The organism is Terrimonas sp., assembly GCF_003075435.1.
GTDB lineage: Bacteria > Bacteroidota > Bacteroidia > Chitinophagales > Chitinophagaceae > Agriterribacter.
Genome location: NZ_QCZJ01000030.1, coordinates 1 through 57,671 on the forward strand (window position 1 = coordinate 1; position 57,671 = coordinate 57,671).

The following is a 57,671-nucleotide window of genomic DNA, read 5'->3' on the forward strand; positions in this document are numbered from 1 at the left end:
AAGGATTATTCCTAAGAAAAATTCATGCAGTGACTTTTAAAGGATTTTTGATAAAACTGGTGATGTTTATTCTAGCCTTTACACTCAATAAAATTACCGATTAAATAGCAACTTGAATTAATTAATAAAATATCACCGCCATTTGATAATTTGTTAGCAACTCAGTTGGTAGATGAATTTATTTCTTTAGAACGTAGATTTATCCAACGAGATTGGGAACCCGCTGAATTGGACGGTGGGCAATTTTGCGAAATTGCTGCAAGAATATTATATCATTTAGACTCTGGTACATTAAATTATAATAAAGGACATGATGAATGTATCAAGTATTTTGAAAATGACCAAGTTCAACATTTGTTAAACCGTAGGGAAGTTGGTCACATTGCAAAAGTATTACAGGCTATTTATAAATTTAGAAGTCAACGAGGAGCTGTTCATATTTCTGCAACTTACACACCCAATCATATGGATTCAAAACTTATAGTTGAATCAGTGCGTTGGTGTTTAAATGAACTTTTAAGAATATTCTGGAATGCTGATAGAGACAGTGTTGCTAAAACAATTAGAGAGTTATTACAATTTGACGTTCCTTCTGTAGGTGTTTATGGAGAAACTATTCTCGTGCAAAGAACTGACCTCAAACCAGAAGAAGAAGTTTTGGTTTTGCTACATTTTGCAGGAGAAAACGGCTATAATAGAACTGAGATAGGGAAATTTGTTATGGCTTCACCTGCGGCAATAACCACAAATATTCAAAAGTTATGCTCGCCTTCATACAGACAGGTTATTCAACTAAAGAATGGAAATTATCGTTTGACAGATTTGGGCGAAAGAAGAATTAGAAATGAATTAGTTGACAAACTAATAATAAAATAAGGCTGCACACAACATTGGTAACTGTTGCACACCCCTAGTAAAATAAAAAGCAAAAACAAAACAATAAATAATAAAGCATTTACAGCCCCTTTACCTTGGGTTGTTTTTTAAGTGAGGTGTGCAAAGATTATTTTCTGACATGCTGCAACGGGCTTAAAAACGCTTTGATGAAGGGATTTTAAAAAGCAATGAATACCATCCTTCACTTTTGTTAAGGCTATTGCCATTACTGCTTGTTTTTTGGGAGTGCACTTGAGGTGTTTTTTCAGATTGTAGCTAAGTGCTGCCATTAACACATGCTTGTTTGCCGCTTGTATATCACGGGTATTGATACCTCAAAATTATGATGGTTGATGAGATTCTCAACCACTGGCGCTACTGTAGCGTTTCATCGCTTTATTAATCTTCTATGGCAGCCTTTATGTTGAGCAGGTTTTTGGTGTATTTGATCGTGTAATTCGTCTCTGGATTCTATAGGCAAATATAAATGAGCTTTTATATTCCATTTAAGTGTTTTCATATACCCGATACACCAACACTATTACACTAAAAATGTTTAATGCATTTACCCAAAGTGCAGGCAAATACTACTGCGTTTAAAAATTTTATAATCAGAGTTGCAAAAACATTTGCCTGTTTATAAAATATTACTAAATTGACAACTCAATTAATCCATCATCTTTTAATTGCCTGCCGCTATCTGAACCCAATTCAATAAATTATTAGTGGCTTTAAACTCATATTCCATATTAGTTTGAAGTATCGTTTTGCGTTTGCGTATTTTGAAGCGTATTCTATAAAAAAGTGCGTTGTAGCAAAACTGATGCGAGTTATTAAGAAACGCTGGCTGAAATGATACTATGAGAAAGCTACAATTGTATTGACGCAACGACAATATAGATTTCATAACAGTAAAGTGCTGATTATCTATAATTGTATATTGTGGGTCATAACATAAATATTTGAGTTAGCGGTAATTTTTAGAACTATTAAACTAATAATATGAGAATAGACTTGGAAGAAATCTTCAGACAAGGGCTACAAAACGGATTAAACCTTTTTTTAGGTGCGGGGTTTTCAATTGACTGTTTAAATGTAGATAATGAAAAAATCCCTTTGGGTGGAGAATTAGCAATTGAATTAGCAGAAAAATTTAAAACTCCAAAACTGGACTTAACAAGAGTCACTTCCATTATAGAAAGCAAAAACAAAGAAGAATTAAACGACTTCCTGCGAAGAAAATTCAGTATTGGTAATTTCGATAACGTATATAAATCAATTGAAAATCTTAGCCTGAAATCCATATATACTACAAATATTGACAATCTAGTTTTTAAAATTTTTGAGAATTCCGACAAATATTATGTAAATGACACAACACTACAAGGCCCCACATTTAGGGACAGAAAAGGAATAAATTACTATCCATTACATGGTTGTATTTTAAATAGGGAACGGCCAATGGTTTTTACCTCCTTAGCAGTTGCGTCAAGTTTCTCCGGCAATCCTAAACTCTGGGGAGACCTTGTAAGGTCATTAGAAAATTATCCAACTGTCTTTTGGGGTTACAGTTTAAGTGACCCAGGCATTTTAGAAACTTTGAATTCCATCAAAACAACAGGTTATGAAAAAAGTGACAAATGGATAGTCTTACATAAAGAAAATCCTGAAGAAGAGGAATATTTCAAGGCATTAGGATTTAATATTATTGTCGCTACAAACATTGAATTATTAAACTATTTTAAATCAAACTTTTCAAACAAAGCATCAGATAAAAAGAAAAAGTTAAGCACAAAGGAACTACTTGGGGAAGAATTTGTTCCATCAAATCCCAAAAGTGTACCTGTAAGGGAAATAAATGAATTTTATTTAGGAGCAGCACCGGCATGGTCGGATATTTTTAGACCAGATGTTTATAAAACTAGTCATTATAGAGTTATACAAAACAGCATTTTTTCCGAAAAGGATACTATTGTTATTGGAATTCCCGGGTCTGGTAAAACGACATTACTGATGCAACTTGCGGCATTTACCAACTTTGATGGCCACAAGATAATTCTTGAATTCCCTAGTGTTGAAAGAGCTAAAAATATTGTTAATGCTTTAAATGGTGAAAAAGCTCTAGTCTTTATTGACAATTTTACGGAAGAGGTTCAAAGCTTTCTTGAGTTTCACAAATATGATAATATTACCCTTGCAGGAATAGACAGAGAACATAATTTTGAAATTATATCACACCTAATTGACAGAAATCAGTTTGATATAATTTCTGTAACAACTCTTACAAAAACTGATGCCCAAGAGATCTATTCGAGAATACCACCAGCAATAAAAACTGGAACGTTATTATCTAAAGCCATAAACTCCGATGAAGACCCCTCTCTATTTGAATTTGTAAACCTTAATCTTAAGGTCCCAAATATCAATGAAAGATATAAGAGTTTAATGACTAAGCTTGATAACGAAAACGAACTACTTTCTGAGTTTTTATTACTTGCTTGCTTCATTCATTACTGTCGTACACCTTTATCTTTTGACATGGCATATTCCTACTTTAGTAATGACATAAGCACATACCATGATGTTTATGATATTAGAGACAGACTTGGAGCCTTATTAATTGATAATCCGTTAACATTAATAGAAAATGATACTCAAGACTATTTTTCCTCCCGTTCGGTAATCTTAGCGGAAGTCATAATCGAAAATGTACAAGGCCATCTTTTAAAGAGATTTCTAAACACATTCAATGAGAATTTGCCTCCATATAAAATTGTCAACTATAGAACTTATAGAAAAAAGGGGCATGATAAATACATTGCCATTCGGGCATTCCCTAATTGGGAAGACGGCAAAGCCTTCTATGAAAAGTTAATGATAAACGACCCAAGCAATCCTTATCTTTTACAACAAGGAGCATTGTATCTTTCATTTAAACAGCAACACAATGAGGCTTTTTACTGGATTGACAAGGCTCGTAGTATGACAAGAGATTCCATTTTGTCAATTAGAAATTCTCATGCAATAATACTTTTTGATGCCAATATTAAACGTGAAGGTGTTGATGTAAGGTCTACTTTAGACAATAGTATGTCAATTTTAATTGAATGTTATCGTCAGGATAAACGAAAACTTTATCATGCGAAAAAGTTCGCTGAACAGTCATTAGAATATTTTGACAGGTTTGGTGATGATAAGGCTGTAGAATATATTGAACAAGCTAAACGTTGGATTGAAGAAGAATTAAAGACCAATAATTGGCATCGTGGACTTGGACGAATTCTGAAAGAACTAAGACAGCGCCTAAAATAAAACTACCACTAACAGGCTTTGCAATAGTGCTGCTTGACGTTAAATGCTTAACTTCGGTAATTCTATTTAACTTTAGTACAAAACTCAGCTGACGGAATGCTATTTCCGCACCATCGCAAATACCTAATCCATTGGCTGTAAGTTTATGGACACTTCAAAATTCTAGAGAAACTTTCCATGGCGACACATTCTATAAAAATGTTTTTAAAGTTCGGACAAGAAGAGCATATTAATGACTTGTACTACAATGGTACAATTTTTATGAATGCTATTCAATACTTCAGAAAAATAGAAGATGGAGAGTTGCGTGGTGACCGCTATGAAGGAATAAGTAGAATTTCAAATTATCCGCCAGGACAATTTGAAATTCCAGCTTTAAACTTTAAAGGGAATTATTTGGCATTGCAAATTAGAGAAGCATACGACACAGTTGGAGGAAATATCTTTAGCCTTTATTGTGTATCATCACATGGATGGGCAAATCCAAATGACTTTAAAATTGACGAAAAAATTAAGCAGTTCGGCTCTCATTGCTTAGTAGTTAAAGACAACGTAAAATTTTTATCTCTTATTGAAGAAAGGCTAAAGGAATTGAAAGTTAGGTTTAATCATAGTTTTGTTACCTATTACGACAAAGACAAAGTTGACAGAGAAATAACGCTATTTGAAAAGCCATTAGAATTTGAATATCAAAAAGAGTTTAGACTTTATGTAGAACGCAAATCAGATAAACCTTTTGTATTTAGCATCGGCAGTTTGACAGATATTGCAGAGGTTTACAAAGCAAAAGATGTTGTTGACACTTTAGAACTTCGGGTTAATAAAAAATATGGCGAAGTAGTTTGACAAGAAGAAAACCTACAGCCAACAAAGTATGCAATAGCAGGGGGCGACAGAACGCACTTCGGCAACAGTAATTCTTATTGTCTGTAGTTATCGGCTGACAGTAGACTTTTGGCATTTGTAGTTATCTTCGGCAGGACAAATAAATCAGCTTCGGTACCGGGCGTGACGGAACACAAAATGCCCTGCCATCGCAAATACCGGTCCGTTGATTTCACCCATCTTTTATTTCCTAAAAATATAAATACAATCATCAAAAACCCCTATCTTTAGCAAACAACAAGTCACAAACACACCTCTTGGTGTTTTTCATAGGTTAGCAAAAAAGCCCACAGTATTCTTACTGCGGGCTTTATTTATTAATACGAAGATTGGATTACAATTTAAACTTAAACCCTATAATATTAGTATCCGAAAGTTTGTATGCTTGAAAAATTTCAAGCAAAGTTTTAAAACGAATATCAACTTCTCCTTTTTCAATCTTTGCAAGTTTGCTATTATCAAAATTTGTCGAATAGGAAAATTGCAGCAAGTTCTTCTCCTTCAATACATCCTCACGATGCTTTTTAAGGAATGCACCGAAGTCTTCTAAAATAGCCTGTTTTGATTTCTTGCTCATACTCACTATAAAATTGTGAGCATGTTTCAATAATTATTTGGTCGAATTAGACCAAATAATTATTTTTGGATAGAATAGAATACACAACAATAAAGCTATTCACTAGGAGTCTTACTAGCGGAACGTAGGAAATTCAGATAGTACAGAGACAATAAGTGATAGGCTCGTACTTTTGTGGTGCGAGCCCTCTTATCTTGTACTATGGTCTCCTACGACCTCGCTAGTTGGTAAGTTGGGTCTCGCCCTTTTCACAGCATCTTTGAGATTCAACAAGACTCATCCAACAACTTAATGGATGGAGAACTTAGTTACCAAAGCTGTTTTTAATTATCGTGCCTTTGCGGGCGTGCAGGCTAGGTACATTCCATTATTACCCATCCTCCATTCTCACAACATTCTCTTTGCCCGCAAGCCCAAAAATCCGGTCTAAGTATAAGGGCAACGGGTGGGAGCCTGGCTGGTTTTTAAAGTTTTGCTCATGTTTTATTATAGCGGTCACCGCCTCCTCCCCTTTGCCGTTTGCTTATAATTATAATTGGCTTGCTGTATTCCCCGTACCCGCGGGGTAACCAGCGGCTGTTTTTTATATAATTAAACCAACAGCAAAAATGAAACAGCTTTTTTGCGTAATGGCATGGCTATGCCTTTTACTAAGTACTACTTTTGCTAATAATACCGGCAACCGCAGTACACCTGTATGCACAACCACCGGCCTGCGCTTACCAGCCTTACTGCCTGCCCCGTTTTTAAAATCAAATACGGTTACCCGTTGTAATATACCTGCTTTAACAGCTTACCATATAGTAACACCAATAAATACTACAGCAATGATAACACCACAACAAAACCAACGCCGTTTCGATCCCAACAGCTCACTCGCTATGCTTGCCGGTAACCCCGCAAGCAGCACCTTAAAAACTTCGTTTACCCTTACCGGTTACCTGCCGGAGTTTACCACGGTTACAGGCTACGCCGAAAAATACGGGAGCATTAAGCATTATGCCATCAACAGCCCGCTGCTGGCATTATATGCAACGGCCCTGCCTGTTATAACCAGCCTCTCCCCTAACAAAATACTATGGAATGTACAAAACAGTCAGGCTTTTGCACCCGCGCATGAGCCGGGTAGCGAGGCAGGTACAACCCACCTGTATTGCATGGAGTGTACAGCGCCATCAGCGCTGGCAGATGAGCTGCCCGCCATGATAAAAAACATGCTGGATAGTTATTTTGGGCTAACCACCGCTTTTGAACAAAAAGATATGCCCTGCCTTGTGCTCTCGGCAGGCAAACGCTTCAGGCCTATTGCCCGGCCAACCAAATTACTGGTAAATACCCTTGAGGAGCCGGGGGCAACGAAGCAACTCTATGGCTCATGCCAACAGCTTTGCGATGTGCTTAACAGGCAACTGGATACGCCGGTAGTGAATGATATTGGGGGAGAACTGCTGGATATCACCTTCCCGGATGAGCCGCTGTCGCCGGAAAGTCTTAAAGCCTGGTTATTTCTCTATGGCATAGAGCTTAAAGCGTCGGTGCAAAGCATACCGGTATTTACCATCAGCGATGCGCGATAGCAGAGTGTGTATGTAACCATTAACACATTTGTTTTAGCCATCATTAAAAAATTACACATGAAGCTTAAACGCTTTATTACCCTTATGCGCTGCCGGTATATAACAATACTGAACGCGTAAGCGGTAACCCATGTAATACCCCTTACCGTTGGCAATACCCTGCCGCCGGTGTTTTACTGTTAAACCATATTATTCATTAAACCAACTACTGCAATGAAAATACTTAAATATTGTTTGTGGATACCCTTTTTGTACACGTTCAGTACGTTTGCGCAACCCTCACCCGGTAGAGATATAACTGGTAAAGTTATGAATGAGCGGGGTGAGCCGCTCGCCAATGCGAATGTTTCCATTAAAAACGGCAGGGGCACTGTTACCAATGCCCGCGGGCAGTTTGCGCTTAAAAATGTGTCAACAAATGATATGCTGCAAATCAGCTTTGTAGGCTACGGCAGCCAGACTGTTGCCGTAAAGGATCAGGTTGTTTTCAACATTGTGCTCAAACCCGCAGAAAATGAATTAGACAGGGTGGTAGTGCAGGGCTATGGTACTACAAGCGACAGGCTGCGAACCGGCAGCATAGTAAAAGTAACCTCCGAGCAAATAGCCAAACAACCGGTAATGAATGTGCTGAATGTGCTACAGGGTCAAACGCCTGGAGCAGTAGTCACCAACGCTTCGGGGTATGCCAGCGGTACCGTAAAGATTGAAATACGGGGAAGGAATACGATAAATTCAAATTTTCCCTCAGAGCCGCTATATGTAATTGACGGTGTACCACTAACCATTTTAGACGTTGCAGGCACGGATAACTACAACAATGGATCGCAGGGTATGATAAGAAGCGGTATTGAAAGCCCGGCTAAAGGTCAAAGTCCCTTATTTAGCATCAATCCTAATGATGTGGAAAGCATAGAAGTGCTGAAAGATGCTGATGCAACAGCCATTTATGGATCAAGAGCGTCAAACGGGGTTATTTTAATTACTACAAAATCAGGCAAGCCCGGTAAAACAAATTTTGATTTTAATTTTTACCAGGGTATACAAAAAATAACAAACCGCTATGAGATGCTGAATACGCAACAGTATATTCAAATGAGAAAAGAAGCGCTTGCAAATGATGGTATAGATATTACCAATAGCAGCGCACCTGACCTGGTGGAGTGGGATACTACAAAATATACTGACTGGCAAAAATACCTGTTTGGTAATGTGGGAAATACTACAGATTTTCAGGGTACGCTTACCGGGGGTAATGCGCAAACAACATTTAGAGTAGGAGCGTCATATCGTACACAAAGCGATATACTCGCATTGAGCGGCGCAAATAAAAGGGGTACGCTTTCATTTAGTTTCAATCAACGGTCTTTAAACCAAAAGTTCAAGCTCTCCCTCACTGCATTGTATAGCAACACTTATGTTGACATTATTTCTTCTCCCGGAAATCCTTTAATAGCACCTAATGCACCGGATGTTTATGATACTAACGGCAAGCTCAACTATAGTGGATGGGGGCGGCTTCAGGGGTATTATCCTTTTGCTCAATTATTACAGCCTTACCGGGCTAATACCAATTTATTGAACAGCAGTATGAATATAAGCTACGAAATAATAAAAGGGCTCTTATTAAAAACAGATGTAGGATATGGAAACTCGCAGAATGACCAACGAAGATTTCGCACTATCGCTTCGCAGAACCCAAGATTTAACCCTAAAGGACAGGCGGATTTTGGATACTCACTTTTTCACAACCTGATTATTGAACCGCAATTGGAATATAACACATTTATAAAATCAGGCAGGATTACTGTTTTGACGGGTGGCTCCTGGCAAAAGAATGAAACCAATGGCATTATCCAGGGTGGTGCGGAATATATGAATGACGTGTTACTCTCTTCTGTAAATAATGCGCCCATACAATATACTTCATCCTATAATGGAGCATACAAGTATGCCGCCCTTTTTGGACGGTTGAATTATAATTTGGATAATAAATATATAGTTAATGTGAACCTAAGGCGGGATGGGTCTTCCAGGTTTGGGCCGGGGCGACAATATGGTAATTTTGGATCTGTTGGTGCAGCATGGATTTTTAGTGAAGAGCGCATTATCAAAAAGAACCTGAAATTCCTGAACTTTGGAAAACTCAGAGCCAGCTATGGTTTAACAGGAGGCGATCAAATAGGAGATTATGCCTATTTAACGCAATGGTCTTTTCAGGGAAATAGTCGTTACAATAGTATAAATCCTATCGTTCCCATTCAGCATACAGATTCAACACTTCAATGGCAGGTTAATAAAAAACTGGAGATCTCTTTGGCGCTTGGATTTTTTAATGACCGAATAACAATTGAAGCAAACTGGTATAGGCATCGTTGTAATAACCAGCTTGTCAATTTTCCCCTTCCGCCTTATACCGGGTTTTCTGAGGTGGTTTCCAACAGCCCGGCAAATGTTCAGAACACAGGAATTGAGCTGATGGTAAATGCCAAAATAATTTCCACGAATGATTTTAACTGGAGCCTGAAGTTTAATATTTCACAAAACAGGAACAAGTTATTGTCTTATCCCAACTTTTCTCAATCGCCCTATGTTAATCAGTTCACTATTGGAAAGTCTTTAAATATTATTAAGCGGTTGCATTATATTGGCGTTGACCCGCAAACCGGTTACTACCAGTTTGAAGATTTAAACAAGGACGGCGAAATAAAAATTGATCTTTCAGGTAAAACAGCAGACGACCGTTATGACCTGGACAGAAGCGTTAAGTTTGACGGCGGGTTAAATAACGCACTTGCCTACAAGCGTTGGGAACTAAATTTTTTGTTTTATTTCAGAAAGCAAATAGGTGCAAATGCATTTGCTTCTTATAATACTCCCGGCAGCATCTCAAATATTTCACAGGAAGTATTTTATAACCACTGGCAAAAGCCAGGTGATATAGCTAAGTATGCAAAATTTACTACTGACGGAAGTTCCGATCCGTCCTATCAGAATTTTTATACTTACTCTGACGGCATATATACCGATGCTTCATACATAAGGTTGAAAAACCTTTCCTTATCCTACACTCTACCTGAGGCGGTAAATAAAAAAGCGATGATGAAAGCCTGCAGGTTATTTATTCAAGGTGAAAACCTTTTTATAATAACACGCTATAAAGGAGCCGACCCTGCGGTGCAGGTTTTCGGCGACATGCCTATCCCTAAGATTATTACTGCCGGAGTTTCCTTTACTTTTTAAATTTTACATTATGAGACACAATTATAAAACCGATAAAGGGTTTCGTTCTTTAGTTGGCAATATTTCCAATAGAATAGACATGTGGATTAATGTATCTAAAATATTTCTTATTCTTTTTGCGGGAATAACCACATTGAATATATCATGCAAAAAATTAGTGGAGATACCTGCACCAGAGGGCACCATAACTACACCACAGGTTTTTGAAACGGAGGCGGTAGCAACAGCCGCTATGGCAGGGGTATACCATACCATGATAAATGCCAATGGCACCAATTTGAGTAATGGAGCTATAACAATATGGGCAGGCACTTCTGCAGATGAATTTAGATTCTTTCTGACAAATAATAGTGCTAACAATGAATTCCTAAATAATAACCTGAGTTCAAGCAATGCAAAACTACAGGGTGCCTTTTGGCAAAATGGATTTTCAATTATCTATGGGGCCAACTCCATTATAGAAGGACTTAACACTTCTACGGGTATTCGGGATTCCGTAAAATCAGAACTTATTGCAGAGGCAAAATTTGTAAGGGCCTTTTGTAATTTTTATCTTACAAATCTGTTTGGCGACATCCCTATTGTAAATGACATTAATTGGCGGGTCACCAAAACGCTGTCACGTTCAGGCACTACAGATGTTTATCACCAGATCATTACTGATTTGATGGATGCGTACAATATATTACCAGAAAATTTTAGTGTAGGAAAGGGGCAACGAATTATTCCTAACAAATATGCAGCAGCGGCTTTATTGGCAAGAGTGTACTTGTATACCGGGGATTGGGAGAAGGCTGAACAGGCAGCTAATGACATTATTTCCAACTCAACCATGTATACACTCGAAAATAATTTAGATGATGTTTTTAAAATAAACAGTTCAGAAACGATATGGCAGTTACAACAATCCAATACAACTTTCCCTTACTATGCTACAGCAGAAGGATACCAGGTAATTCCTTACGATGCTACCTCTCAGCCGTTTATTTATTTAAGAGAGGAACTTCTTAACGCCTTTGAAGAAACTGATAAAAGGAAGCAGCAATGGGTAGACAGTACGGTATATGCTAATACTACCTATTACTATCCTAAAAAATATAGAATAGGCGAAGCTCAGCAAAGTTCCATAGGTGAATATGTTGAATATTATATGGTTTTCAGATTAGCCGAACAATTCCTAATCAGGGCTGAGGCCAAGGCACAACAGGATAAATTAATTGAGGCAGTGAATGATATCAATATGATCAGGGAGAGAGCAGGACTACACTCTCTGCCTCCAGACCAGAACAAAGCACAAATTTTAGAAGCTATTGAACAGGAAAGAAAAGCAGAGTTTTTTGCCGAATGGGGTCATAGATGGCTTGATCTAAAAAGATGGAATAAGGCTGATATGGAATTAGGACCGATCAAAGGAAATAACTGGCAAAGTTCGGATCAACTATATCCTATACCAGTAGCTGATCTTTTAACAAACCCTAATCTTACTCAAAACCAGGGATACTAACATGTTAAGACAAACAAGGGACAATATAACAAACTATATTATCCCTTGTTTACAATCATCAGGTTGAAGGTGATCTAAAAATTAACTTTCGCTCTTGTAAAGTTAAGCCCACCATCTGTTGATATATACAAGGCTTTACTTGAGCTGCCTTGTATAGAGGCATTGCTTGAGCCGGTAGTACCAACGTTTGACAGGGTTGCAAAATTGCTGGTTATCTGTGTCATCGTTCCCGAATTATCATACCAAAGCTGATGATCAACAAACTTGCCCTTTCCGGCAAATACCCCAACGGTAATCAGCGATAATGCTGATGACAGAACGATCAATTTTAATCTGTTCATAAAATGAAATTTTAAATGGTTTGAAAATTCCTACTCTGTTAAAGGTTTTCGGTTACCCCTTCCGCGTTAGTTAACATGTGCGGATGTATTGCGCAATAAATTTTTACCTTTTTCTTTTTTACTTGTATATAATAATGCGATAAGAGCGAACCAGGAAAGCAATAATCCATAAGCCATTTTCTGCATCCATGTAGGGTTATTCCATAAAGCATCATAAGGCCAAAACACATAACCGGTAAATACATACACACTCATCACCCACAGTATAAACAGCATTTCAACGAGGATCACCATAACCAATGCTATCTTCCTGCAACGGGAAATGATCAATAAAAAAGCGATAGCAATTTCAATAACAGGTACTGTATATTGAAGCACTGTTCCGAAGGTTCCGATTAATGGAGCATGTGTTATCCAGAAGCCATATACACCTGCATAGGCCATTTTTTGAACACCTTCATAAAAGAAATTCAGGGTCAGCACAAAACAAATGCATTCATATATCCATTTTTTTATTGTCATAAAAATTAAGTTTATACAACATGCTTTTATGAAGCGCAGACAATAAATATCCGTTGTGTTGTAATTCATCATTACTGAACACATTTTTACTCAATTGTTTTTATTTCTGAAATATTCTTTTTATTTTGGTAGTTCCAGCTACGGTTTACCGCCTTTTATCATTCCTCCTGTATATAGACTCTTATAAAAATGGAATTAGTACCATTCATAGCGTCACTTTTTCAAGCATTTTTTTAGTTCAGCGTCCGGTTGCATGTCCATAGTCATTTTTTAAAGCCTGCTATTGCCGGCTAACATCATGCTTATGGAGGAAATATTTAAATATACAGACTTTGAACTTTTCAGGCAACTGGCAATGCAGTCCGGACAGGCTGAGGCAGCATTTGCTGCTATTGGTGAAACATTTAAAAATGTAGTGGTGATGTACATCAAAAATTATATTCGTAACGATGAAGAATTAATTAAGGATGTATTTACTGAAACCATGATGGTTTTATGGATGCAACGGATGGAAGCAGCTCAAAAAGAAAAACCATTATCCTGGCTGCTTAAGATAGCTCATAATATAGCTGTTGATAAGATAAAGCTGCAAAAGAAATATTACACCGAACCATTAGAACAGCACTTTTCTTCGCTGGCAGACGATGATCATGCCGCCGGAGAAACAGAACGAAAAGCACTGGAAGCACTTTTCAGGAAAGCGATGGATAGGCTGCCTCCACAGGAGAGAAATGTATTGCTGCTAAGCAGGATAGAAGAATTGTCCAATAAAGAAATCGCTTTGCGTTACAAGGTATCCGTGCAAACCATAAAAAACCAGTTGAGCAGGGCGTTAAAAAAAATCAGGCGTTATATGAGGGATGCATTAAACAGCATTTTTATCTGAAGGCGTTTAAAATAATTACCATGATTCATCAAAAGGATTACGTTGAAGAACTGATTAAAAAATATATAGAGGGTACGCTAACAATGGCAGAGCTTATGCAATTAAAAGCCTGCTGGAAAATATATGATGAGGAAGAACTGCTTGATATGACTTCGGCAGTATTGTGTACCGTAAAGGATCATGTAACGGATGTACCGGATGATTGGGAACCCGATTTTGCAAAGATCATCAAAGAAGCGGATCGTAAACAACACCTGAAAAAAATACGGGCATACGGTAAACTTGCTGTAGCTGCATGTTTGTTACTACTACTCGTGATTGTTATTAATGATTACATCACCGAAAAATGGGAAGATCCCAATATTGTTGGTGGCTGTGGGGATAAGTCTTCCAGCAGTGAAATACCAACTTCGGCATTTGGCTGCACAGTACGTTGGGGCGATACTACAGGTATCAGCTTTGACAGCAGTACAACGGGAACTACTACACATATTGATAACTTCACTATCCATCAGGATCATGCTGGCGTGTTAAATATTACTCCAACTTTATCTGCTGATACGGGGAGAAATCATTTTGTGGAGGTGTTGACGGCAGTGCGCCAGCAATGCATCGTTAGGCTGGGCAGCGCCAGCATTCGCTTAAATGCAGGCTCTTCTCTGCGGATTCCGTTTATGGGTACAATTATGGATACCTGTTATGTACAGCTTATCGGAGAGGCGTATATAAAAATGCCGGGCAAAGAAAAGCCCGCAAGGATGATAGTGGAAACTTACAACAACCAGTTGCAAACCCTGAACGGAGATTTTACAATATCTGTTTTTCCGGGTTATACTAAAACCACGCTTATTAACGGCAGCATTTCATCATACAGTAAGGGAGGCATTTATCATAAATATCTGTTTTGCCCCGGAGATCAAACCCTTGTTAAAAGCTACTATACAACCGGAGATCAAATTGCGGACTCACTGTTATTTATAAGCAACACCGATATTGAAGAAGTATTGGTTTGGACAAAACCCACCCGCAAATATCATAATGCTTCGATGCGACAGTTTGTTATAGACATGAGCCGCTGGTGTGGTTTTGAAGTGGAGAACATTAATTGCATACCTGATCACCTGCGCATCAACACTGCTGTATGTTACCAAGCTTCGCGGCAACAGGTGTATGCTGAAATACGCAAAGTGGGGATCAATATATATGAAACGGGGAATAGGATAAGTTTTTGCAACCCGGTAAAACAAGATAGCACCTCTACAGCGCAAACCGCATTTATTCAAAAAGGTAAACAGACAACAACGTTTACGCACAGCATATCATTCTACATTGACCCCTGCGTATTCTACTAATGTAAATCTTCTTCAAATAATATTTTCTCATCACAATGCCCCTCTACTAACAAAAGGGGTTTGGGAAGGGGAAATATGATTCATCTGCTTTTGACGGTATAATATACCAGCATCTATTTCTTCCCCACCTCCTTTTCCAACCTCCTTGCTTCTTCTTTTAGCCGTAACGCTTTTTGTACCCGGTAAAAATTATCCAGGTATTCCTGTTCTTTCTGGAGCACATTTTCACGCAGGTCAGGGTTTACAGTATATACAGAATCTAACCTATCCAAATATTTTTGCAGCGGGTGGATAGCAGTATCCAGTTTCAGTGCCCGGTACTTGGTATCATTAGCTATAAAACCATCTAACTTTTGTCCGGTATAGAACCAGCCTGCACATACTATGCAAAGAATAACTGCCAGGAGTATTATTACCCAGATTATTTTTGGTATATGATGATGGTGCACTACTTCATGGATTGGTGCTGTGTTTAACTTACTGATTAATTTATCCATCTGCTGGTTAAGCGCTGATACTTTATGTTCAGCAATAGATTCTTGTTGGAGCTGTTCTTGTAAAGATTCAATGGCATTCACCAGTTGTTTTATTTCTGCATTATGCGCTATTTGCTTTTGTAATAATGTTTCAATCTCCTGAATTTTCTTATCCTGCTTTTCCATTTTGTTGATGGCTACTTCTACAAAAGCATTGCTGCTGTTTTCGGATTCACTATTCATAACTTATGTTTTTAAATTGGTTAATAGATTATAATTCCAGTCCGTGGTTTGGCTTACGTTGCTTTTTCTTTCTTTGTTCTTCCAGCAGTTCTTTCGGTAATGAGCCTTCTGCTCTTTCGGGGTCGGTCAACGCTTTCCATGTATCAGATACCGCTTTGTCCACTTCTTTTGCAATGCTGATTCCTGTTTGTTTATCCTGAAGTTTGTTTTCTTTTTGGTAAGCAGTTTCGATTTTGTCGATAGGTTTATGTTTGCTTTCCGTTTTAGTGTGTTGTAATATTTGCTTTTGCTGTAAAACGAGGGTCTTTTCAAGTGAGAGATAAGAGAACTTCCGGTCTATCTTACTTCCTTTAAAACTGTATTCTCCCATCTTAAAACTGATGCCCTGCTTCTCTTTTGTGTGACCTTTATACTTAAACTCCGTTTCAATACCACGGGTTTTAAGCCGGGTTTCCAGTTCTTCCATGCTTTTACTTTTAGGGAGTAGTTCTGCTATTGACATGTATATTTTATACCGGGCTGCTTCATATTCGTTCAGGGATTCCAGGTGAGTAAGTTTGAGGTTCTTCTCTCCAGCCTGTACCAACTGATGCTTTAATGTAAGTTCCTGCGCAATCTTCTTTCCCCTTAATCCGATCCAGCTATCCTTAATGGCTTTGCCATCATTACTCACCATATTGGCAACAATATGTAAATGAATATGGGCTTTGTCGCTGTGTTTACTGATAACATATTGTGTATTGGTAACAGCAAGTTTGTCTAAATATTCCTGCGCTATGGTTTTCATTTTTTCATCTGACAATATTTCTCCGGGATAAAAGCTGAGGATGGCATGCATACAAGCTCTTTTCTTTTCCGGGCGTAAGGATTGTTGTATCGCAAAATCTTCTGCCATAAGTTTAACATCATAGCCTCTTACCCCTTCTGCAACCAGCAGTTCTGCACCGGGCTTATCACTGATATACCTACAGGTATGGTAGAATGAGTTTGCTACCAGGTGTTTACTGATCATGGTTTTAATTTTTTCATGACCAGATCAAACTGCTTTCTGTACTCTTCAAAATAACGCATGGCTTCAAAGAGTCCTTCCTTGTTACATACTCTTGCTACCTGGTTAATATTGGTTGCCATACCGGCAAGCTGGCGAACAAGCTTCACCTCTTCTGTAGAAAGTCTTGCAGTGATCTTTGCTTTTATGGCTGCCTGCCTGATATAAACAGAAGGGTTAATACCTGCTGCTCCAGCTTTTTCTTTCAGGATAAAATACTCCTGTCTGCTAAATCTTACCGTAAGTTTTATATCCTTTCTTACTGTAAGTGTAGGTCTTCCACCTTTTGATTTGGGTATTTTCTTGTTCTCCATACTTCACATTTATCATGCTTCGTCCATTGTAATCTACCAGCATCAGGAGATGCTGTTTCCTTTTGCGACCAGCGGGAGTAAAAGGCGAGCGTGTTGCCGTGAGAGGGTTTTTGCCCGGCAACAACACCGCTCGCCTTACAAAACCCGTATTAGTCTCCCTGTATTCCGGGTGCTTGCTTTAGCGGTAGTTTTTGTTGTTTTAATATGTCAGCTTCTAAGGGATTCACTGTTAAATAAGTTGGGACTGTTGATACCATGTTTACGGATACTGTCTTTAAGGTCCATCCAAAGCCGGATATTATAGTCGGCGATTTCCATCAGGTCTGTTTCTGATAAACGGAAGGGATTGGAAACGGTGGAGATTGTTTTGGTTTGGGGTTTTTCTTTTTCTCTTACAGAATCACCTGTGGGTTTTGCTGTTGTAGTTGTGGATTTAATAATCTCTTGTTCCTGCTGCAAACAAGAAAAGATATTAGGCGCATAGCCTTCGCCGATTTCTAAACTTCTGCCAATAGCGATACTGTTACCAAATAATTTTACCTGCTTACCACTGGAGAGGTGCAATGTTCTTCTTTTAAATTCTGCCATAATGTTTGTTTTTAATGATTTTAAATATGCTTGTGGTTCGGGTTGAAAGAAAAGTTTAACCGGGATGATTTGAGGATAGTTGCAAAAGCTCTTCCAGATCCTTCCATAGAAAATACACCCTTGACCTGATCTTATAAGGTTTTAATTTTCCGTGCCTGATCCAATCGTATATCGTTGGCCTTGATACTTGCAGTATCTGGCATACCTCCCCGATCTTATAAAGCGGCTTATAGGTCATGCCGGGCGTTTGATAATCGGGAGGTGGCGTTGCTATCCTGCTTACTTTACTAAGCTCTTCTTTAATAATCTCCCTGATCTGTTCCCAGAACCGGAGCGGTTCATAGGGAAATAGCATTGGCGTCTGCGCCGATTCATACTTCACTTTGTCTTCCATTACTTTTCATTTTAGCACTGCAAAATGAAAAATCAGTACTCTTTTTTCAAGCTAACTATAGATAATCTTACAGGAGTTAACCGGCTATACATATTAAAAGCTTGATTTTTGGATTTTGCTGTTAATTTGCCGCTTTGAAAGGATTAAATATTCAATGAAGGAAATGGAAGCACTTGCTTTTACGGATAAGAACACAACACCTGACGAAGAACAGGTTGCAAAAGCGCTGGGAGATAACAGGTTTTTGCTGGAGGAGTTTTTATCAGAAGCCGGTATTGAGCAAAAGGTATGGAAGTTTTATGGCGCTACCAGCGGGTGGACAATGCAGTGCAAAAGAAGTAATAAAAGTCTCTGTTATATACAGATTGCAGATAAATGTTTTTACGTAACTATAGTACTCAGCCGCCAGGCAAAGATTAAAGCGCTGGAAGAAATCGCTGATGAAAACTTACAACAGGCAATACTTCAGGCAAAGGATTACCAGGAAGGAACAAGTGTAAGACTATTGGTAAAAGAAAAAAAAGATATCTCAGCTATAATGGAACTGCTTGCTATAAAAACCCAACCTATAACCTAAAGCTCATTAATCCATCTTCGAAAAACATTTTGTTTCCAGTTCTTGTAGGATAGGAACTGCTTTTTCAAAATGTAATGCTTCAAAAAACTGGTAGGCTTCCGCAAATCGGTTTTCTAATTCTGTTCTAGCCCTGCCTTTCAGTTGATTTCTTTTGCGGGAACTTCCGAAAAAAAACTCCATCGAAGTTTTTAGGCTGCGGGGGTCAACACCAAATAGTTGATTAAGCAGTCCGGTATAATCATCAAAATGTTTTACAGCATTTATACCCGAAGTTTTATCCAGCACATACCATATCAACACTAAAGTTGGATTAGGGAGTTGTGTTTTTCGGCATTTTTCCAGTTCGGTAGAATGCTGTTCCAATTGTTTTTGTTGCACTTTATAGAGTTCTGGTAGAAATATTGCCGTGAACTGTGGGGTATAAAATGACAATATTAAAATCGGAAAAGCGATCAGTGAAGAGATTGTAATGGCTGCTGGATGGATAGAACAACTCCGGACAAATAATGCCAAACCCAGCAATCCTAACAAACTTATCGCGGTAAAATGCAGGGGTACTCTTCTGAACCAATACCGTGAGATTAAAATCCATCGGGAGGAATGGTTATTGTGTTCTTTACAATGAGCGGGAATAATTACTACGTTGCAGTCGAATAGCAGCAAAGAAAATACTTTCAGCATCAAATCTTTCATCACATTTCTTTTGATGAAGTTACAACTTAATATCGGTAAAAAGGTCAGCGAAGCAACTTTTCATACTATCATTTAATAAGCTCCATGTCATTTCTCTCCATCCACAACTCTTTTATTTTTAGTGCGGCCTCTTCAGGCGATATCCTCACATACTTATAAAAATCCTTTGTCCTTTTGTGTCCACTTATTTTCATGATCAACTCCACGGGAGTCCCGGCTAAAAATTCATTTGTGCAAAATGAACGCCTTGCAGTGTGAGAGGTAATCCATTCAAATTTTGGTTTAGTAACTACAATAGTTTGGTTTCCTTTTTTAAAAGAAAATTTAATAGCATTAGCAATACCTGCTAATTTGCCAATAGTCTTAATATGGCGGTTAAATTCTGGATTGCTGAGTTCTGGAATCCTATTTTTAAATTGCCGGGTAAAAATCATCTTTGCTTCTTTGCGCAATGGAATAATTACCCAGTGATCAGATTTCTCTTGCTTTTTGTGTAGCATGTCCTTTTGAAGATCTTCTGGTTTCAAAGAAGAAAAATCGGAAAAGCGTAATCCTGTAAGACAAGCTAATACGAATAGATCACGATATTCAATTAAATGAGGGTACTTAGAAAGATCAACTTCATATATTCTTGCAATTTCTTCATGTGAGAGATAGATAGCATCTGAATCCTCCTCGGGGATTTTATAATCTGAAAGATCAATTGGAGCAATGATTTTTCTTTTGATGCGATCTTTGATGAAGCCTCGCAGATGTTTAATTGTTTTTCCAATAGTATTGAGGCGTATACCTGTGAAAATTTCCTTTCGCCGTAGGTGAACATGTTCAAATGTGAGATAGTCAACAAAATCTTCGTAGAAACTGAAATCCAAACTTGCAAATGTTATTGGAACTTTTCTATATTTTTCAAATGCTTTCAAATGTGCTTTCACATTATTGTAAACTGTTAGAGTCGCCTTGCTTACTTTACGGCATTTGCTCCGTATATAGTCGTCAAACTGGTAGTAAATATCCTCTTTGTCTTTCTCTTTCTTCGTTGTTTCAATTTTTTGCTCCCTCACAATATTTTCAAATGAAGCGGAGTCAAGCGAAATTGAAAAATGTTGCTTTATGTACGTTGCGATATCTTTTATATTGTTTTTTGAAGCATAGAGAATCATATCCTCCACTAATCTTTTAAATCTGAATAGTTCATTGTTCATCACTTCGTAATCTCCAATCGCCGGGGGCAGGAGATTAGAAATAATTCCTTTTTTTTGATTCCAATATTGAGCTGGAATTTTTATACCGGTGAATAAAATTGGTTTCTGTTTTTGGTTGAAACAATAACGAATGAAGATAGAAGAAGTGCCATCGGCATGTACCCTGTTGGTACGGCAAATAATTTTAACCGGAAATCGCATAGCTAACAATTTGTGAACTGGACTCGACAAAACTTGGGTCTACTTCCAGGTCTACTTTTTTAAATTGTTAAGCTGATATAAAGATAAATCGTACTGCGTTGAAATTGTGTTATAAGAAAATGAAAATCAACTCCTTAAAAGTAAAGATGTGTAAAAATAAAAAAGGATCATCATTACTGATAATCCTCTTAGGCGGACCGGACGGGACTCGAACCCGCGACCTCTGCCGTGACAGGGCAGCATTCTAACCAACTGAACTACCGATCCTTACCAACTCCGCATTGCTGCTTCGTTTTTGGGACGGCAAAGATAGGATTTTTGGGTTCCCTTCAAAAAGTTTTTTTAAAAGATTTAAGGCGGATTTTCAAACCCGCTTTATAAGTACTTATTAACAAGGCAGCATATATTATCTTTGACTATTAAATTGTTACGCATGCTTAAAGTTGGTATCCTGGGTGCAGGGCATCTCGGCAAATTCCATATTAATAACTGGCTGAAAATAAAAGACGCGGAACTGGTTGGCTTTTTTGACCCTAATGATGAAACAGCTAAAGCTGTAACCGCACAATATGGACTGAAGCGGTTTGAAACGGCAGACGACCTGATTGACGCTTCAGACGCCGTTGATATTATTGCGCCTACCAACTTTCATTACGATTTATGCGAAAAAGCAATCAAAAAAAGCAGGCATGTTTTTGTAGAAAAACCGCTTGCTGATACCATGGAACAGGCGCATCGTATTGTGAAACTGGCTAAAGAGGCAAACATTAAAATGCAGGTGGGGCACGTGGAACGGTTTAACCCTGCTTTCCTTGCGCTTAAAGGATATAGCCTTGCTCCAATGTTTATTGAAGTGCACAGGCTTGCACAGTTTAATCCGCGGGGCACTGAAGTGAGCGTGATACTGGATTTAATGATACATGATATAGATATCGTGCTGAGCATTGTAAAAAGCGGCGTGAAAAATATATCGGCAAGCGGTGTGGTGGTTATGACGGAAACACCGGATATGGCGAACGTGCGCATCGAATTTAATAATGGCTGTGTGGCAAATCTTACCTCTTCAAGAATATCAATGAAGAAAATGAGGAAGATGCGTTTATTTCAGAAAGATGCATATATCGGTATAGATTTCCTGGATAAGAAAACAGAGATCATCAAACTGAAGGACGAGAACGATAAAGACGCTTTTACTTTTGACATTGAAACGCCTTCGGGCACAAAAGAAATAGCCATAGCAAACCCGGTTGTGCCTGATGCAAATGCTATCCTGCTTGAGCTGGAAGCATTCGCCCTGGCAATTAAAAACAATACCCCTACACCTGTTTCTGAAGTTGACGGATTACTGGCAATGGATATTGCGCACCAGATATTGCAGAAAATTCAGTCGGCCAATTACGTGGTGAGGTAATAAACCAGTTCCCTGTTAAATGAAGAACCAACATAAAATACCAATAGCGTGGTATGTTATCAGCGATTATACTGCTGCTGCCGCGGCATGGGTGATCGCGTTCTTCATCCGGAAAAAACTTTCCGGCATTTCCATGAACATTGTTCCCGAATTATCTAATAATAATACCTTTCTTTTAAGCATTTTTATCATTCCAATCGGGTGGTTAATATTGTTTTTAATGGCAGGAAGTTACCACAGGTCGCTGTATGTAAGATCCAGAACAGCTGAATTTACAGTTACCTTGCTATGCACCCTGCTGGGCTCACTTATATTATTCTTTATGCTGGTGCTGGATGATAAGCAGGTAAATTATCCCTACTATTCCAAAGCGTTTGTTACGCTCTTTCTTAGCCATTTTGCACTGATATGGACAGGAAGAAATATTATTTTAAACCGTGCAAGAAAGCAGCTCATCAGGGAAAAAGTATGGTTTGATACTATTATCATTGGTAATAATGCAACAGCCCTTAAAGTATTCCAGGACATAAAAAAGAACCAGCATTTACTTGGCTATAAATTTTCAGGCTTTATTGACAAAAGCATTTCTAAAAACGGGCTTAACAAGCACATGACCTTTTTGGGCACCGTAGATAAGTTGGAAAATATTCTTGAAGCAAATAAAACCGACACCGTAATTGTAGCCATGGAATCTGTTTCTCAAACAGAGATAACGGACATTATTAACCGCATCAGCGAAAAAGATATTGATATAAAAGTTGCGCCGAGCCAACTGGATATACTGGCAGGAGCCGTAAGAACAACCAATATACTCGATGCTCCATTGATTGATATCAGAAAAGGATTGATTCCTGAATGGCAACAGCATTTAAAACGACTGATTGATATTACGGGCGCTGTCTTCGCGCTTATCATTTTATCGCCCTTATTAATATATACCGCTATCCGCGTAAAGCTTTCCTCGCCGGGCACCATATTTTACGCGCAGGAAAGAATAGGTTATAAGGGAAAACCGTTTCGTATGTATAAATTCCGTTCAATGTTTGCTGATGCGGAAAAAAACGGGCCGGCACTTTCATCACATGGCGATACAAGGATAACACCCTGGGGAAAGATCATGCGCAAATGGCGTATTGATGAACTACCGCAGTTCTGGAATGTATTAAAAGATGAGATGAGCCTTGTTGGCCCAAGACCTGAAAGAAAATTTTATATCGACAGGATTAATGAGCAAACGCCGTATTTTAAATATTTGCTTAAAGTAAAGCCGGGCATTACAAGCATGGGCATGATAAAGTTTGGATATGCCGAGAATGTAGACCAGATGGTGCAGCGTATGCAATATGATCTGATATATATTGAAAATATTTCTTTAGCGCTTGATTTTAATATCATGCTGCATACGTTAAGAATAATTTTGAAAGGAAAAGGAAAATAAGTTTTTTAAATGTCTGTGATATATCAAATACAAAGAGTGCATTTCTGGTTTTCGCGAATTGGGCAATCATATGCAGATGCTTCTCCCGACCTTCGGTTGGGACGGCATGACAGCAGCGGTGCGTTGTTCAGCATTGATACAAATGCCTGGCAATAGTAACATAGTTCGGCATTGCACCCTTGTCACCCCGAGGCACAAGGGGTCTGCTGTAGCAGTAGCACCTGTATGCGAAAATTTGAAATGCGCCAAATACAAATCATTTCTATTGAAAAATATATGCTCCATATTGTTACTTTCATTTTTATTTGTTCAATCTTTTGGACAAAATAATTACTGGCAGCAAAAGGTTGATTATAACATTACGGTTACGCTCAACGATGCTGATCATACCCTTGATGGATTTATTAAAATAAACTACAGCAATCAATCGCCGGACACGTTAACCTATATCTGGTTTCATGTATGGCCAAATGCTTATAAAAACGACAAGACTGCTTTCAGCGAACAGTTACTGGAAAACGGCAACACTACTTTTTATTTTTCAAAACAGGAAGAACGGGGATATATCAATCAACTCGATTTCAGGGTAAATGATATACATGCGGAAATACAGGATCACCCTAATGATATTGATATTATAAAGCTGGTATTACCTGCTCCCCTGCCTCCGGGTGAAAGTATACTCATTACAACCCCTTTTCATGTTAAGCTGCCTTATAATTTTTCAAGAAGCGGGCATATAGGTCAATCTTACCAAATTGCACAATGGTATCCCAGGCCGGCGGTATATGATAGTAAGGGATGGCATCCTATGCCTTATCTTGACCAGGGTGAATTTTACAATGAGTTTGGAAATTACGATGTAATGATTACACTGCCCGCAAATTATGCAGTTGCTGCCACAGGTGTATTGCAGGATGATAAAGAAAAAGAATGGCTGAGATCAAGAGCCGCATTTTCATGGAAAGAAACAAAATACAGGAAGAAAATAAAAAAAGGCAGTTATAAAATAATTCGTGAATTATTCCCTGCATCGGCTGCTGAAAACAAAACATTGCATTACAAGCAGGATAGCGTAGTTGATTTTGCATGGTTTGCAGATAAACGCTTTGTGGTGGACTACGACACCTGCACATTATCTTCAGGAAAAGTGATAGATGTATATGCTTTTTACACAGCTAAATCAAAAGCGCTTTGGGGCAACAGCCTCTCAGAAATAAAGAAAGCTGTCCGGAATTATTCAGGCGCTGTTGGTGAATATCCTTATACCAATGTATCAATAGTAGAAACAGAAAGCAGGAATATTGGCGGCATGGAATATCCTGCGGTTGCTGCCATTGCTGTAAAAACAAAAGATCAGCTGCAGGAAGTAATATCGCATGAGGTTGGCCATAACTGGTTTTACGGAATTTTAGCAAGCAATGAAAGAGATCACCCCTGGATGGATGAAGGAATGAATACCTTTTACGATTACAGGTTTAATAATGCTTCTGCTAAAAAATTCTCTTCGCAGCATTTGGTGAAGCTCGCTTTTGAAACAATGGTTTCCGCCAATAAAGATCAGCCCGTCGGGCTTTCTGCTCCTGAGTATAGCTACCTGAATTACGGGCTGTCGGTTTACTATAAAACTGCCGCCTGGATAAAGTTGCTTGAATCGAAAACAGGCACAGCGCAATTTGACGCGTTGATGAAAGCATATTATGAGCAATGGAAATTCAAACACCCCTATCCTGGAGATTTTAGAAATATAGTAACTCAATATACCAATATCGCAACCGATAGTATGTTTAACCTGCTTGATGCAAAGGGTAGTGTAGCGCCGGGGCAAAAAAGAAAATTTAAGCTAACATTTTTGGGTAAGCCGGATGCGGAAAAACAATATAATTATATCAGTCTTACACCTGCAGTTGGCTTTAACCAGTATGATAAATTTATGATTGGTGGCATTATACATAATTACACGATTCCCTTCAGAAATTTTCAATTTGCCGCTGTGCCATTATATGCAACAGGCAGTAAAAAATTAAACGGTATAGGCCGTGCAACATATAGCTGGTATACCAATAACAATATATTTGAAAAGATCGAAGCCGGCATAAGCGGCGCTAAATTTTCGGAAGACGCGTATACTGATTCTGCAGGCAAGACCACTCACCTGGGGTTTAAAAAAATTACCCCCCAGGTAAGATTGGTTTTCCGTAATAACAATGCACGCAGCCTGGCAAAAAGATACATACAGTTTAAGCTGCATTATATCAACCGGGATGAATTAAACTTTTCCTGGGATTCCATTGGCATGAAAAATACATATGCCTTATCCGGCAAAACAACCACGATAGGGCAGCTAAGATATGTTACGGAAAACAGCCGGGCATTGTATCCCTACAAATGGGAGTTGCAGCTTGATATGACGAAAGATTTTGGACGCATTGCATATACGGGAAATTACTTTTTCAACTTTCCCAATAAGGGCGGGCTGAACATGAGATGGTTTGCAGGCAGGTTTTTTTACCTGGGTGATAAAACAAACAGCAAACGCTTTGCTGCAGATGCATATCACCTGAACATGAGCACACCAAAAGGTTATGAAGATTATACCTACAGCAATTATTTTTTGGGCAGGAATGAATTTGAAGGTTTTTTCTCTCAGCAGGTAATGATGAGAGACGGAGGCTTTAAAGTTAGAACGGATTTGCTGAGCGACAAAATGGGCAAAACAGATGACTGGCTGGGCGCATTGAACTTTACCGCTGCAATACATCCAAAGTTTCCTGTGAAGATATTTGCTGACCTCGGCACTTACAGCGATGCCTGGAAAACAAGCGATGCTTCGCGTTTGCTGTTTGATGCAGGCTTGCAGGTTTCGCTGTTAAAAGATATCGTGAATATATATGTGCCGGTAATCTATAGTAAGGTATACCGCGATTACTTTCGTTCTTACCCGGGAAACAATTTCTGGCAACGAATATCATTTAGTATAGATATACAGCATATCAGTTTTAAAAAATTTTATCCCGCTATTCCATTTTAATATTGCGTATTAATGAGTAAAATCAGGTATATACAACATGCAGCAATAGATAAAGCGAAATGGAATAGTTGCATATCCAACGCAGACAATAGCCTTGTTTACGGTTACACATGGTGGTTAGATAATATTTCTCCCGGCTGGCATGCGTTGGTATTAAACGATTATGATGCAGTGATGCCTTTAACCTGGCGCAAAAAGTACGGCATATACTATTTGTATCAACCGTTTTGCACTGCAATGCTGGGCGTATTTCATAAACCGGGCATAAAAGTAAAAGCAGACGACTTTCTTGATGCGATACCCGCAAAATTCAGGTATTGGGATATAGACATGAATGAGCAGAATGTTTTGGAAAACAAATCTGTTACTACTTATACCCGCATTAATCAGTTACTCCACCTTAGCGGCAAGTACCATGACGTACAAAAATCGTATAGCCGTCTTGCAAAACGAAAGCTATCCAAAGCAACAGAAAATGGTATAATGCTTAAGCAATCCGTTTCTCCCAAAATAATTGTTGAACTTTATAAAAATGAGTATTATCGGCAACACAGGAATACACAGGATGACTATATCGCATTAATCAATTGCTGTGAAACTGCGATGCATAAAGGAATGGCCGAAACATATATCGCTACATTTCCGGATGGTGAAGTCGTGGCTTTTTACATTGTACTGAAAGATAAAAGCTTCGTGTACTCCTTACTGGGTGGCAGCACTGCCAAAGGTAAGGATGCAGGCGCATTTTATTTTTTAACGGATGCTGCTATTAAAGATCATTGCACTTCGGGAAAAACATTCCGCTTTGAAGGATCGGATATTGAGGGCATTGCCTTTTTTAACGGGCAGTTTGGAGCTGAGTCAATAACGTATCTTCATTTGCAGCAAAACAGGCTGCCTGTGTTTTTGAAATACTTAAAAAAATAACCGTTTCATGAACCATAAAGACTTTTCATATATCGTTGTTGGAAGCGGGTTATTTGGTGCTGTAATTGCAGAAAGGATAGCCTCTCAGCTTCAGCAAAAGGTTTTAGTAATAGAAAAAAGGGATCACATCGGAGGAAATTGTCATTCAGCCATTGATGAGGAAACCGGCATAGAATATCACACTTACGGAACCCATATTTTCCATACAGGCGAGGAGAAAGTATGGCAGTATATAAACCGGTTTTCTTCTTTTAATACATACCGGCACCAGGTACTTAGCTGTTATAAAAATAAAATATACCAGTTACCTATTAATCTCGAAACAATTAACAGCTATTATAATCTTAATTTAAAGCCTTTTGAAGTTGATGCATTTTTGGAAAAGATTACAAAAGGCGAGAAAAGCAATCCTGTAAACTTTGAAGAAAAAGCGATAAGCTCTATTGGACGGGAATTATATGAAGCGTTTGTAAGAGGATATACTGTTAAACAATGGCAAATAGATCCTAAAGCATTACCGGCAGAGATTTTCTCCAGGCTGCCGGTTCGCAAAAACTATAATGAGAATTATTATTTTGATGAATGGCAGGGCATTCCGCTGAATGGATATACTCACATATTTAACAACCTGCTTGGTCATCCAAATATATCTGTGCTTTTAAATACAGATTTTTTTTCTATAAAAGATACATTTGATAAAGACGTTACAATTATATACAGTGGTCCTATTGATCGCTACTTTGATTATAAATTCGGGACACTTTCCTGGAGAACATTGCATTTTGAACGAAAAGTTTTTCCTGTAAAAGATTATCAGGGGAATGCAGTTATTAACTATCCTGAAGAAGGAATTCCTTATACACGAATTCACGAACCTGTTCATCTCCACCCGGAGAGAAAATACAATACAGATAAAACTGTCGTTTTTGAAGAATATTCTCTGCCTGATAATGGAGCCAATCCCTACTACCCCATCCTGACAGAGGAAAATATTAAAAAGCTCAGACAGTATAAAGAATATGCGGCCGGTTTTAAAAATTTATTTATCTGCGGACGACTTGGAGAATACAAATATTATGATATGGATAAAACGATAAGTAATGCCTTGAATTTATTTGAAACAAGAATAAAAGAAGCCAAACGCAACCAATGAGCGAATTGAGCGTAGTAATACCGGTTTATAATGAAGAAGCATTTATTCCAATGCTGATACATGATTGGGTTGATGCTTTTAATGCATTACATATTACTTATACCCTCATTTGCATAAATGATGGCTCGAAAGATAATACGGCCGTTATTTTAAATGAGTTTGCCTCCTCGAATAAGAATATTCTGGTAATAGAACAAAACAATACAGGACACGGGCCGGCTATCATGCGTGGTTATAAAAAAGCGCTGCAATCAGAATGGGTATTCCAGGTTGACGGAGACCATCAGTATAGCGCCAAAACTTTTGCAAAATTTTGGAACAACCGGAAAGATTACGATTTATTAATTGGTGAACGTATGTACAAAAACGAAAGTGTCTTTAGAAAAATCGTCAGCGCTGTTGCACGCTTTTCCGTTTTAATAGTATGCGGCACTTCACTTAAAGATGTAAATTGCCCATATCGCTTAATAAGGGCTTCCGTTTTGGAAAAGGCTATCGCGGCTATTCCGTCAAAAAGTTTTGCGCCAAACTTAATGATGAGCATTTTTTTTCTTGTAAAAAAAGGGAAAATATATGTAGCTCCTATTCCACGTTCAGACATACCGTCTAAGAGAAGCGGCTTAAACAAATATATGCTGAAAGGAGCTGTTAAATCTTTCTACCAAATGGTGAATTTTCGTTTGAAGTTATGAACAGGCAAAATATTTTCATAGTTATTGTTGCAAGTATATTGTTGAGTTTTCTGCATTGCCCCTTATTCGAAATTTTTTTTGATGATAAAGAAATATTCAAATATACAGGGCTGGTTATGCTCAAAGGAGGAGTTCCTTACAGGGATTTTTTTGATCACAAGCCGCCACTGATATATGTGTTGAACTACTTCGGACTCCTGATGGGCACATGGGGATTATGGATCATTGATAGCTTACTTGTATTGTCTGCATCCCTTTTTTTTCTTCACAGATGTATTCAATATAAGGTACGGATTCCCTGGATTTTGCCTGTTCTTTTCAATCTGTTATTGCGTAATCATGCTGTTTCCGTTGGCATAGGAATGACCAGAGAATATACTGCCATCTTCCTTCTTTTTCTTTTTTGCATTATACTGGGCAAAAATGAAAAACGGTTTTTATGGATGGGTCTGCTGACGGCACTGATATTTTTTATGCAGCAGGACCAGGTTTTAATAGCAATTCCTTTTATCCTATATACTTTTTTAATTAGCTTACCCGAAAAAAGGCTTGTCAAACAAGCCCTTATGTTCACCGGTGGATTCATGCTGATTTCCGTAATAATTTTGGGCTACTTTGCTTATAACCAATCCCTGAATTACTTTTGGAAGGATGCTTTTCTTTTTAATTTTCAATGGTATAATAAGCACTACCCGGTTTTCACGAATCTTAAAGCTATACGCAACAGGCTGCATGATACTGCCTATGAAATGCCTTTCTATATGAGTTTTGTCACTGCCGCGTTTACCCTTGTATATTATAGCCGGAAAAGAATTTTACTGTTAACCTGCATCATTATGCTGATCGCTTCGTTTACAGCAGCCCTTGTGTCAGGCAAAATGGTTGATGGGTTAAATGTGTCATATTATTTCTTACCCTTGTCTACCTCAATTCCAATTGTATTATTTGCGCTGTTTAATGATAATGAAGGATTAAGACTGAACGAAAAAAAACCTCAGCTTATTTTTAGCGCAATGGTTTTTATAATGCCTCTGCTGAGCATGTTTCAATATGCAACCAACCTTTTGAATGAGAAAGAGGCCTTTTATAAACCATCAGCAGCGTATCAATATCTGCAGAAGCAACAATTAAAAGACTATGATTTATATGTTGCATTTAACTCTAATAATGATTACCTGTATAATGAATTCAGCATTTTAGCACCTTCAAAATGGATATATCATTTTTTCTGGGTATGGTTTGATAAATGGGATGCAGACCGGAGTATTTTTAGATCCATCATAAATGAATTACAGCTTCATAAAACAAAATATATTCTTGATAGCTCTGACGGAGATATTATTTTCAAGGACCCGGAAATATATAATGAGTGGAAACACTTTCTGATCGCTCATTATGAAAAGATTGAGTTACCAGGCATACAGACCAAGAACAGTATTTTATGGAAGCGTAAAGACTAACCTTTGTTGACCAGGTGTTCCGCTATGATTAAATCCGCCGGAACGGTGATCTTAATATTTTCTTTCTCCCCTTCAATAAGAAAGACTTCTTGTCCTGCGGCTTCCACTACAGTGGCTTCATCAGTAAAAGCATTATTATATTCCTGTTCAAACGCAGGCAATATAATTTCACTGCGAAATGTTTGCGGCGTTTGAATGGCTTTCAGCAAATTGCGGTCAATTACCTTCGTTGTATCGCCATCAATCATGCGTACACTATCGGTTATTGATATTGCCGGTATGGCGCTTCCCTTGCTTAAAGCCTGCTCGTAACAGCAATGAATAAGCGATTCAGATACCAGGCACCTTACGGCATCATGTACAAACACAACCGCTCCTTCTTTTACCTGTTTTAATCCATTTTTTACGGAATGAAAACGCGTTTCACCGCCGGGAATGACGGATATTTTTGAAGCAGCAGGCAATGATTTAATAAGCGCTTTCGCCTGCTCAATAAATGAAGGATGAATAACCAGGATAATCTCAATATCAAAAAAAGCCTCGAGAAATTTCTCAATGCTGTGAAGCAATACAGGCTTTCCTGCAAGTACCAGGAATTGCTTGGGCACAGTACAGCCCATTCTTGTACCGCTACCACCTGCTACCAGCACAGCATATTTCTTCATGGTTGTTTTTGCGGCAAATTAATTATAAGTAGTGAAAGAAGACCATCTGCCGTCTTCCAAAAGGGAAGGACGCCTACTCACAGCCCTCGTTTTTAAGAGAGTAGTTACTGAATACAATCTCTATGCAACTTTGGAGTCTTCGTGTTTATGATTCAGCTATTTCCACATTCTCACATACCCTTTCATTTTCATCCCGCAGTTGCGGGATCAAATTATCAAGCCGGCAGCCCTATTGCGCCATTGTCCGGCACCGGTCTTTTTTCCGGAACCATTTTCGGTTTTTTCTTTCTTCTTCCCCGCCAAACCAAAAAGCCTGTCACCGGCAGACTGGCACATATAAGCGAACCCAGGAATGCCAATACCTTACCTGTTATGCCCAGCACCGCTCCAACATGTATATCATAATTCATGCGGGCTATTTTGTCGGCTAAACCCGCCTCTTTAAAACTACCGGCATATACGCCTGTTGCAGGCAATTCCTCCAGTGTATACTGATCGTAATGATAATAATCCGCATTATAATAGGTGCCGGGGCGGTGATTTACAAAACCCTCAATAGCATCGGTGTGTGTAGCAGGGTAGTATACGCCAAAGCTTTCCCCGGGTTTTGCTTTATCAGACATTAATGTATATACATAGTCGCCCGGATTTGCTTTTAATGATGCAATGGCAGTGGTATCAGATACCGGGTGCTCATGCGGAGGCAATGTTTTACCTGCAGACGTTACAAAATATACTGATTTCGCAAACCATTCAAACCCCCATACAAGACCGGTAAGCGCAATAAAAATACAAACCCATGTCATATAGAACCCAAGCACATTATGCAGATCATAATTTACTCTTCTCCATTTTGCATTGAATTTAACAGAAAACCGTTGCTTACGCGCCGCTTTATTTTTAGGCCACCAGAGTATCAGGCCGGTGATCATCATTATTACAAAAATCAAAGTAGCGGAGGCAACTATAGGCTGGCCTATCTGCGGTGGAAGCCAGAGATAAAAATGCCCGTCCAATATTATCCTGAAAAAATCCTTCCGCATATTTTTTGCTTTCAGCACTTCAGCAGTATAGGGATTTACATACACTATTTTATAATTTTCTTCTTCATCCCAATAAGATACTACTGCTGATTTATTGCTTGCCGGATATTCTATACCCGCGGCTTTTTTACCATCGAAATATTTTTCTGCTACTGCCTTTAATTGAGAAGGAGGCAAATATGGAGTGCCCTGTTCCTGTACGTAAAGATAAGGTTCCGTTATACTTCGTATCTCCTGCTCAAATGCAAGTATGCAACCCGTAATGCCAAGAAACAATACTATGACGCCGGAACTTAGCCCCAGCCATAAATGCAACCATCCCGTAATGAGTTTAACGGCAGATTTGCCATTAGTCTTTTTGTTTTTGCCAGACTGGTCTGCTTTTTTATTAAACATAGCTGCACTTAATTCAGTGGAACTTGCAAGATATGTGATAAAAAACAGGGTGATTTACGAAATGCGGAAACTGATGCCGGCTTTCGTATGAAACCATATCCGCAACAGAGAATGGAACATGGATATAGCGGGATATTCACGGAATGAATCCGTGGTAATCAGTGTCATCGGTGTATTCAGTGTGCTATTCCCCAAAACTGATTTCTAACAGCTGCCTACATCTTACAGCAATGTAGTTATGGAGGCTTTTTCTAATACACTTCTTTTTGAACCTGAATCCTCTTTCTTCCATTTGATCAACCGTATCGCTCCATTATCTATTTCAATACCGGTGATATCCCCATCGCTGAAACAACAGCAGCCGGTATTAAAATAAGTTGGCTTAAGGTGAAGATAGTCTTCAGACACATGATCGTATTCCTGCCGGCGGAAAGCAATTTCTTCCTGCAGTTTGGCTATAGCCCGGGTATCATTCTGCTGACGGGCAATCAGTAAAAGCTTATACAGGCGTTCAAGATGTGTCATTGATTCAAAAACAGGCTGATGGGTATGACCGGTAACCAACAGCAGATTCTCCTGCTGCGAGCTCCATTCGTACATAAACTGGTTATGTTCGGTTTTAAGTATATCGTTAAAAGCCGGTGTATTGATATTGAGCTCAAGATATGATTGCAGCGGGGCCCAGACCTTTGCAACAAACCAGGCGCTGAATTTATTACCGTCACTTTGCCCATCGCCCTGGTGGCCGTGGGTTAAAAGTATGTCAATAGATTTCCTTTCTTTCCTGTGCTGCAACAACACACCTTCATAAATTTTCACTTTTTGGCCATAGGTAGCCAAAAGCTGTGCGCCTGCAAAAGGGTCATTGTTCCAAAAAATATCGTGATTACCAAATACTTTAATCAGTGCATTGCGGTTTAAAAATTTTTTTTCAGCGTCAAATGAGGGATGATTATGTTTTTGAACAGTAAACAAATTGAATTTCCATAACTCCTCGCTGTCGCCTAACATAATCAGCGAGTAGCCTTCCCTGTTATAATAATCAAGCGCAGCAAGGTAATTCTGTTCGGCAGGCGCAAAATCATCAGAACGTTTTTTATTGCCTTTATGCAGGTCTGAAAAGATAATGATCTTTTGATGAGCCCTTTCAATATTGATGATCAGTCCTTTTTTGCCAGGCTTCTTTTGTATATGTTGGTAAAGTTTAGATAGCGCCTCATGCACCCGCTGTTTATCGGGTTTAGAAGAATACTTATTAGCCAGCTTAAGCACCGGTTTTGTGAGTATGCGTTGTAAAAGTTTACGTATGCCCATTTTAAAAAAGGCAATACTACAAATTTTACCTGACCTCAAACATTTCTTCCCATCTTGTTGTAAATCTCGGACTGCGCAACTCCTGTCGCATTTTCCAGTCTCTCTTAGTACCCGATGCAGCAAACTTCAGTATGTCGCCCCGCATGCTGAAATTGATGTTATCCATCATATCCATCAAAAACCTTCCTTTATTTTTTGATTCAGGAACAAATAAATTACCCTGTATACATTTATCATCTTCTAAACCACTCAGCATTACGCCGGCCTTTTTATAAAACCTCCCTTCTTCATAAATTTTTTCAACCAGTTGCACCGCCGGCTTTATCAGTTCGTTGGTAACAGATGTGGCGGTTGGTAAAGTAGTTCTTGTGCTGATAATGGGGCCGTGATGAAAGTCAACCGCACGATCTTCTTCTTTAGGTACAATAAATATACTGATGGTCCGTGCAGAACAGCGCTGCCTGCGCAACTTTTGCGCCGCAAGTGAAGCATAGGTGGCAATAGCTTCTTTTATGGAAAGTATGTCGTTAACCGGGAAACCGAACATGCGTGTGGTGGCGATCATTTTTTTTGTATCCAGTTGCTCCTGCATGTCTATGCAGGATTCTCCTCTTAATTCCTTAACAAGTCTTGCTCCCACTACTCCCCCTAATTGTTTGTTAGCCCATTGTTCAGACATATTTCTCAGCTCCCAGGCGCTTGTTATGCCCATGTTGATCAGCTTGTCTGCATACGATCTTCCAACACCCCATATATTATTTACCCGCATAGATCGTAAAGCAATACGCTGTTCTTCCGGCGTAACCATGGCTGTTACACAGCGGGTCAACTGCTTATTTTTCTTGGCAAGATAATTGGCAGCCTTTGCCAGTGTTTTGGTTGGCGCTATGCCTACAGACACTGATATGCCCGTCCATTGCTCAACAATCTCCCGTATATATAAACCATAGTTTGCCGCAGCTTCCTGCGTCATATCGGGCAGGTTAACAAAGGCTTCGTCAACAGAATATACTTCCACATTATCTTTTCCTGCAAGCATGCGCAGGGTTTCCATTACCCGCCAGCTCAGGTCGCCGTATAAGGTGTAGTTGGAGGAGAAAACAGCAATATCATGTTTTGCTATTAAATCCTTTGCCTGGAAATAAGGGATTGCCATCTCAACGCCGGCCTGTTTGGCTTCATCACTGCGCGAAACAATACAGCCGTCATTATTACTGAGCACCACCACAGGCTTTGTTTTAAGTTCAGGTTTAAATAATCTTTCACAGGAACAGTAAAAGCTGTTGCAATCTACAATAGCTTTAAGCCCTGTTCCCATGGCGGTTACATTTTCCACGCAGTATGGTGCTATAGCAGGCAGAAAAACCATTTAGTAAATAATCAAATTTTTGCTAAAAATAGCTAAAATAATTAGTTTTAGGAAGAAAAGAAAAAGCCTTTTATAAGGCTGGAAATCCGGCGGTAACATTGATCCGGGTTATACTATCCTGCTGAGGAAGATCATAACCCAGGCAAATAAAATACCGCATACAAAAGAAACGAAATAGGGTTTGCAGGTGGTAACTATATTTCTCATAAGTGTATTTTGCATATAACGATCAGCGAAAAATATTATTATTGGTTCAAATCAATTCCCGGTTAAGATTGACTGGAACGCTGATATATGATATGGCGCCGCATTCAACCGTTGCATATTTTAAAATAAATTCGCGGAGCGATTTAGCACAGCATTAAATAATTGCATTATGAAAGCAGTAGGATTTAAAACCTCATTCTCTCTGAATAACCCGGACAGTTTTATTGATTTTGAAACTGAAATGCCTGTGCCCACAGACAGAGACCTGCTGGTAAAAATATCAGCCATTTCGGTAAACCCCGTTGATTTTAAAATACGCCAGAACAGTGCTAAAGATAAAGTGCTGGATAAGCCAAAAGTTATTGGTTGGGATGCCTGTGGCATAGTGGTAGCGGTGGGTGATAACGTGAGCCTGTTCAAAAAAGGCGATAAGGTATACTATGCCGGTGATATCAATAGACCCGGCAGCAATGCTGAATATCAATTAATAGATGAGAGAATAGCAGGAAAAAAACCGGTAACACTAACTGATGCCGAAGCCGCAGCGATGCCACTTACAACCTTAACTGCATGGGAAGCGCTGTTTGACCGCATACGCATAAATGACAAAGACAAAGGAAAGAGTATTTTGATAATAGGTGGAGCAGGCGGTGTAGGTTCTATTGCCATTCAGATAGCAAAAAAAGTTGCGGGGCTTAAAGTGATCGCGACCGCATCACGCCCGGAAACAATTGAATGGTGCAAACAGCAGGGTGCTGATATAGTAGTGAATCATAGAGACCTGGCAAATGAAGTGCGCAAAGCAGGATTTCAATATGCAGATTTTATTTTTGATTGTGTTGATACCAATTTTTACTGGGATGCCATGACCGACCTCATTAAACCACAGGGTCATATAACTTCCATTACAGGTTCTGCCACACCGGTAGCATTAAATAAACTGAAAGGGAAAAGTGTTTCTTTTAGCTGGGAGCTGATGTATACACGTTCTACTTTTCAAACAGAAGATATGATTGAGCAACACAATATTCTCAATAAAGCATCAGCGCTTTTCGATCGCGGTGAGCTGAGATCTACATTAACAACAACCCTCCATGGATTATCTGCAGATAACCTTAAAAAAGCACATGCGCAACTGGAAAGCGGAACTACGATTGGAAAGCTGGTGATTGAGCTTTAGGATAGCAGAAGGATGACAAATATTTTAACATACTTTGCCCGGGGTTCCGAACCTTTAAAAGGTTCGGAACCCCTGTCCCCATATTCCGTAGTTTCCCGCAATTCTTTACACAACGAACAGAAAGCCCTTCTCTTTGAGACGCCGTATTAAAAGAGCCGAACATTGCGGAGTTGAGCGATAAAATACAGGAAAATAAAAACTCCCCTTGCCTGGTGGATGACCAGAAAGCCGCCGTAGTTCCTTTTCCCCGAATATACCCAGGTGGCTGCTGCGTCCGCCTGCCGCTAAACCTGTAAAACCACTACTGTTATCTCCGGGACAGGTAGAGCCGCTATTCCATGAGGTAGTAGCTTTCAACTTTACACCGGCATTATTGTTTTATAAATTTCCGGCTTAATATGCCTGCATCTTTATTCACCAATTTTATTATATATACTCCCTTACTTAGTGCACTTATATCAATCGTTGCTTTCTTATTCCGCAAAAGCATTACCGCTCTCCCGGTAATATCAAATATTTCGATGTAGTTTATATTCCTGCTGTCAACCCCGGTTAATGTAATGGTATTGTTGGCAGGATTGGGAAATACGTTCTGGCGCATTTCAGTTTTTCCGCAGTTAACGCTTAATACTTTTGAATACGTTAAGATGCCGTCCAGGTCTCTTTGTATAATCCTGTAATATGTATGATTACTGCTTGCATAATCCTCAAAGTACTCATATCCAACAGATGCACTGCTGTTTCCGGCTGCGACTATAGTATCCTTGTTTATCCAGTTCAGTGCATCGGCACTCGATTGAACAATAAAATCCCTGGTATTTATTTCAGAAGTTGTCTTCCAATAAAGATGAGGCAGGTTTTCTTTGCAATCAATATCCATTGTTTCCCACACTACAGGCAGTATGGTTTCAGAAAGCTTATACAACTCTTCTCCAAGTCCATCGTCCAGGACGCCGCGAAAATACAGGTTACCATTAAGTGCGATAAGCACGCTGCCGCCTATAGAAACATTCGGAAATGTACTCCCGGCTTCCGGATACAGGTCAGCAATCAATACAGTTCCGGTTTCTGTTCCATCTGTTCGCCAGATTTCATATCCATCATTGGCGGTATTGGCAACAAAATAAACCATGCCGGCGTGAGCTGTAAAATTTGAAGAATTAGAACCAGACGATCCGGGATTAATATCTTTAACAAACATAGTAGCAGCCGTGGTGCCATCGCTTTTCCAAAGTTCACTATTTGCAGAAGCTCCCGGGAAACCTGAAAAATACAGCGTATTGCTGATATTTGCGAGATGCTGTACTCCCCCATCGGTGCTGTTGATATCCATATCTTTTACCATTACTGTTCCTGCATCTGTTCCATCGCTTTTCCACAAAGCTCCACCACCTTCCGTATCTATATCGGCAGCAAAATATACTTCGTTATTAAATGCAGCAAGATAGGCAGGTTGAATACCGTAAGGAAATCGTGATACATTGGTTGACACCATTACTGTGCCAGCCTCGGTGCCATCACTCTTCCACAAGGTAGAGCTGAACGGAAGGCTTGGCCATTGCCCTCTGAAATATAATGTGCCGTTTGCATTGATCAGCTCAGTAGGTGTAATAAAGCCTGAACCCACAGCATTATTATAAGTACCGGCCACTTTTTCCGTACCTGCAGCAGTACCATCGCTTTTCCATAGTCCGCGGTTGGCTACAACGGGGTTACTATTTGAAATTGCAAAAAAAAGAACCCCGTTTACATCGGTTAATTGAAACGGATAGGTATTATTGCCGGGCGTCAGATCGGTTACCATCGCCGTTCCAGCCTCCGTGCCATCGCTGCGCCAAAGTTCACCGCCATTTACACCATCATTCGCTGAAAAATACAGAACACCATTGCTCACAGTCAGCCATTCCGGGTCCGACCCTGCACTTCCGGGGCTGATATCCTTTACCATTACCGTTCCGGCCTCAGTTCCATCGGATTTCCACAACTCCCTGCCATGTACACCATCAACAGCGCTGAAGTAGATTGCGTTGTTATATACAGCAAGGAACTTAGGTTCGCTGCCCACACCACCCGGGCGAATATCTTTTACAATGGTAGCAGTAACCTGCGATAATGCAACAATGCTATACATTGCAAGCAGAGCAAATAAAAAGCAGCGGCGTAATTGTTGTAGCATACATTATTGGTTTAGCAACAAAATTTGAGCATTAAGTATTATGCCGCAACCCTAAAAATGGGGATATATGCAGGTGTGAAAAATGAATGATGGCTTTCCTGTTCAGATAAGCTTTTCATTAATAGCCTTACTAACAGCTTCTGTAGCCGAACGCACCTGGAGCTTTTCGTAAATATGTTTGATATGGGTGCGTACTGTTTCAAATGAAATATTAAGCCCTGCGGCAATCATTTTATAACTGTTGCCCCTGCAAAGCCATTCAAGTATTTCTTTTTCGCGGCTGCTGAAATGATACTGCTCTTTAACCGGGGTTTTCTGCATCGACTGAATGATCATCTTTGCTACCGAAGGGCTTAAAGTAGCGCCTTCTGCTATCATTTCTTTAATAGAAGGCACAAGTTTTTCTGATATGCTTTTTTTAAGCAGGTAACCCGATGCGCCTGCACAAATGGCTTCCAGTATATGCGTGTTGTCATCAAATACCGTGAGCATAATGATGGGTACTTTTTTATTAAACGACCTGATTTTTTTTACTGCGTCAATACCTGAAATACCCGGCATGTCAATATCCATCAAAATAATATCAGGCATAGCTGCCGGCGCAATAAACTGATCAAAACTGCCTGTAATGATAAACTCTCCCGACAGGTCAAGCAGTTGCTCCAGGCTCTGTCTCAGAGCCGCGTTGTCATCATAAATATGGATCGTGATTGACATACAAATCGTAAAGTTAATGTCAAAAATCCGTAGCAACCTCCCCAATTAGGGTGATGATAAACTAATTTACCGGGAACATAATCTCTGCTGTAGTGCCCTGGCCTAAGATGGAGTTCAAAGTAAGGCTGCCGCCCAGCGCTGCTGCTCTTGTTCTCATATTATTTAACCCATTTCCTTTTTTTACCGTTTCCGGGTTAAAGCCGCTTCCGTTATCGCTTATGGTTATCTGTATCATGTTACTATCTGCAACTTTGCAGTTTACCTGCAGCAAAGTGCAGCCGCTGTATTTTACAGCATTGTTGATGATCTCTTTACACAGCAGTAAAACATGTTTGCGTTTATTAGCGTTGAGCAAAACACTGTCTAGCTCCTCTTCCCTGCTTATTTCCATTTGTATATGCAGGGGCTCGCATACTTCTGCGGCAAACTCACGCACACGCGTCATCACGCTTTCAAGGTTATCATTATCCGGGTTTACCGACCATACTATATCACTCATGCTCTCCATTGTATGGGCCGTGTATTGCTTTATCTTCTGTAGTTGTTCAGTAACCACCGCCGGCTCCTCACTTTTGGCAAGCGCTATACGGCTGCTGATATCTATTACGGAGAGCGCGGATCCTATATCATCGTGCAGGTCTCCTGCTATCTGGTTGCGCAGCAATTGCTCATTCAATCTTCTTTTAATACGCACACGGTTAAGCAATAACCACCCTATTACCACAGAAGCAACAAACAGCACGCTAAAAAGATATTGCAATAACCTGTTCTTCCTGTTGTCTGCTTCAGTCAGTTCGTTTTGGGTTTTGAGCAGCGCAATCTCATTTTCCTTTTTCTCTGTTTCAAATTTTTCCTTAAGCTCATTGGTAAGTTTTATCTGGTTTGAAAGATCAATAGAATCTCTCAGCGTTGCAGCGGTATTCCGGTATTGGTAAGCTTTCTGCCACTGCCCGTTCTGGCTATACATATCTGCCAGCGTCTGCGCTATATCATATTGATAGTTCAGCATTTTAAGAGTGTCGCTTACGCGGTATGCTTCTGTAAGGTATTTTTCCGCCTCTGTATGTCTTTGCAGTTGCCATAGCACCTTGCCTACATTCAAAGCTTCGTAAGCAACATCACCTTTGTTATTGATCTTTTTGAAAATGCCATAAGCATCAGAAAAATGTTCCAGCGCTTTGCTGAACTGTTTCTTCTGATAATAACTCTCCGCCAGGTGCTCCTGTATCATTGCAGACCTGTAAGGTGAAGCCGGCTGCCGGGAATCAACAGCTTTACATTGCTCTAAAATATACAGGCTGCTATCCGGCAATTGTAAATTTCTGTAGAGAATGCTGAGGCTGATGCCTGTGCTGATATAGCGGAAATCATCCTGCAGTTTCAGAAACCCTGCCAACGCCCGGTTAAGGTAAGCGGCAGCCTGTTTATAATCTTTTGCTTCCCGGTACACAACACCCAGCTGGCGCTGCACATTGGTATAATAAGGAATATTGCCGGTTGCCGTACATAGCGAGTCGGCCTGGGTTAAATATTGAATGGCGTTTGCAATTTTGTTTTGTTTGGTATATACTTCTGCAATATTGATGCAGGCCCTGATAATGCCATTCGTATCGTTGGCCTTACCAAAAAACTGCCATGCAGTATGCAGGCTGTTTATGGATGAATCAAGAAAACCCCGGTGCATATACGCCCAGCCCATAGCATTGTGAATATTAGCTAAGGAGAGATTACCGGCAGACGATGTTGCTTTTGCCAGCAATGCTTTGGTAAACACAAGCATTGAATCGGAATAGCGGGAAGCTGACGCAAAAGCTGAATCTGCCTGCGCAAACAGCAGCGAATCATTTGGGTTTTTAAAACGTGGCTGCGCAGATCCTTTGCTGAAAGAGACAACCAGCAATAGTAAAATGATGAATGGCATGCGCATGATTGAATATAATACATTTCATTTGCTTGTGCAATATGCAGGGAGCTCCATCAGCGATTATGCATTACTGTTATGCCTTCAGCGGATGAGGATATTTTCAAAAAAGGCTGCCGGGCGGCAGGTTGCTTCCGTAAAGCAGCAGGAAGCTTCCATTTCATCCCATCTTTTCTACAGTTCAGCACAAATCCTGTTTAGCAGGCAGATGGTAAGACTAATTTTGTTCGCAGAAATGTACTACGTATGTTAAAGATCATTTTCATAACCCTGATGATGCTACCTGGTTTAACCGGTGGCTGCGATAGGGGCAAAAGCACAGCCACCTGCGGACAACAGGCTAATGAATTACATGACAAGCCTTATACCGAGAAAACATTACTGTGGTTAACCGCAAATTAATAAGTGCTGTTAATAATACAGCGCAACGGTAAAATTCGCTAAGCATTTACTCTTATTCCATTAAATATATATTGTTATTCCGGTTTTACATAGCTACTTTATCTACGTTTTGCCCTATTTTATGTATAAATAAATGAAGTTGTATACTTTAAATATAGCTTTCACGTTTATGCATACCTAAACCAAATTTTATGAAGAAGATCATTTTTCTTTCTGTATTTACTGCTGCTGCATTTATTGGACAGGCTCAAATCAAGTTCGGTATAAAAGCCGGTGCTAATTTCTCAAAGTTTTCCGGTGAAGATGCTAAAATAGAAGGTCTTTCACCTAAATTCAGAACCGGGTTTGCAGGTGGTGGCTTTGTTAATATAGGTCTCAATGAAATGTTTAGTGTTCAACCTGAAGTGCTTTATTCCATGGAAGGAACAACCTATAAACAATCCGGAGATAAACCGGCAACGTATAAAACGGATTATATTAATATTCCTGTTCTTGTTCAGTACAATAATCCCAGTGGATTTTATGCTGAAACAGGCCCTCAAATAGGCTTCTTAACCTCTGCTAAAATAGGCTATGATGGCAATTCAGCAGATATAAAAGAAGGGTTCAAAAACATCAATTTTTCATGGGGACTAGGAGTAGGCTATAAGCTATCCAACGGGCTTGGAATTGGCGCACGCTACAATTTAGGCCTTACTAAAATTGCTGATAACGATGATGCAAATATTAAGATAGGAGGTTTCCATGTTGGTTTATCTTACACTTTTGGAGCCGGAAAAGAATAATTCAAAAACATCCACAATAAGCATAAAAGCCCCGGTATTTTCCGGGGCTTTTTATATCTGTAAAAGTATTTTGCAGGCATAGCAAATCAAAAAAACACAATAGTCAATTCAGTTATCAAAAATATATGCCGTTGGTTTTAAACTACCCTATGCTTCTGCCGGTAATTCTTTTACTTTTTCCGCTTGTAAATCTTTGTTTATGTCCTTCTTCCGTTTAATCATCCTGCTCACCCTGAACAATAAAATAATGCTTATTGCAGAAATTACCACCAGCACATACCCTACGCGGTCGTAATGCTCCAGCGGACTGTATTTATCCTGCTGCATAACGATCATGCCGGCAACCGCGGCGGCAATGCCGCCTGCTATTTGCTGTAAAGATGAATTAATGCTCATAAAAGCGCCCCTGTCCTGCATATCGGGTATGGCGCTGGTTAACGCTGATGAAGGGACCATGCGGCTCATAATGCCCATCATCATTAATATATTTAAAGTTATAACCAGCCAAAAGGGTGAAATGCCCAGGTTGGTATATACTACCACCACTGCCATCAGCCATACCGAAGCAATTGCGAAAAGCAGGAATTTATCAATCCTGTCACTGAGTTTGCCAATAAGCGGCATAATCACCAGGGAGCTTACGCCTGCGATCATTATAAGAACAGGAAACTCCTCCTGCGTTACACCCAGGTTATTGATGGCAAATGCACTTCCGAAAGGCATCATCATAAAACCTCCTATAGATAATAAGGCTGTTGCGGTAAAACCGATGCGGTAATCTCTTTTGGCTATCGTATGCCATAAATGAAGAAAAGCTGATTTTTCCTGGTGTAAGAGCAGGTGTTTATTGATGGGCGACAGCTTCGTAAAGATCAGCAGTGCCACAATAATCCCAAGCCCGGCTATCATTAAAAAAGGTGCTTCCCATCCCCAGGCATTGGCAAGAAACAATCCTATAGGCACTCCCAGCACCTGGCTTGCGCCAAAGCCCATTTGTATAAAACCCATTACCCTGCCGCGTTGTTCCAGCGCAAAAAGATCGGTAATAATAGCCATAGATATGGAACCGATAACACCACCAAACAATCCTGTAACTATACGGGCCGCAATAAGTACTTCATACGAATGTGCCAGTCCGCAGAATATAGTGCCGCCGATAAAACCGGTATAGAAAAACAGCAATAATTTTTTGCGGTCGAACCTGTCGGCAAACCCTGCGGTAAGCAACCCTGAAATGCCGGCGCTGAAGGCATAAGCCGAAACAGCCAGTCCAAATTTTGAGGGAACAATATCAAGCGACTTCATCAGCATATCTCCCAGCGGAGACATTACCATAAAGTCGAGTATCACGGTAAACTGTGTAACAGCCAGTATAAAAATCACAAATTTCTGGTAGCCCGAAAAAGGAGCGGTGGTAGTATGATGCTTTGCCATTCTGTTTGTTGAAAAGAAGCTTAAAATTAGCATTTCGCGGTAGTCTTTCCGGCAATAACTTTAAAATATCTGGTAAAAGAGACGTTAACCGCATTTGAAAACAGAATAAGTATTTTTGAAAAAAAACGAATGTTCTCCGCAAAACAATTTCGTGCGCTGTGTGCGGTTCTTATTGGGTGCTTATGCTCAGCATCATTAGCAATAGCGCAACCAGGTACGGTAACCTCCAGCATAAAAGCTTTTGAAAACCTGGTTTATAAAATTTCTCCCGGTAAAAGCGAACTGAAGCTTGATGTTTTTTTGCCCGACACGATCGCTGATAAAAATTTCCCGCTTTTAATAATCATACACGGCGGAGGCTGGGCTCTTGGCGATAAAACCCTGGAGACTATTTATTACATGAAGAAGTTAAAGCAGGAGCTGCTTAATAACGGTATCGCGGTGGCGAGTATTGATTACAGCCTGGTATCGAAAGATGTTCATTTGCCAACACCGGTTGAAGATTGTAAGGATGCTATAAAATGGCTGTATGCCAATGCCACACAATATAACCTGGATACAACAAACTTCGGCTTGTGGGGAGGTTCCGCGGGCGGGCATCTCGCCCTGCTGGCAGCCTATTCAGGTAAGGAACAATTTAAAGGCGATTCCCTTTTAATGCAATATCCCTCGCAGGTAAAATATGTGGTAGATAATTTCGGACCAACCGAAATGAACGACCTGCTCAGGGTGGATGCCGGTAAATTCACCACATTTATTTTCAAAATATTTTTCAGGAAGATATATAATGTACGCGAAAGACTTTCATTCGCCCTTACCGGGTATCATTTAAAAACGGATAAAGAAAAGCTTAAGGAGATTAATCATGCATGTTCTCCTTTATATTATGTTAGTGAAAACGCGGTACCCACCCTTATCTTTCACGGCACAAAAGACAGGGTAGTTCCTTATGCCCAGTCAGAAAAGCTTAAAGCACTGCTTGACCGGGATCATATAGAAAATGAATTTGTAACGGTAGCTAAAGGCGATCATGGATTTAATAATATCAGCCAGGAAGAAACAGATAAACTTGTTGACAAAACAGTGGAGTTTATAAAGGGGCGCAATAAACAGGAGGGATACAGGCTTGTATCCCATTGAGCAACCCATATTGCCCAGGCACTGATCCGCCGGGAATTTTTCTCTCTGCCCGGGCGCAAGCGCCTGGTACCCGAGTATTTTTAACATGCTTTATTTCATGAGTTCATATGCTTGCGCTATATGGTGAAATATCCACTAAATACTATCGCTCGTACTTATATATAATTGAATGATCAAGTAAATTGTTTCAGGGTCAATTGTTTGAGCATTATATGATGCTTGCTTATTAAAGAAAGATTGAATCCATAGCTGAAATCGAGTATACCAAGGAGGATAAAGTTCATATTTAGTACTCTCTAAAAATCTTTCCTCTTTGCTCATTTCTTTTGAAACTCCAAAATCTTCGGGTAACATCCCATCTGGGTCAATAAATCTCAATGAATTATTGTAGGCATAACTGTAGGGACTCCATTTTCTTGATACTTCACTTAATGGATCTACCACTCCCCATCTCCCTATCTGCGCATCATACATCCTCGCTCCGTAATCTAACCACTCCAACCCACTACCATCACTAAATTCTTTTGATTTCAGTTCCTTTCCATTGTACTTGTATTTATTCTCAGGGTTTCCGAACGCCAGCGCCTTGGAGCTTATCCCCGCCATTGTCAAACCGAACGGATAATAATGTGTCTCCTCAAGAATTGATCTCCATTCATATCTTAAAACTCCTTTTGTATCAATTCTAATATTTGCAAAACTTTTTTTGCATTTTTAGTTTTATGGCTCGAGTTTTTTACATCGGCATAGGAATAGATTCTGTAATTGTTTTCTGTTGCTATTTCTATTGTAATTGTTTCCGAATCCATACTTAAATTGTCATGATAATTTTCAATTTTACTATCATCTGGCAAATAAAGCACATCTAATTTAAATAAGCTATCAGCAAAAGAATCCCAACCCGAACAAGGTGGTTTCTCAACCAGATCTTTTGTAATTGCAATTATAGAATCAAAGTCTCTATTATAATGCAAAACTAAATTATATAAGTATGCAGACCAATTATTATCCCTTTTAGAAAAGATACTCAATTGCATAAAATCGGTATGAGGAAACCCTCTCCATATTCTAATTTGTAAATCTTTAGAACCGTTCTCGATAGAACCTATACCTAAGTTACTTTCAATGCCTTTTTTTATTTTAAAGTAAGATGTATCCCACTTATTAGGTGGAATGTCTTTATCAAAAGAGGTTTCTTTATGGTTGTATGCACTGCTTTTTTTATCAAATCTACTTTGTCCAAAACAAGATTGCAAAACGCAAAAAAATGTCCATACTATAATTGCATTAAAACTCATGATATAATTCTTTAAATACTTTTATTTTTTTGTTTTGTCTTCCTCCCTAAAACTGTTATAGGGTCCATTACATCCAATACAAGGAGACCTATTAGGATCATCATATCCAGGCGGACGGTAATAATCATCATCATATTTCATTCTGCTACCTCTGATTGGATCAGTATTATCTACAGGCTTAAGATCTTTGTTTTTATTTGGTCCCCCTATCAGGCGCAAGGTTGTAAATAATCACGATGCAGGCGCAAGCGTCTCGCTTGTGCCGTTTATACAATCAAGCCCTTTTGCCATAAAAATCTCTTGCGCTGCTGTAGTAAATAATTTCTAAAAGTAATTGAAACTTGAATTTATCGGCACAAGCGGGACGCTTGCGCCTGCTACCCGAGCATTTTTAACATGCTTTATTGCATTAGTTCATATGCTTGCGCCATCTGGTGTTTTTAACATGCTTATTGCATTAGTTTGTATGCTTGCGCTATAAGGTGACATAATTAATATACTATTAACTGAACTATTAGTTTTATAATGACAAATCATATTCCTTCGGAGATTTTTCATTTGTTACTAATCGCCATCCAGAAGCTAGTTTTTGCTGAGCATCTTTCCCTACATAAAAGTTACCTATTTTTTTAAACTCCTTTTTTATTAAAAGCGTTAGTGATTTAAAAAGTTTTAGAGAATCTTCATCATTACTTATTGTTCCTACATATCCTCCAACTAAAATACCATCTTTTAAAATGCCTGCGACCTTAAACACTATACTTTTAGGATTATTCATTTGATCAATAGCAAACTTATAACCTCCTTTTTTTTGAGGGACTTCTCTAACATTAATATGGTTCTCTTTTTGGATAATTAGAAAGCTGTCTGTATGATTCCAATCTCCACTTGACACTTTTCCCAAGTCTTTGTATTCAAAAATTGAGGTAAAGATTGGAGTAAAATTTAGATCAAACATACCTGCTTGAAAATATTGAACAGATTCTATTTGCTCAAATTTTTTAAAGATTGGATCCATGTCTACAGCGTCCGCAAAATAATATAATTGTTTGCCTTTCATTTTATCGTTTCGGTATTAATAGTAAATGATCACCTGGGATTTGTAGTCTTATCCTTGCAGCATTTCTGGCCTCTCTTGTAGTAGGCGTTGCATTGATTCTAACATCTATTGTATTTATTCTGATGGTTCTACCATCTTTTGTAGCTGTTATATCGGGATAAGACCCGCCTTTTCTTCCTCCCCCAAACAGTCGCAGTCTCGCTTGTGTCGCTCACGCTACTCCAAAACTGATAAAATAAAGCTTATCATTATAATCAAACTTATATCTACAACTTATGACTAAATGTAAAAATTATTAATCAGCTTCATGAGTGAATATGCTGGCGCTATATGGCGAACTCCCACTCTGCGGGGAACAAAAGTAACACCCAGACAAATCACTTTATCTTTTTCTCAAGATCTTTTAGCGACTTCTCAATTTCAGCACGAACATCTCCTTGGTAGTTTTTGCTCTTTGCAGACAAAAATTCAAAATCATCCATCTTCCCTATATATGTAAACGCATCTGCAACCTGCAACGGATATATGTCAAACACACTTCTTAGCAATAGGTGTGACTTTGAGTACGGAAGATATTTCATCGCTGCATATATAAGCATTTCATTTTCCTTTCCTTGATTTGGCGACATTAACTTTTTTTCTATCCATGTATCTATATTAAGAACATTAGCACTTGCAATAGTATTTCCTATTGCCCATTTTAAACTAAATGAGGGACTGTTTTTATCAAAAAGGTCAATTAAAAATTTCCCATCAAAAGCTACTTCTGATATAGCTAATGCCCTAATTAATATTTCTTGTGAATGATTGTCATTGTTAATTTGGGGTATCCATCGTATTAAAATATTGGTAAGTTGCTCAGGGATACTTTTATATTTCAACAAATCTGAAGATTGCTTTATTTCTTTAAAGCCACTTTTTTGTACCTCTTTAATAAATGGAATCTCAGCAAGCTTTATTTCCTTTTCCTTTTTTTCTAACTCTTTTTGCTTGTCTTTCTGTCTTGCTATATATTCCGGATCCTGCTGAAGTTGTTTTAATAAATCAATTGCTTTCATTATATAGTTATTTGGGTAAAAGCAATAAATTAATATTTCCATTAGCCACCTGTTGCTGTAATGGTCTACTAAGTTGAGTAGTTGGCCTCACATATAAATCAAATCTCAAACCATTCTGTTGACTATACTGCATATAATCTTTTAGCTGATTAATCATTGATAAATTTTTGACATTTTTAACTTCCGAAAGAGTTGTATTTGTTAACCCATCTGGAATGCGGTAACTAGCAGTGCCACTTAAAGATGGTATTCTTGTAGTATTTTATTCGATACCTGCTGCTGCCATTCCTTCCTTACCCAATTGTGCTGCTGTTTTAGTTGCATTTGCAGCTTCTGCTCCTGCCAAAGCATTTTTTACCGCACCCACCCCTTTCGACAACACAACTGCTTCTGCTGTTTTTTCTAATCCATAACCAGCGGCATGTCCCAATTCATCACTGCTCATGTTGGGTATATTCTGAACACCTTCAACGATGTTTTAGCCAACCTGTGCTCTTTGCATAACGGTCTCTGGTGACGAACCGTTTACCATGTCTACGGTAGCTGCAACCCCTGTTGCAAGGTTCTTCCAGCCTTCTGTTGTTCCCAGACTACGGATAAAATTTTTGGTATCTCCCCCAAACAGGCGCAGTCTCGCTTGTGTCGCTCATGCTACTCCAAAACTGATAAAATAAAGCTTATCATTATAAACAAACTTATATCTACAACTTATGACTAAATGTAAAAATTATTTATCAGCTTCTAAAATTAATTGGAGGCACCAAGTATTAACCGCACAAGCGGACGCCTGCTACCTGAGTATTTTTAACAGGCTTTATTTCATGAGTGAATATGCTGGCGCTATCAGGCGTGGAACTTAAGTTTTAATCAAAAAAATTTAACCATTTCTGAGAATGTAATTGATCCTGCTGAATCACTTCCTCAAGTTCTGGATAATATTTCAGATTATCTACAGAAATCTTTTTGACCCTTAAGCTAATTCCATTTAAGTACTGTCCTTTTATAACATATAAATCAGAAATATTCTGTTGAAATTTATTTTTTATTCGTTCTTTAGTGACATCATATTTATCCAGTTGTATATCGTCTAAAATTTGCATGCCCCAAGTTTCTTCTACTTTAATTAACTGAAAAATTCGTTCATTAGTTTGCGTATTAAAGTAAACAACGCTTGCTAAATACGATTGCAAAGGATTCAGCGTTTTAACCAAAGCAATGATTGGACCATCGTACCAATCGATGACAACTACTTCGGTGAATATTTTTTCTCCTTCATCTTGAATATTTAGCTTCTCCTTCATCTTAATTTTTTAGTGGTGTAAATATTGAATTAAAAAGATCAGCAACTTCTTGAGTTACCGGGTTTGGCAATTCCCCTATCAGGCGCAAGGTTGTAAATAATCACGATGCAGGCGCAAGCGTCTCGCTTGTGCCGTTTATACAATCAAGCCCTTTTGCCATAAAAATCTCTTGCGCTGCTGTAGTAAATAATTTCTAAAAGTAATTGAAACTTGAATTTATCGGCACAAGCGGGACGCTTGCGCCTGCTACCCGAGTATTTTTAACATGCTTTATTGCATTAGTTCATATGCTTGCGCTATATGGTGGGCTATCAACTTTAATTAACTTTAGAAAAAATAATAGCTCCCCACATTAGAACAATTGGTAGAAACATTGAAATAACAAAATACGATATGAAAAGTTTCCCATTGTAGTAAGGATATTTGTTTAACAACTTCTCATACCTCCTATTCCGGAATATTAATAGATAATTTATCAATGCACATGGTAAAATAAATAGAATTACGTAAGTCAATACATTATTAACACGCACAGGGAAAAAAGGTATATCAATTTTATAAAAATAATTTCGCAAGATGAACTTTTCCAAAATTGTCATGATCAATACAAAATTGAACGCCATCGCAAGTGTCATAAAAATCATTGTTCCCACCTGCCAATTGTGTCTATTATTAGGCTGTGACCTTGCCCTTGTAATACAATCAACCCAAATTCGATAATATAATCCTATCATTTATTAGAAATTAAGCGATTACCTAAAATAATCGGTCCAATTATAAATTCCACTGTCATATTCATTCTGCATGATTAAATCATTTTCACTACTTCCGGTTGTTGGTCGCCAATTGTTTATTCGTGGATCGTTATATATCATATCCAATGCCATATACATATTTTGAAATGCTGCTAATCCTATGCTGGCTCTACCAGCAATTGTTGAAATCGCAGACATAGTTTGAGGAGCAAATCCAAAATAAGAAAGTCCTTCGGCCGTTAATCCCGACGTCCCTAAGGCTAGTCCTGTTGCATCTACAGGGCTAATATCGCCTTTTAAATATTGATCGCGGACCTGAATTGCTGTTAATAAATTTGATACCAACGAAATTCCAAAACCCGTACCTCTTATTAAATTAGAACGTTGCCTATACATTCTAGCTTGTCTTGAAATTTTTCGTCCTATTGGAAGTGGTCGTATTTCGCCTTTCGTTGTAATGTAGTTCTGGTGATCGTAATTACTTACTGATATTCCATATGCCAAGTCAGTCATTCCAATAAAAAATGTAACACTTTGTAGGGGTGTTAAGGTTGAATTTGATTGGGAAGTCGAACCGCCAACAGTTACATTGGCTAAAGTTTGCGATTGTATCCATCCATCCTGACTATTATAAATAGCTTCCTGACCTTTATTATTAATCCAAACATCTCCTGAATTAGGTTTGTAGTTATCGGGGAGTTTCCCTCTTACAGTATCAAGACCAAAAGGATCGTTAAATAATATCGGATTATTCTGACTAAAAGAATAAATAGAAAAGTTTAAATCTGCTAACGGGTCAATCTGATGGAACCTTCCAATCTGTGCATCATACATTCTAAATGTAGCATCATATAATTCCAACCCACTACCATCACTGAACTCTTTATTCTGTAACTCATTCCCTCCATTAAACTTATACTTATTTTCCGCAATTCCATTGAGCGCTTTGGAACTTATCCCCGCCATGGTGAGTCCGAACGGATAATAATGCGTCTCTTCAAGAATGCCACCCCTGGTGTGGATCACCTGCAAATTGTCAAAGAACACATCAACGGGACTTTCGTTGCTCACGTAAATATACACATATCCGTTCTTCAGCGCTGTTTTATTTGTAAGGTCGGTATGTGTTTTAACAACACTGCTCGTGCCTACTTTACTGAACCCGCTGCCTGCTACCTTAAACTGTTCATCAAAAAAGATATAATTGATATAGGCTTTGGGTACTGTAGGCGCTCCTGCTGCATCAGTGGTTTGATTACCAAGCAATGTAGTAATACCTGATGTTACATCGCTGATGCCATTGAGCTGCGAGGACGTTATACCTCCATGCGCAGCAGCCGCTGCTCCTCCGGTCGGACCGCCCAATAAACCGGTAAGGATGTCCAGCACCGGTAGGGCTTTATTGGCTGAAGTACCACCTGTATTGCTGGTAAAATAATAGCTCTTGCCAAAGATATCTATCCTGTCACCTGCCATTACTTTTAGGGTGATGCCAAGCCCGGTCACACCTTCAGTGGCAGTGGCTTTCAGTTTATATAATTTGGCGCTGTTAGCGGTGGTATTGCTGTAGTCGTTATTGTTTACCGGGGGATTGCCATTGTTATTGGGGTAATCGGTTATACCGGTAGCCGCTGTTTTATCAACAATATTAGCGCTGTTAATGGTATAATAATTTTGTTCTTTATACACGGCATTAGGATAGCTGTTCGTGCTGATGCTGCCTTCCAGCGTTGCTACAGAGTATATATCCTGCTTGTATTCATCTGTTAATACCATACGCACATTGCCTAGATGGTCTTTAATAAAATAATCATACACAAAACCCGTAGGGGTGTTGGTGGTGGAAGCATTGTTGTATAATGGTAGGCGAAGAAAGGATGGTATCACTAACTCTGGAACACGATGCTATGGCACTAAGCATATTTTACTATCAGAAGCCTTAAAATGAAAAGAGACGGATATACCATCCATCTCTTTTATAACCTGTCCTTACAGGCTTTTATTGATCTTCAATTATTTAACTATTCAAAATTATCCCATCACTAACTCTGGAACATTACCCACTGTCAGGCGGAATTAATTTTAGAAAAAAAAATACCTGCCCACATTAGAATAATGGGTAGAAACATTGAAATAAGAAAATACGATATGAAAAGTTTCCCATTATAATAGTAAGGATATTTGTTTAACAATTTCTCATACCTGTTATTCCTGAATATTAACACATAATTCATGAGTGCACACGGCAAAATAAACAGTATCAAATAGCTTAATACATTATTTACACGAACAGGTAAGTATGAAAATTCTATTTTATAAAAATATTCTTTAAATACAAATTTCTCTAAAACGGTCATAATTAATATGAGATTGAATGCCATAGCCAAACTCATACTTATCATGCATCTTAATTTCCAGTTCCCCTGATTGGCAATGGGTTGTAATTTAACCCGGTGAATAAAATCCATCCAAATGCGATAATATACTCCCATCATGTCTTTGCATTATTTAATTTTTAAAACCGGAGTCATCATTTATCAGAATCCAAGCTATTACTTGAAATAATCAGTCCAGTTATAAATTCCACTATCATATTCATTCTGCATGATTAAATCATTTCCTGCACTTCCTGTTGTTGGTCTCCAGTTGTTTATTTCAGAATTATTGTATATCATGTCTAATGCCATATACATATTTTGAAATGCAGCTAACGCCAAACTGGCTCTGCCTGCAATAGTTGAAATTGTTGTAAGTGTTGGGCTCTGAATCCCGCCTACGAGGGTTAGCGTATTAGCCGCAATTCCTACTGTTCCTATCGTTAAAGCTGCTCCATCGAAAGGATCGATATTGTCTACGCCACCTTTCAGGTACTGGTCGCGTACCTGAATCGCTGTTAAAACATTCGATGCCAAAGACAGCCCATAGCCTATATTTTTAACATATGTAGAACGCGTTTTAAATTTCCTTGCCTGCTTTGATAAAGGGCGTGTAATAGGGAAACTTTTTATTTTACCCTTGGTGGTAGTATAATTATCATGGTCATATGTGCCCTCCCACAGACCATAGTAAGTGTCCGTTACTCCTACAAAAAATGTAACGCTCTCTAGCGGTGTCATTTTTTTTGAATTGCCGGTAGCAGTTACAGTGGTTAATGTCTTTGATTGCACCCAGCTTTCCCCATCAAATATAGATTCCCGCCCATTCTCATTAAGCCAGACATCGCCCTCATTAGGAATATAATCATTGGGAAGTATCCCTCTGATTGTATCAAGACCAAATGGGTCATTAAATATCGCGGGATTATTTTGAGCAAAAGAATATATGGAAAAGTTTAGATCTGCCAATGGATCTATTTGATGAAATCTTCCGATTTGTGGGTCTAACATCCTAAAACTTGCATCATACCAATCTAAGCCACTACCATCACTAAATTCCTTATTCTGTAATTCATTTCCTCCGTTAAATCTATACTTATTCTCTACTGCATTATTCAGCGCCTTGGATGATATCCCTGCCATCGTCAAGCCGAACGGGTAATAATGCGTCTCCTCCAGTACAGCTCCCCTGGTGTGCACTACCTGCAGGTTGTCAAAGAACACGTCAACGGGACTTTCGTTGCTCACGTAAATATACACATATCCGTTCTTGGGTGCTGTTTTATTTGTCAGGTCTGAGTGGGTTTTAACAACACTGTTCGTGCCTATTTTACTGAACCCGCTTTCCGCTACCTTAAACTGTTCATCAAAAAAGATATAATTGATATAGGCTTTGGGTACTGTAGGCGCTCCTGCAGCATCAGTGGTCTGGTTGCCGAGCAATGTAGTAATGCCTGATGTTACATCGCTGATGCCATTCAACTGAGAGGGCGTTATACCTCCATGTGCAGCCGCCGCTGCTCCTCCGGTCGGACCGCCCAATAAACCGGTAAGGATGTCCAGCACCGGTAAGGCTTTATTAGCTGAAGTACCACCTGTATTGCTGGTAAAATAATAGCTCTTGCCAAAGATATCTATCCTGTCACCTGCCATTACTTTTAGGGTAATGCCAAGCCCGGTCACACCTTCAGTGGCAGTGGCTTTCAGTTTATATAATTTGGCGCTGTTAGCGGTGGTATTGCTGTAGTCGTTATTGTTTACCGGTGTGCCATTGTTGTTTGCATAAGCTGTTATACCGGTAGCGTCTGTTGTGTCTGCTATTTTGGTAGTATCAATGGCATAATAATGCTGTTCTTTGAACACGGCATTGGGATAGCTGTTGGTGTTGATATTCCCTTCCAGTGTTGCTGCAGGATAAATATCCTGCTTAAACTCATCGGTGATCACCATGCGTACATTGCCCAGGTGGTCTTTGATATTGTAGTCATACGCCCAGGTCTGGGTGCCTGATGGCAGTGTAAATACCCTTGCCCTGCCTTCTTCATGCTGTATGAACAGCAGCTTATCGCTATAGTTCAATGAGCTTAATGCCGCGTTATCATAGCTCTTGCTTTCATATACATAACCGGTCATATACTTGGTGGTGGTGGTAACCGTGCTGGTATAACCGGTGCCGCCCAACTGTACAGTTACTCCGGACTCTGTGGTAGTCTTCTGTAATTTGTTGCCGGCATAATCATGTAAATATGCGATGGTGCCTTTGGCTGTGGTAACCAGCTTTACCAGCTCGTTGGTGCGCCAGTATTCTATACTGGTGATGCCTTTGTTCTTGTCTGCTGTAATGCTGCCGTTGCGGTTATAGCTGTAATCGTCATCACTGTTGGCGCCGTTCTTAAAGTCCCCATAGCTTACAGGGATCGTGGTTGTTATATCGTCTGTTACCTTTGCCAGCTTGTTGCTGTTGTTAGCGTAGGTATAAGTTAGCTTGTCCAGGTCAAAATTGCCGGGCTGCCCTATTTTTAACCCGTACTGGTTCATTGTCTCGATATTGCCATTCAGATCATAGCTGAGATTATTTACTGTATAGTTGGCTTCAGTGTTTATCCAGCTGGTGCCGGAGGCGCTTTGCTTAAAGTCTGCGGTCAGCAGCCGGTTTGCCTGGTCATAGGTGAAGTTGTATACCCGCCCTGTCATATCTCCGCGGCTTTTCCATTGCATGCCGGCTATATTGCCATTGTACTGCGCGGCAGTATAGCTCAGGGATGTATTGGCGCTGGCGGGCTTATCGTAGCCGAGATCAAAGCCAAAATAGTTGCCGTCCGTGCTCATGGCTGGCATGGCGCCGCCATTGCCTGCCAGCAGGCTGCGGTTCACCCCCAGCAGCCAGCCGCGTATATTGTAGGTATAGTTTAAATGCTCCAGCGGCTCGGTGCTGTAAGTAGCATAGGCCGGCGCTGTTCTTTTTTTGCCCAGCTCTTTTTTCTGTAACTGCCCCAGCGCGTCATACCGGTTGCTGGATATCACTGTCCATTCCGATGGAAGCGCATTGCTATTCACACTGGCATGCTGTATCTTCTTTTGCGTGGTCACCAGCCGGCCCAGGTCATCATAAGTATAATCGGTTATTTCATAGCTGCGTACATTGGAGGAGGTGCCCATTATCTTTTTATCCTTGCGGGCCACGACCCTGAGGGGCTGCCCGGCCCAGTTATACTGGGTAGTGGTGATGTCGCCACCGCCGATCCCCTCAAAGGGCTGGAACTTTTCCTGCACTACTCTTCCCTTGTCATCGTAAAAATAGATGTAGTACACAAAGTTTACCGTACCGTATATGAGTACTCTTTTCCAGGTAACCAACCCGCGTGTCTGGGCAGACTTTTGTATGGGTTGGGCATATAGTGGTGTGGTATTATAGGTTGTATGGATATAAGCGCTATAATCGGTAGCCAGGCTGGTGCTGAAGCCGCATTCTGCGGGTATATCAGCATAATCATCATAATGATTTTCTTCGAGGATGGCCCACACGGTTTGACTGGTTGGTCTTGTGGCAAGGGAGAAGGGGTAGGTGGTGCTGCTTTTTGCATTGGTAAGGTGCTGAGCAAAGGTGGAGCCGTTCTGGTCAGCGGTAAACCCGGTAAACCGCAGGCGGTTCAGGTCATCATAGATATAGTTTACCCATACGTCAGCGCCTGGCGTTCTCTGCTTGCCGTCCTGGCTCATCACCAGCCTGTCCCTGGCATCGTACACCATGTATACGGCATCGGCTTCTGTAATGCCGGCTACTTTTTTTATGATCATGCGGTTGCGCTCATCATACTCGTAGCGGAAGCAAAGCTCATTTAAAATGGTGGCATCGCTTAATACCCAGGCGGATCTTATGGCTTCAACGCCTTTGGGCTGCACAACGCAACGCAGGTTGCCCAGGTCGTCGTAAATATAACAGGTGCACAGCCAGCCGTCATAGCCCTGCCCGGCGCCGGTGTCATCGCTGCCGGTAAGCTGCACTTTCTTTAGTATTACTTTGCCTTCCTTGTCTTTAAACGCTATTACCTGCTTGTCGTTCTCGTCTATGGTAATGGTTTTGTACAGGGTGCCGGCGGCATAAGCGCCGGGGCTGGTATAGGTGCTGAAGCTGCCCACGGCTGCAATGTT

48 protein-coding genes, 1 tRNA gene and 1 pseudogene (1 of these 50 running past the window's edge) are annotated in these 57,671 nt (G+C 39.5%); 22 read left to right on the forward strand and 28 right to left on the reverse strand.

The genetic code is table 11. The features are described 5' to 3' along the window. From DC498_RS22015 to DC498_RS22035, 4 genes and pseudogenes are all read left to right on the forward strand, one after another. Positions 1–104 (forward strand): annotated as a pseudogene (locus DC498_RS22015) (IS982 family transposase); the annotation flags it as partial. A 46-nt stretch (positions 105–150) separates the two neighbouring features. Next, complete coding sequence (locus DC498_RS22020; protein ID WP_206197725.1) at positions 151–876, forward strand: hypothetical protein; 726 nt, start codon at positions 151–153, stop codon at positions 874–876. A gap of 1,002 nt (positions 877–1,878) precedes the next feature. Further along, a complete protein-coding gene (locus tag DC498_RS22030; RefSeq protein WP_116876325.1) occupies positions 1,879–4,188 on the forward strand; it encodes an SIR2 family protein in 2,310 nt (769 codons plus the stop codon). Positions 4,189–4,365: 177 nt separating this feature from the next. Continuing rightward, on the forward strand, positions 4,366–5,034 hold the full coding sequence (locus DC498_RS22035; RefSeq protein ID WP_116876326.1) for a hypothetical protein: 669 nt from the start codon (positions 4,366–4,368) through the stop codon (positions 5,032–5,034). A gap of 373 nt (positions 5,035–5,407) precedes the next feature. Here DC498_RS22035 and DC498_RS22040 read toward each other — a convergent pair whose 3' ends face one another. After that, entirely contained in the window at positions 5,408–5,650 is a 243-nt protein-coding gene (locus DC498_RS22040; RefSeq protein ID WP_116876327.1) for a hypothetical protein, read from the reverse strand. A gap of 608 nt (positions 5,651–6,258) precedes the next feature. On the opposite strand from DC498_RS22040, the gene DC498_RS22045 reads away from it, so the two are divergent. From DC498_RS22045 to DC498_RS22055, 3 genes are all read left to right on the forward strand, one after another. Beyond that, a complete protein-coding gene (locus tag DC498_RS22045; RefSeq protein WP_116876328.1) occupies positions 6,259–7,227 on the forward strand; it encodes a DUF3738 domain-containing protein in 969 nt (322 codons plus the stop codon). Between the two features lie 213 nt (positions 7,228–7,440). After that, positions 7,441–10,470, forward strand: coding sequence for a SusC/RagA family TonB-linked outer membrane protein (locus tag DC498_RS22050; RefSeq protein ID WP_116876329.1), 3,030 nt, complete (start codon positions 7,441–7,443; stop codon positions 10,468–10,470). 10 nt (positions 10,471–10,480) lie between these two features. Continuing rightward, positions 10,481–11,974 carry a RagB/SusD family nutrient uptake outer membrane protein gene (locus tag DC498_RS22055; RefSeq protein WP_116876330.1) on the forward strand — a complete coding sequence of 498 codons (1,494 nt, stop codon included), beginning with the start codon at positions 10,481–10,483 and terminating at the stop codon, positions 11,972–11,974. Positions 11,975–12,048: 74 nt separating this feature from the next. Here the strand turns inward: DC498_RS22055 and DC498_RS22060 are convergent, their stop codons facing one another. Further along, a complete protein-coding gene (locus DC498_RS22060; RefSeq protein WP_116876331.1) occupies positions 12,049–12,315 on the reverse strand; it encodes a hypothetical protein in 267 nt (88 codons plus the stop codon). 66 nt (positions 12,316–12,381) lie between these two features. Continuing rightward, entirely contained in the window at positions 12,382–12,837 is a 456-nt protein-coding gene (locus tag DC498_RS22065; RefSeq protein WP_116876332.1) for a MauE/DoxX family redox-associated membrane protein, read from the reverse strand. Positions 12,838–13,141: 304 nt separating this feature from the next. Between DC498_RS22065 and DC498_RS22070 the strand changes: the two genes are divergently transcribed. Further along, positions 13,142–13,723 carry an RNA polymerase sigma factor gene (locus tag DC498_RS22070; protein ID WP_165813928.1) on the forward strand — a complete coding sequence of 194 codons (582 nt, stop codon included), beginning with the start codon at positions 13,142–13,144 and terminating at the stop codon, positions 13,721–13,723. A 20-nt stretch (positions 13,724–13,743) separates the two neighbouring features. Then, positions 13,744–15,075 carry a hypothetical protein gene (locus tag DC498_RS22075; protein ID WP_116876334.1) on the forward strand — a complete coding sequence of 444 codons (1,332 nt, stop codon included), beginning with the start codon at positions 13,744–13,746 and terminating at the stop codon, positions 15,073–15,075. A 113-nt stretch (positions 15,076–15,188) separates the two neighbouring features. Here the strand turns inward: DC498_RS22075 and DC498_RS22080 are convergent, their stop codons facing one another. The 5 genes from DC498_RS22080 to DC498_RS22100 form a co-directional block, all read right to left on the reverse strand. Next, a complete protein-coding gene (locus tag DC498_RS22080) occupies positions 15,189–15,794 on the reverse strand; it encodes a hypothetical protein (RefSeq protein ID WP_116876335.1) in 606 nt (201 codons plus the stop codon). 28 nt (positions 15,795–15,822) lie between these two features. Continuing rightward, complete coding sequence (locus DC498_RS22085) at positions 15,823–16,806, reverse strand: relaxase/mobilization nuclease domain-containing protein (protein WP_116876336.1); 984 nt, start codon at positions 16,804–16,806, stop codon at positions 15,823–15,825. Beyond that, entirely contained in the window at positions 16,803–17,156 is a 354-nt protein-coding gene (locus tag DC498_RS22090) for a MobC family plasmid mobilization relaxosome protein (protein WP_116876337.1), read from the reverse strand. The genes DC498_RS22085 and DC498_RS22090 overlap by 4 nt, the downstream gene beginning before the upstream one ends. 207 nt (positions 17,157–17,363) lie before the next feature. Next, on the reverse strand, positions 17,364–17,744 hold the full coding sequence (locus DC498_RS22095) for a hypothetical protein (RefSeq protein WP_116876338.1): 381 nt from the start codon (positions 17,742–17,744) through the stop codon (positions 17,364–17,366). A 55-nt stretch (positions 17,745–17,799) separates the two neighbouring features. Next, positions 17,800–18,138, reverse strand: a complete 339-nt coding sequence (locus tag DC498_RS22100) for a helix-turn-helix domain-containing protein (RefSeq protein WP_116876339.1) — start codon at positions 18,136–18,138, stop codon at positions 17,800–17,802. A gap of 154 nt (positions 18,139–18,292) precedes the next feature. Between DC498_RS22100 and DC498_RS22105 the strand changes: the two genes are divergently transcribed. Further along, the gene (locus DC498_RS22105) at positions 18,293–18,715 is read left to right on the forward strand and encodes a DUF3788 family protein (protein WP_116876340.1); all 423 of its coding nucleotides are present in this window, start codon (positions 18,293–18,295) and stop codon (positions 18,713–18,715) included. A 6-nt stretch (positions 18,716–18,721) separates the two neighbouring features. On the opposite strand, the gene DC498_RS22110 is transcribed toward DC498_RS22105, so the two are convergent. The 3 genes from DC498_RS22110 to DC498_RS22120 form a co-directional block, all read right to left on the reverse strand. Further along, the gene (locus DC498_RS22110; protein ID WP_116876341.1) at positions 18,722–19,408 is read right to left on the reverse strand and encodes a hypothetical protein; all 687 of its coding nucleotides are present in this window, start codon (positions 19,406–19,408) and stop codon (positions 18,722–18,724) included. Between the two features lie 68 nt (positions 19,409–19,476). Next, a complete protein-coding gene (locus DC498_RS22115) occupies positions 19,477–20,811 on the reverse strand; it encodes a site-specific integrase (RefSeq protein ID WP_116876342.1) in 1,335 nt (444 codons plus the stop codon). Between the two features lie 193 nt (positions 20,812–21,004). Continuing rightward, a tRNA-Asp gene (locus DC498_RS22120) sits at positions 21,005–21,078 on the reverse strand. A 166-nt stretch (positions 21,079–21,244) separates the two neighbouring features. Between DC498_RS22120 and DC498_RS22125 the strand changes: the two genes are divergently transcribed. From DC498_RS22125 to DC498_RS22155, 7 genes are all read left to right on the forward strand, one after another. After that, on the forward strand, positions 21,245–22,222 hold the full coding sequence (locus tag DC498_RS22125; RefSeq protein WP_116876343.1) for a Gfo/Idh/MocA family protein: 978 nt from the start codon (positions 21,245–21,247) through the stop codon (positions 22,220–22,222). Positions 22,223–22,241: 19 nt separating this feature from the next. Further along, positions 22,242–23,660, forward strand: a complete 1,419-nt coding sequence (locus tag DC498_RS22130; protein ID WP_116876344.1) for a sugar transferase — start codon at positions 22,242–22,244, stop codon at positions 23,658–23,660. A 265-nt stretch (positions 23,661–23,925) separates the two neighbouring features. Further along, complete coding sequence (locus DC498_RS22135) at positions 23,926–26,691, forward strand: M1 family metallopeptidase (RefSeq protein WP_165813931.1); 2,766 nt, start codon at positions 23,926–23,928, stop codon at positions 26,689–26,691. 12 nt (positions 26,692–26,703) lie between these two features. Beyond that, complete coding sequence (locus DC498_RS22140) at positions 26,704–27,618, forward strand: hypothetical protein (protein WP_116876346.1); 915 nt, start codon at positions 26,704–26,706, stop codon at positions 27,616–27,618. A 7-nt stretch (positions 27,619–27,625) separates the two neighbouring features. Beyond that, on the forward strand, positions 27,626–28,771 hold the full coding sequence (gene glf / locus DC498_RS22145) for a UDP-galactopyranose mutase (protein ID WP_116876347.1): 1,146 nt from the start codon (positions 27,626–27,628) through the stop codon (positions 28,769–28,771). Continuing rightward, entirely contained in the window at positions 28,768–29,463 is a 696-nt protein-coding gene (locus DC498_RS22150) for a glycosyltransferase family 2 protein (RefSeq protein WP_116876348.1), read from the forward strand. Before glf ends, DC498_RS22150 begins: the two co-directional genes overlap by 4 nt. Next, entirely contained in the window at positions 29,460–30,923 is a 1,464-nt protein-coding gene (locus DC498_RS22155; protein ID WP_116876349.1) for a hypothetical protein, read from the forward strand. The genes DC498_RS22150 and DC498_RS22155 overlap by 4 nt, the downstream gene beginning before the upstream one ends. On the opposite strand, the gene DC498_RS22160 is transcribed toward DC498_RS22155, so the two are convergent. The 4 genes from DC498_RS22160 to DC498_RS22175 all read right to left on the reverse strand — a co-directional run bounded on the left by DC498_RS22160 (position 30,920) and on the right by DC498_RS22175 (position 35,710). Continuing rightward, positions 30,920–31,588, reverse strand: coding sequence for a 2-C-methyl-D-erythritol 4-phosphate cytidylyltransferase (locus tag DC498_RS22160; protein ID WP_116876350.1), 669 nt, complete (start codon positions 31,586–31,588; stop codon positions 30,920–30,922). The two genes, DC498_RS22155 and DC498_RS22160, sit on opposite strands and share 4 nt — an antisense overlap. Before the next feature lie 215 nt (positions 31,589–31,803). Next, positions 31,804–33,027, reverse strand: coding sequence for a PepSY-associated TM helix domain-containing protein (locus DC498_RS22165; RefSeq protein ID WP_116876351.1), 1,224 nt, complete (start codon positions 33,025–33,027; stop codon positions 31,804–31,806). 222 nt (positions 33,028–33,249) lie between these two features. Beyond that, a complete protein-coding gene (locus tag DC498_RS22170; protein WP_240628076.1) occupies positions 33,250–34,341 on the reverse strand; it encodes a metallophosphoesterase in 1,092 nt (363 codons plus the stop codon). A gap of 25 nt (positions 34,342–34,366) precedes the next feature. After that, entirely contained in the window at positions 34,367–35,710 is a 1,344-nt protein-coding gene (locus tag DC498_RS22175; RefSeq protein ID WP_116876352.1) for a Y-family DNA polymerase, read from the reverse strand. Positions 35,711–36,086: 376 nt separating this feature from the next. On the opposite strand from DC498_RS22175, the gene DC498_RS22180 reads away from it, so the two are divergent. After that, positions 36,087–37,097, forward strand: coding sequence for a zinc-binding alcohol dehydrogenase family protein (locus tag DC498_RS22180; protein ID WP_116876353.1), 1,011 nt, complete (start codon positions 36,087–36,089; stop codon positions 37,095–37,097). A 370-nt stretch (positions 37,098–37,467) separates the two neighbouring features. Here the strand turns inward: DC498_RS22180 and DC498_RS22185 are convergent, their stop codons facing one another. From DC498_RS22185 to DC498_RS22195, 3 genes are all read right to left on the reverse strand, one after another. Beyond that, positions 37,468–39,273 carry an ELWxxDGT repeat protein gene (locus DC498_RS22185; RefSeq protein ID WP_116876354.1) on the reverse strand — a complete coding sequence of 602 codons (1,806 nt, stop codon included), beginning with the start codon at positions 39,271–39,273 and terminating at the stop codon, positions 37,468–37,470. Positions 39,274–39,375: 102 nt separating this feature from the next. Continuing rightward, positions 39,376–39,990, reverse strand: coding sequence for a response regulator (locus DC498_RS22190; protein WP_116876355.1), 615 nt, complete (start codon positions 39,988–39,990; stop codon positions 39,376–39,378). 61 nt (positions 39,991–40,051) lie between these two features. After that, the gene (locus tag DC498_RS22195) at positions 40,052–41,911 is read right to left on the reverse strand and encodes a tetratricopeptide repeat-containing sensor histidine kinase (protein WP_165813933.1); all 1,860 of its coding nucleotides are present in this window, start codon (positions 41,909–41,911) and stop codon (positions 40,052–40,054) included. On the opposite strand from DC498_RS22195, the gene DC498_RS22200 reads away from it, so the two are divergent. From DC498_RS22200 to DC498_RS22205, 3 genes are all read left to right on the forward strand, one after another. Further along, complete coding sequence (locus tag DC498_RS22200) at positions 41,910–42,164, forward strand: hypothetical protein (RefSeq protein WP_133176945.1); 255 nt, start codon at positions 41,910–41,912, stop codon at positions 42,162–42,164. The genes DC498_RS22195 and DC498_RS22200 overlap by 2 nt on opposite strands. Next, a complete protein-coding gene (locus DC498_RS26260; RefSeq protein ID WP_165813934.1) occupies positions 42,158–42,313 on the forward strand; it encodes a hypothetical protein in 156 nt (51 codons plus the stop codon). Before DC498_RS22200 ends, DC498_RS26260 begins: the two co-directional genes overlap by 7 nt. A 191-nt stretch (positions 42,314–42,504) precedes the next feature. After that, entirely contained in the window at positions 42,505–43,098 is a 594-nt protein-coding gene (locus DC498_RS22205; protein ID WP_116876358.1) for a porin family protein, read from the forward strand. Positions 43,099–43,245: 147 nt separating this feature from the next. Here DC498_RS22205 and DC498_RS22210 read toward each other — a convergent pair whose 3' ends face one another. After that, a complete protein-coding gene (locus DC498_RS22210; protein WP_116876374.1) occupies positions 43,246–44,532 on the reverse strand; it encodes an MFS transporter in 1,287 nt (428 codons plus the stop codon). 129 nt (positions 44,533–44,661) lie between these two features. Between DC498_RS22210 and DC498_RS22215 the strand changes: the two genes are divergently transcribed. After that, positions 44,662–45,672, forward strand: coding sequence for an alpha/beta hydrolase (locus DC498_RS22215; protein WP_116876359.1), 1,011 nt, complete (start codon positions 44,662–44,664; stop codon positions 45,670–45,672). A gap of 135 nt (positions 45,673–45,807) precedes the next feature. Here DC498_RS22215 and DC498_RS22220 read toward each other — a convergent pair whose 3' ends face one another. The 9 genes from DC498_RS22220 to DC498_RS22275 all read right to left on the reverse strand — a co-directional run. Then, positions 45,808–46,362, reverse strand: coding sequence for an RHS repeat domain-containing protein (locus DC498_RS22220; protein ID WP_370443932.1), 555 nt, complete (start codon positions 46,360–46,362; stop codon positions 45,808–45,810). Next, the gene (locus DC498_RS22225; RefSeq protein WP_116876361.1) at positions 46,335–46,970 is read right to left on the reverse strand and encodes a hypothetical protein; all 636 of its coding nucleotides are present in this window, start codon (positions 46,968–46,970) and stop codon (positions 46,335–46,337) included. The genes DC498_RS22220 and DC498_RS22225 overlap by 28 nt, the downstream gene beginning before the upstream one ends. 520 nt (positions 46,971–47,490) lie before the next feature. Beyond that, on the reverse strand, positions 47,491–48,030 hold the full coding sequence (locus tag DC498_RS22235) for a hypothetical protein (RefSeq protein WP_116876363.1): 540 nt from the start codon (positions 48,028–48,030) through the stop codon (positions 47,491–47,493). Between the two features lie 377 nt (positions 48,031–48,407). Beyond that, complete coding sequence (locus DC498_RS22240; protein WP_116876364.1) at positions 48,408–49,088, reverse strand: hypothetical protein; 681 nt, start codon at positions 49,086–49,088, stop codon at positions 48,408–48,410. A 7-nt stretch (positions 49,089–49,095) separates the two neighbouring features. After that, positions 49,096–49,338 (reverse strand): putative toxin, encoded by a 243-nt coding sequence (locus DC498_RS26835; protein WP_116876365.1) that lies wholly within the window; start codon positions 49,336–49,338, stop codon positions 49,096–49,098. A gap of 12 nt (positions 49,339–49,350) precedes the next feature. After that, positions 49,351–49,533 (reverse strand): hypothetical protein, encoded by a 183-nt coding sequence (locus tag DC498_RS22250; protein WP_116876366.1) that lies wholly within the window; start codon positions 49,531–49,533, stop codon positions 49,351–49,353. Positions 49,534–49,951: 418 nt separating this feature from the next. Beyond that, positions 49,952–50,389 carry a hypothetical protein gene (locus DC498_RS22255; RefSeq protein ID WP_116876367.1) on the reverse strand — a complete coding sequence of 146 codons (438 nt, stop codon included), beginning with the start codon at positions 50,387–50,389 and terminating at the stop codon, positions 49,952–49,954. A gap of 752 nt (positions 50,390–51,141) precedes the next feature. After that, complete coding sequence (locus DC498_RS22265) at positions 51,142–53,031, reverse strand: RHS repeat-associated core domain-containing protein (RefSeq protein ID WP_133176946.1); 1,890 nt, start codon at positions 53,029–53,031, stop codon at positions 51,142–51,144. Positions 53,032–53,696: 665 nt separating this feature from the next. Beyond that, positions 53,697–57,671: the 3' portion of a DUF6443 domain-containing protein gene (locus DC498_RS22275; RefSeq protein WP_116876371.1), read on the reverse strand. It continues 669 nt past the right edge of the window; the window shows 3,975 of its 4,644 coding nt (coding positions 670–4,644); its start codon lies off the right edge, out of view — the gene reads right to left on this strand; the stop codon is at positions 53,697–53,699.

Bases quoted from the DNA above. Each gene is read 5' to 3' on its own strand.
- DC498_RS22030 (WP_116876325.1), top strand. From the start codon at position 1,879: ATGAGAATAGACTTGGAAGAAATCTTCAGACAAGGGCTACAAAACGGA.
- DC498_RS22035 (WP_116876326.1), top strand. From the start codon at position 4,366: ATGGCGACACATTCTATAAAAATGTTTTTAAAGTTCGGACAAGAAGAG.
- DC498_RS22040 (WP_116876327.1), bottom strand. From the start codon at position 5,650: ATGAGCAAGAAATCAAAACAGGCTATTTTAGAAGACTTCGGTGCATTC.
- DC498_RS22045 (WP_116876328.1), top strand. From the start codon at position 6,259: ATGAAACAGCTTTTTTGCGTAATGGCATGGCTATGCCTTTTACTAAGT.
- DC498_RS22050 (WP_116876329.1), top strand. From the start codon at position 7,441: ATGAAAATACTTAAATATTGTTTGTGGATACCCTTTTTGTACACGTTC.
- DC498_RS22055 (WP_116876330.1), top strand. From the start codon at position 10,481: ATGAGACACAATTATAAAACCGATAAAGGGTTTCGTTCTTTAGTTGGC.
- DC498_RS22060 (WP_116876331.1), bottom strand. From the start codon at position 12,315: ATGAACAGATTAAAATTGATCGTTCTGTCATCAGCATTATCGCTGATT.
- DC498_RS22065 (WP_116876332.1), bottom strand. From the start codon at position 12,837: ATGACAATAAAAAAATGGATATATGAATGCATTTGTTTTGTGCTGACC.
- DC498_RS22070 (WP_165813928.1), top strand. From the start codon at position 13,142: ATGGAGGAAATATTTAAATATACAGACTTTGAACTTTTCAGGCAACTG.
- DC498_RS22075 (WP_116876334.1), top strand. From the start codon at position 13,744: ATGATTCATCAAAAGGATTACGTTGAAGAACTGATTAAAAAATATATA.
- DC498_RS22080 (WP_116876335.1), bottom strand. From the start codon at position 15,794: ATGAATAGTGAATCCGAAAACAGCAGCAATGCTTTTGTAGAAGTAGCC.
- DC498_RS22085 (WP_116876336.1), bottom strand. From the start codon at position 16,806: ATGATCAGTAAACACCTGGTAGCAAACTCATTCTACCATACCTGTAGG.
- DC498_RS22090 (WP_116876337.1), bottom strand. From the start codon at position 17,156: ATGGAGAACAAGAAAATACCCAAATCAAAAGGTGGAAGACCTACACTT.
- DC498_RS22095 (WP_116876338.1), bottom strand. From the start codon at position 17,744: ATGGCAGAATTTAAAAGAAGAACATTGCACCTCTCCAGTGGTAAGCAG.
- DC498_RS22100 (WP_116876339.1), bottom strand. From the start codon at position 18,138: ATGGAAGACAAAGTGAAGTATGAATCGGCGCAGACGCCAATGCTATTT.
- DC498_RS22105 (WP_116876340.1), top strand. From the start codon at position 18,293: ATGAAGGAAATGGAAGCACTTGCTTTTACGGATAAGAACACAACACCT.
- DC498_RS22110 (WP_116876341.1), bottom strand. From the start codon at position 19,408: ATGAAAGATTTGATGCTGAAAGTATTTTCTTTGCTGCTATTCGACTGC.
- DC498_RS22115 (WP_116876342.1), bottom strand. From the start codon at position 20,811: ATGCGATTTCCGGTTAAAATTATTTGCCGTACCAACAGGGTACATGCC.
- DC498_RS22125 (WP_116876343.1), top strand. From the start codon at position 21,245: ATGCTTAAAGTTGGTATCCTGGGTGCAGGGCATCTCGGCAAATTCCAT.
- DC498_RS22130 (WP_116876344.1), top strand. From the start codon at position 22,242: ATGAAGAACCAACATAAAATACCAATAGCGTGGTATGTTATCAGCGAT.
- DC498_RS22140 (WP_116876346.1), top strand. From the start codon at position 26,704: ATGAGTAAAATCAGGTATATACAACATGCAGCAATAGATAAAGCGAAA.
- glf (WP_116876347.1), top strand. From the start codon at position 27,626: ATGAACCATAAAGACTTTTCATATATCGTTGTTGGAAGCGGGTTATTT.
- DC498_RS22150 (WP_116876348.1), top strand. From the start codon at position 28,768: ATGAGCGAATTGAGCGTAGTAATACCGGTTTATAATGAAGAAGCATTT.
- DC498_RS22155 (WP_116876349.1), top strand. From the start codon at position 29,460: ATGAACAGGCAAAATATTTTCATAGTTATTGTTGCAAGTATATTGTTG.
- DC498_RS22160 (WP_116876350.1), bottom strand. From the start codon at position 31,588: ATGAAGAAATATGCTGTGCTGGTAGCAGGTGGTAGCGGTACAAGAATG.
- DC498_RS22165 (WP_116876351.1), bottom strand. From the start codon at position 33,027: ATGTTTAATAAAAAAGCAGACCAGTCTGGCAAAAACAAAAAGACTAAT.
- DC498_RS22170 (WP_240628076.1), bottom strand. From the start codon at position 34,341: ATGGGCATACGTAAACTTTTACAACGCATACTCACAAAACCGGTGCTT.
- DC498_RS22175 (WP_116876352.1), bottom strand. From the start codon at position 35,710: ATGGTTTTTCTGCCTGCTATAGCACCATACTGCGTGGAAAATGTAACC.
- DC498_RS22180 (WP_116876353.1), top strand. From the start codon at position 36,087: ATGAAAGCAGTAGGATTTAAAACCTCATTCTCTCTGAATAACCCGGAC.
- DC498_RS22185 (WP_116876354.1), bottom strand. From the start codon at position 39,273: ATGCTACAACAATTACGCCGCTGCTTTTTATTTGCTCTGCTTGCAATG.
- DC498_RS22190 (WP_116876355.1), bottom strand. From the start codon at position 39,990: ATGTCAATCACGATCCATATTTATGATGACAACGCGGCTCTGAGACAG.
- DC498_RS22200 (WP_133176945.1), top strand. From the start codon at position 41,910: ATGCGCATGATTGAATATAATACATTTCATTTGCTTGTGCAATATGCA.
- DC498_RS22195 (WP_165813933.1), bottom strand. From the start codon at position 41,911: ATGCCATTCATCATTTTACTATTGCTGGTTGTCTCTTTCAGCAAAGGA.
- DC498_RS26260 (WP_165813934.1), top strand. From the start codon at position 42,158: ATGTTAAAGATCATTTTCATAACCCTGATGATGCTACCTGGTTTAACC.
- DC498_RS22205 (WP_116876358.1), top strand. From the start codon at position 42,505: ATGAAGAAGATCATTTTTCTTTCTGTATTTACTGCTGCTGCATTTATT.
- DC498_RS22210 (WP_116876374.1), bottom strand. From the start codon at position 44,532: ATGGCAAAGCATCATACTACCACCGCTCCTTTTTCGGGCTACCAGAAA.
- DC498_RS22215 (WP_116876359.1), top strand. From the start codon at position 44,662: ATGTTCTCCGCAAAACAATTTCGTGCGCTGTGTGCGGTTCTTATTGGG.
- DC498_RS22225 (WP_116876361.1), bottom strand. From the start codon at position 46,970: ATGAGTTTTAATGCAATTATAGTATGGACATTTTTTTGCGTTTTGCAA.
- DC498_RS22235 (WP_116876363.1), bottom strand. From the start codon at position 48,030: ATGAAAGGCAAACAATTATATTATTTTGCGGACGCTGTAGACATGGAT.
- DC498_RS22240 (WP_116876364.1), bottom strand. From the start codon at position 49,088: ATGAAAGCAATTGATTTATTAAAACAACTTCAGCAGGATCCGGAATAT.
- DC498_RS22250 (WP_116876366.1), bottom strand. From the start codon at position 49,533: ATGAGCAGTGATGAATTGGGACATGCCGCTGGTTATGGATTAGAAAAA.
- DC498_RS22255 (WP_116876367.1), bottom strand. From the start codon at position 50,389: ATGAAGGAGAAGCTAAATATTCAAGATGAAGGAGAAAAAATATTCACC.